The 56,344-nt window shown below is 73.4% G+C and carries 53 protein-coding genes and 1 tRNA gene; 32 read left to right on the plus strand and 22 right to left on the minus strand.

Annotated elements, in window-relative coordinates; translation table 11 throughout:
* Positions 1-33: 33 nt before the first annotated feature.
* On the minus strand, positions 34-2,205 hold the full coding sequence (gene tkt / locus H9624_RS03120; RefSeq protein ID WP_251838434.1) for a transketolase: 2,172 nt from the start codon (positions 2,203-2,205) through the stop codon (positions 34-36).
* Positions 2,206-2,504: 299 nt separating this feature from the next.
* Between tkt and H9624_RS03125 the strand changes: the two genes are divergently transcribed.
* The 10 genes from H9624_RS03125 to H9624_RS03170 all read left to right on the plus strand — a co-directional run bounded on the left by H9624_RS03125 (position 2,505) and on the right by H9624_RS03170 (position 10,928).
* Positions 2,505-3,443, plus strand: coding sequence for a heme o synthase (locus H9624_RS03125; protein WP_372435086.1), 939 nt, complete (start codon positions 2,505-2,507; stop codon positions 3,441-3,443).
* A gap of 7 nt (positions 3,444-3,450) precedes the next feature.
* A complete protein-coding gene (gene xerD, locus H9624_RS03130) occupies positions 3,451-4,422 on the plus strand; it encodes a site-specific tyrosine recombinase XerD (RefSeq protein ID WP_251838435.1) in 972 nt (323 codons plus the stop codon).
* A gap of 196 nt (positions 4,423-4,618) precedes the next feature.
* Complete coding sequence (locus H9624_RS16815; RefSeq protein WP_307784916.1) at positions 4,619-4,963, plus strand: antitoxin; 345 nt, start codon at positions 4,619-4,621, stop codon at positions 4,961-4,963.
* 286 nt (positions 4,964-5,249) lie between these two features.
* A complete protein-coding gene (locus tag H9624_RS03140; protein WP_251838436.1) occupies positions 5,250-6,116 on the plus strand; it encodes a ParA family protein in 867 nt (288 codons plus the stop codon).
* A complete protein-coding gene (locus H9624_RS03145; RefSeq protein WP_372435087.1) occupies positions 6,103-6,981 on the plus strand; it encodes a segregation and condensation protein A in 879 nt (292 codons plus the stop codon). Before H9624_RS03140 ends, H9624_RS03145 begins: the two co-directional genes overlap by 14 nt.
* Positions 6,974-7,591: an SMC-Scp complex subunit ScpB gene (scpB, locus tag H9624_RS03150; RefSeq protein WP_372435088.1), complete on the plus strand. Its 618-nt coding sequence runs from the start codon at positions 6,974-6,976 to the stop codon at positions 7,589-7,591. Before H9624_RS03145 ends, scpB begins: the two co-directional genes overlap by 8 nt.
* Positions 7,588-8,331 (plus strand): pseudouridine synthase, encoded by a 744-nt coding sequence (locus H9624_RS03155; RefSeq protein ID WP_251838437.1) that lies wholly within the window; start codon positions 7,588-7,590, stop codon positions 8,329-8,331. Before scpB ends, H9624_RS03155 begins: the two co-directional genes overlap by 4 nt.
* A gap of 64 nt (positions 8,332-8,395) precedes the next feature.
* The gene (locus H9624_RS03160) at positions 8,396-9,517 is read left to right on the plus strand and encodes a prephenate dehydrogenase (protein ID WP_251838438.1); all 1,122 of its coding nucleotides are present in this window, start codon (positions 8,396-8,398) and stop codon (positions 9,515-9,517) included.
* The gene (gene cmk / locus H9624_RS03165; RefSeq protein ID WP_251838439.1) at positions 9,514-10,224 is read left to right on the plus strand and encodes a (d)CMP kinase; all 711 of its coding nucleotides are present in this window, start codon (positions 9,514-9,516) and stop codon (positions 10,222-10,224) included. Before H9624_RS03160 ends, cmk begins: the two co-directional genes overlap by 4 nt.
* The gene (locus H9624_RS03170; RefSeq protein WP_251838440.1) at positions 10,221-10,928 is read left to right on the plus strand and encodes a lysophospholipid acyltransferase family protein; all 708 of its coding nucleotides are present in this window, start codon (positions 10,221-10,223) and stop codon (positions 10,926-10,928) included. Before cmk ends, H9624_RS03170 begins: the two co-directional genes overlap by 4 nt.
* Before the next feature lie 223 nt (positions 10,929-11,151).
* On the opposite strand, the gene H9624_RS03175 is transcribed toward H9624_RS03170, so the two are convergent.
* Positions 11,152-11,937, minus strand: a complete 786-nt coding sequence (locus H9624_RS03175; protein WP_251838441.1) for an ABC transporter permease — start codon at positions 11,935-11,937, stop codon at positions 11,152-11,154.
* Positions 11,934-12,830, minus strand: a complete 897-nt coding sequence (locus tag H9624_RS03180; protein WP_251838442.1) for an ABC transporter ATP-binding protein — start codon at positions 12,828-12,830, stop codon at positions 11,934-11,936. The genes H9624_RS03175 and H9624_RS03180 overlap by 4 nt, the downstream gene beginning before the upstream one ends.
* Before the next feature lie 130 nt (positions 12,831-12,960).
* Between H9624_RS03180 and H9624_RS03185 the strand changes: the two genes are divergently transcribed.
* Genes H9624_RS03185 through H9624_RS03200 form a run of 4 tightly spaced genes read left to right on the plus strand, consistent with a single transcriptional unit; the run spans position 12,961 to position 17,494 of the window.
* Positions 12,961-14,274, plus strand: a complete 1,314-nt coding sequence (locus H9624_RS03185) for a sensor histidine kinase (protein ID WP_251838443.1) — start codon at positions 12,961-12,963, stop codon at positions 14,272-14,274.
* Positions 14,244-14,933 (plus strand): response regulator, encoded by a 690-nt coding sequence (locus tag H9624_RS03190; RefSeq protein WP_504740230.1) that lies wholly within the window; start codon positions 14,244-14,246, stop codon positions 14,931-14,933. The genes H9624_RS03185 and H9624_RS03190 overlap by 31 nt, the downstream gene beginning before the upstream one ends.
* A 51-nt stretch (positions 14,934-14,984) precedes the next feature.
* Positions 14,985-16,466 carry a ribosome biogenesis GTPase Der gene (gene der / locus H9624_RS03195; protein WP_443678507.1) on the plus strand — a complete coding sequence of 494 codons (1,482 nt, stop codon included), beginning with the start codon at positions 14,985-14,987 and terminating at the stop codon, positions 16,464-16,466.
* Positions 16,466-17,494, plus strand: a complete 1,029-nt coding sequence (locus H9624_RS03200) for a hypothetical protein (RefSeq protein WP_251838446.1) — start codon at positions 16,466-16,468, stop codon at positions 17,492-17,494. The genes der and H9624_RS03200 overlap by 1 nt, the downstream gene beginning before the upstream one ends.
* A gap of 17 nt (positions 17,495-17,511) precedes the next feature.
* On the opposite strand, the gene H9624_RS03205 is transcribed toward H9624_RS03200, so the two are convergent.
* Entirely contained in the window at positions 17,512-18,249 is a 738-nt protein-coding gene (locus H9624_RS03205; RefSeq protein ID WP_251838447.1) for a glucose 1-dehydrogenase, read from the minus strand.
* 221 nt (positions 18,250-18,470) lie between these two features.
* Here H9624_RS03205 and H9624_RS03210 point away from each other — a divergent pair.
* A tRNA-Pro gene (locus H9624_RS03210) sits at positions 18,471-18,544 on the plus strand.
* Positions 18,545-19,148: 604 nt separating this feature from the next.
* Entirely contained in the window at positions 19,149-19,514 is a 366-nt protein-coding gene (locus H9624_RS03215; RefSeq protein WP_307784917.1) for a group I intron-associated PD-(D/E)XK endonuclease, read from the plus strand.
* 281 nt (positions 19,515-19,795) lie between these two features.
* Here the strand turns inward: H9624_RS03215 and H9624_RS03220 are convergent, their stop codons facing one another.
* The 3 genes from H9624_RS03220 to H9624_RS03230 form a co-directional block, all read right to left on the minus strand.
* Positions 19,796-20,602 (minus strand): alpha/beta fold hydrolase, encoded by an 807-nt coding sequence (locus H9624_RS03220; protein ID WP_251838449.1) that lies wholly within the window; start codon positions 20,600-20,602, stop codon positions 19,796-19,798.
* A 25-nt stretch (positions 20,603-20,627) separates the two neighbouring features.
* Positions 20,628-21,191, minus strand: a complete 564-nt coding sequence (locus H9624_RS03225) for a DJ-1/PfpI family protein (protein ID WP_251838450.1) — start codon at positions 21,189-21,191, stop codon at positions 20,628-20,630.
* 115 nt (positions 21,192-21,306) lie between these two features.
* Positions 21,307-21,966, minus strand: coding sequence for a GntR family transcriptional regulator (locus tag H9624_RS03230; protein WP_251838451.1), 660 nt, complete (start codon positions 21,964-21,966; stop codon positions 21,307-21,309).
* A 260-nt stretch (positions 21,967-22,226) separates the two neighbouring features.
* Here H9624_RS03230 and H9624_RS03235 point away from each other — a divergent pair, with 260 nt between their 5' ends.
* The 7 genes from H9624_RS03235 (at position 22,227) to H9624_RS03270 (ending at position 30,474) form a co-directional block, all read left to right on the plus strand.
* On the plus strand, positions 22,227-23,504 hold the full coding sequence (locus tag H9624_RS03235; protein ID WP_251838452.1) for an iron-containing alcohol dehydrogenase: 1,278 nt from the start codon (positions 22,227-22,229) through the stop codon (positions 23,502-23,504).
* 8 nt (positions 23,505-23,512) lie between these two features.
* A complete protein-coding gene (locus H9624_RS03240; RefSeq protein WP_504740237.1) occupies positions 23,513-24,979 on the plus strand; it encodes an NAD-dependent succinate-semialdehyde dehydrogenase in 1,467 nt (488 codons plus the stop codon).
* Between the two features lie 61 nt (positions 24,980-25,040).
* Positions 25,041-26,477 carry an extracellular solute-binding protein gene (locus tag H9624_RS03245; protein ID WP_251838454.1) on the plus strand — a complete coding sequence of 479 codons (1,437 nt, stop codon included), beginning with the start codon at positions 25,041-25,043 and terminating at the stop codon, positions 26,475-26,477.
* 1 nt (position 26,478) lies between these two features.
* Positions 26,479-27,423, plus strand: a complete 945-nt coding sequence (locus tag H9624_RS03250; protein WP_251838455.1) for a carbohydrate ABC transporter permease — start codon at positions 26,479-26,481, stop codon at positions 27,421-27,423.
* The gene (locus H9624_RS03255; RefSeq protein ID WP_251838456.1) at positions 27,423-28,334 is read left to right on the plus strand and encodes a carbohydrate ABC transporter permease; all 912 of its coding nucleotides are present in this window, start codon (positions 27,423-27,425) and stop codon (positions 28,332-28,334) included. The genes H9624_RS03250 and H9624_RS03255 overlap by 1 nt, the downstream gene beginning before the upstream one ends.
* Positions 28,334-29,398, plus strand: a complete 1,065-nt coding sequence (locus tag H9624_RS16380; RefSeq protein ID WP_286010664.1) for an ABC transporter ATP-binding protein — start codon at positions 28,334-28,336, stop codon at positions 29,396-29,398. The genes H9624_RS03255 and H9624_RS16380 overlap by 1 nt, the downstream gene beginning before the upstream one ends.
* Positions 29,398-30,474 (plus strand): ABC transporter ATP-binding protein, encoded by a 1,077-nt coding sequence (locus H9624_RS03270; RefSeq protein WP_251838457.1) that lies wholly within the window; start codon positions 29,398-29,400, stop codon positions 30,472-30,474. The genes H9624_RS16380 and H9624_RS03270 overlap by 1 nt, the downstream gene beginning before the upstream one ends.
* A gap of 13 nt (positions 30,475-30,487) precedes the next feature.
* On the opposite strand, the gene H9624_RS03275 is transcribed toward H9624_RS03270, so the two are convergent.
* From H9624_RS03275 to H9624_RS03290, 4 genes are all read right to left on the minus strand, one after another.
* Positions 30,488-31,141 (minus strand): response regulator, encoded by a 654-nt coding sequence (locus tag H9624_RS03275; RefSeq protein ID WP_251838458.1) that lies wholly within the window; start codon positions 31,139-31,141, stop codon positions 30,488-30,490.
* Positions 31,138-32,388, minus strand: a complete 1,251-nt coding sequence (locus tag H9624_RS03280; RefSeq protein ID WP_251838459.1) for a sensor histidine kinase — start codon at positions 32,386-32,388, stop codon at positions 31,138-31,140. The genes H9624_RS03275 and H9624_RS03280 overlap by 4 nt, the downstream gene beginning before the upstream one ends.
* A gap of 27 nt (positions 32,389-32,415) precedes the next feature.
* The gene (locus tag H9624_RS03285) at positions 32,416-34,413 is read right to left on the minus strand and encodes a serine hydrolase domain-containing protein (RefSeq protein ID WP_251838460.1); all 1,998 of its coding nucleotides are present in this window, start codon (positions 34,411-34,413) and stop codon (positions 32,416-32,418) included.
* 184 nt (positions 34,414-34,597) lie between these two features.
* On the minus strand, positions 34,598-35,038 hold the full coding sequence (locus H9624_RS03290) for a hypothetical protein (RefSeq protein ID WP_251838461.1): 441 nt from the start codon (positions 35,036-35,038) through the stop codon (positions 34,598-34,600).
* A 186-nt stretch (positions 35,039-35,224) separates the two neighbouring features.
* Here H9624_RS03290 and H9624_RS03295 point away from each other — a divergent pair, with 186 nt between their 5' ends.
* Positions 35,225-38,476 (plus strand): fibronectin type III domain-containing protein, encoded by a 3,252-nt coding sequence (locus H9624_RS03295; protein WP_251838462.1) that lies wholly within the window; start codon positions 35,225-35,227, stop codon positions 38,474-38,476.
* Positions 38,477-38,483: 7 nt separating this feature from the next.
* On the opposite strand, the gene H9624_RS03300 is transcribed toward H9624_RS03295, so the two are convergent.
* A complete protein-coding gene (locus tag H9624_RS03300; protein WP_251838463.1) occupies positions 38,484-38,672 on the minus strand; it encodes a hypothetical protein in 189 nt (62 codons plus the stop codon).
* On the minus strand, positions 38,669-39,133 hold the full coding sequence (locus H9624_RS03305; protein WP_251838464.1) for a PH domain-containing protein: 465 nt from the start codon (positions 39,131-39,133) through the stop codon (positions 38,669-38,671). Before H9624_RS03305 ends, H9624_RS03300 begins: the two co-directional genes overlap by 4 nt.
* Positions 39,134-39,220: 87 nt before the next feature.
* On the opposite strand from H9624_RS03305, the gene H9624_RS03310 reads away from it, so the two are divergent.
* From H9624_RS03310 to H9624_RS03320, 3 genes are all read left to right on the plus strand, one after another.
* Positions 39,221-40,234 carry a serine hydrolase domain-containing protein gene (locus tag H9624_RS03310; RefSeq protein ID WP_251838465.1) on the plus strand — a complete coding sequence of 338 codons (1,014 nt, stop codon included), beginning with the start codon at positions 39,221-39,223 and terminating at the stop codon, positions 40,232-40,234.
* A gap of 64 nt (positions 40,235-40,298) precedes the next feature.
* Entirely contained in the window at positions 40,299-40,673 is a 375-nt protein-coding gene (locus H9624_RS03315; RefSeq protein ID WP_251838466.1) for an HNH endonuclease, read from the plus strand.
* A gap of 77 nt (positions 40,674-40,750) precedes the next feature.
* Positions 40,751-41,026 (plus strand): hypothetical protein, encoded by a 276-nt coding sequence (locus H9624_RS03320; RefSeq protein ID WP_251838467.1) that lies wholly within the window; start codon positions 40,751-40,753, stop codon positions 41,024-41,026.
* A gap of 36 nt (positions 41,027-41,062) precedes the next feature.
* Here H9624_RS03320 and H9624_RS03325 read toward each other — a convergent pair whose 3' ends face one another.
* The 8 genes from H9624_RS03325 to H9624_RS03360 all read right to left on the minus strand — a co-directional run bounded on the left by H9624_RS03325 (position 41,063) and on the right by H9624_RS03360 (position 49,084).
* The gene (locus tag H9624_RS03325) at positions 41,063-42,334 is read right to left on the minus strand and encodes a lanthionine synthetase LanC family protein (protein WP_251838468.1); all 1,272 of its coding nucleotides are present in this window, start codon (positions 42,332-42,334) and stop codon (positions 41,063-41,065) included.
* Entirely contained in the window at positions 42,331-43,239 is a 909-nt protein-coding gene (locus H9624_RS03330; RefSeq protein ID WP_251838469.1) for a T3SS effector HopA1 family protein, read from the minus strand. The genes H9624_RS03325 and H9624_RS03330 overlap by 4 nt, the downstream gene beginning before the upstream one ends.
* A gap of 20 nt (positions 43,240-43,259) precedes the next feature.
* Positions 43,260-44,336 (minus strand): aminoglycoside phosphotransferase family protein, encoded by a 1,077-nt coding sequence (locus tag H9624_RS03335; protein WP_251838470.1) that lies wholly within the window; start codon positions 44,334-44,336, stop codon positions 43,260-43,262.
* Complete coding sequence (locus tag H9624_RS03340; protein ID WP_251838471.1) at positions 44,336-46,207, minus strand: S8 family serine peptidase; 1,872 nt, start codon at positions 46,205-46,207, stop codon at positions 44,336-44,338. The genes H9624_RS03335 and H9624_RS03340 overlap by 1 nt, the downstream gene beginning before the upstream one ends.
* Before the next feature lie 64 nt (positions 46,208-46,271).
* Positions 46,272-47,096, minus strand: a complete 825-nt coding sequence (locus H9624_RS03345; protein WP_251838472.1) for an AfsR/SARP family transcriptional regulator — start codon at positions 47,094-47,096, stop codon at positions 46,272-46,274.
* 123 nt (positions 47,097-47,219) lie between these two features.
* Positions 47,220-47,420 (minus strand): hypothetical protein, encoded by a 201-nt coding sequence (locus tag H9624_RS03350; RefSeq protein ID WP_251838473.1) that lies wholly within the window; start codon positions 47,418-47,420, stop codon positions 47,220-47,222.
* A 146-nt stretch (positions 47,421-47,566) separates the two neighbouring features.
* Positions 47,567-48,028, minus strand: a complete 462-nt coding sequence (locus H9624_RS03355) for a PH domain-containing protein (RefSeq protein WP_251838474.1) — start codon at positions 48,026-48,028, stop codon at positions 47,567-47,569.
* 60 nt (positions 48,029-48,088) lie between these two features.
* Entirely contained in the window at positions 48,089-49,084 is a 996-nt protein-coding gene (locus tag H9624_RS03360; protein WP_251838475.1) for a TIGR01777 family oxidoreductase, read from the minus strand.
* A gap of 104 nt (positions 49,085-49,188) precedes the next feature.
* Here H9624_RS03360 and H9624_RS03365 point away from each other — a divergent pair, with 104 nt between their 5' ends.
* The 5 genes from H9624_RS03365 (at position 49,189) to betT (ending at position 55,872) form a co-directional block, all read left to right on the plus strand.
* Entirely contained in the window at positions 49,189-51,198 is a 2,010-nt protein-coding gene (locus tag H9624_RS03365; protein WP_251838476.1) for an HNH endonuclease signature motif containing protein, read from the plus strand.
* Between the two features lie 102 nt (positions 51,199-51,300).
* Positions 51,301-51,939: a GyrI-like domain-containing protein gene (locus H9624_RS03370; RefSeq protein WP_251838477.1), complete on the plus strand. Its 639-nt coding sequence runs from the start codon at positions 51,301-51,303 to the stop codon at positions 51,937-51,939.
* A gap of 193 nt (positions 51,940-52,132) precedes the next feature.
* Positions 52,133-52,546 (plus strand): YccF domain-containing protein, encoded by a 414-nt coding sequence (locus H9624_RS03375; RefSeq protein ID WP_251838478.1) that lies wholly within the window; start codon positions 52,133-52,135, stop codon positions 52,544-52,546.
* A gap of 3 nt (positions 52,547-52,549) precedes the next feature.
* Entirely contained in the window at positions 52,550-53,455 is a 906-nt protein-coding gene (locus H9624_RS03380; RefSeq protein ID WP_251838479.1) for a Gfo/Idh/MocA family protein, read from the plus strand.
* 161 nt (positions 53,456-53,616) lie between these two features.
* Positions 53,617-55,872, plus strand: coding sequence for a choline BCCT transporter BetT (gene betT / locus H9624_RS03385; RefSeq protein ID WP_251838480.1), 2,256 nt, complete (start codon positions 53,617-53,619; stop codon positions 55,870-55,872).
* Between the two features lie 26 nt (positions 55,873-55,898).
* Here the strand turns inward: betT and H9624_RS03390 are convergent, their stop codons facing one another.
* Positions 55,899-56,216, minus strand: a complete 318-nt coding sequence (locus H9624_RS03390) for a hypothetical protein (protein ID WP_251838481.1) — start codon at positions 56,214-56,216, stop codon at positions 55,899-55,901.
* Positions 56,217-56,344 lie beyond the last annotated feature (128 nt).

The raw sequence follows: 56,344 nt of genomic DNA on the forward strand, positions 1-56,344 counted from the left end.
CGGCGGCGGTGTGCCGCCGGGGCCCGGGTCGTGCTACTTGGGCAGGTCGCCCGTCCCGCCGGGGGCGGCGTCCTGGTCGGTGCCGGGGGAGTCGTTGCCGGCCGCGGCCAGCGACTCGCGCGCCTTGGCGACGGTCGCCTCGGCGGTGATGCCGAACTCCTCGTACAGGCGCTCGTAGGCGGCCGAGGCACCGTAGTGCTCGATGCTCACGCAGCGGCCGGCGTCGCCGACGATCTCGTGCCAGCCCTGCGCGATGGCGGCCTCGACGGAGACGCGTGCCTTGACCGAGCCGGGCAGCACCTCCTCCTGGTAGGCGTCGTCCTGGAGGGCGAACCACTCGCGGCAGGGCATCGACACGACGCGCGTCGCGACGCCGTCGGCCTGGAGGGTCTCGCGGGCCGCGAGCGCGACCTGCACCTCGGAGCCGGTGGCGATGAGGATGACCTGCGGCGTGCCGCCGGTCGCCTCGGCGAGCACGTAGCCGCCGCGGGCGCCGCCCTCGGCGCTGGCCAGGGCGTCGCCCTCGGCCGCACCGGAGCCGCGCGCCGGGTTGGGCACGTTCTGGCGGGTGAGGATGAGGCCGGCGGGACGCTCGGTGTTCTCGATGATCGTGCGCCACGCGACGGCCACCTCGGCGGCGTCGGCGGGACGGACGACGTCGAGGCCGGGGATCGCGCGCAGCGCGGCGAGGTGCTCGATCGGCTGGTGGGTGGGGCCGTCCTCACCGAGGCCGATGGAGTCGTGCGTCCACACGAAGGTGCTGGGGACGCCCATGAGGGCGGCCAGGCGCACCGGCGGGCGCATGTAGTCGGAGAAGGTGAGGAAGGTGCCGCCGTAGGGGCGGGTGAGGCCGTGGAGGGTGATCCCGTTGAGGATCGAGCCCATGGCGTGCTCACGGATGCCGAAGTGGAGCGTCCGGCCGTAGGGGTTGCCGGGGAACATCTTCGTGGAGCGCTGGACCGGGAGGAAGGACGGCTCGCCCTTCATCGTCGTGTTGTTCGAGCCGGCGAGGTCGGCCGAGCCGCCCCACAGCTCCGGGAGCACGGGCGCGAGCGCGGCGAGCACGGAGCCGGACGCGGATCGCGTGGACACGGCCTTGCCCTCCTCGAAGGTGGGCAGCGCGTCCGCCCAGCCCTCGGGCAGCTCCCGGGCGCTCAGGCGCTCCAGGAGGGCGGCACCCTCGGGGTTGGCGGTGCGCCACGCCTGGAAGGAGGTCTCCCACTCCTGGCGGAGGGCGGCGCCGCGGTCGCGGACCTGACGGACGTGGCTGAAGACCTCGTCGGTCACCTCAAAGCTCTTCTCGGGGTCGAAGCCGAGGACCTCCTTGAGGCCGCGGACCTCGTCGCCGCCGAGGGCGGAGCCGTGGATCGCGCCGGTGTTCTGCTTCGTGGGGGCGGGCCAGCCGATGATCGTGCGCAGCGCGATGATCGTCGGGCGGTTCGTCTCGGCCTTGCCGGCCTCGATCGCGGTGGCGAGGGCGTCGACGTCCTCGGCGTAGCCGGTGCCGCCGTTCGTCCAGTCGACGCGCTCGGTGTGCCAGCCGTAGGCCGCGTAGCGGGCGAGGACGTCCTCGGTGAAGGCGATGTTGGTGTCGTCCTCGATCGAGATCTTGTTGTCGTCCCAGATGACGATGAGGTTGCCGAGCTCCTGCACGCCGGCGATGGAGCTCGCCTCGGCGGTGACGCCCTCCTGGAGGTCGCCGTCGGAGGCGATGACGTAGATGTGGTGGTCGAAGGGGCTGGTGCCCGCGGCGGCCTCCGGGTCGAGCAGGCCACGCTCGCGGCGGGCGGCCATGGCCATGCCGACGCCGTTGGCCAGGCCCTGGCCGAGCGGGCCGGTGGTGACCTCGACGCCCTCGGTGTGGCGGTACTCGGGGTGGCCGGGGGTCTTGGAGCCCCACGTGCGCAGCGCCTTGAGGTCGTCGAGCTCGAGGCCGTAGCCGGAGAAGTAGAGCTGGATGTACTGCGTCAGCGCGCTGTGCCCGGCGGAGAGCACGAACCGGTCACGGCCCGCCCAGTGCGGGTCCGCGGGGTCGTGGCGCATGACGTTCTGGTACAGCAGGTAGGCGGCGGGGGCCAGGCTCATCGCCGTCCCCGGGTGGCCGCTGCCGACCTTCTCGACGGCGTCGGCTGCCAGGACGCGCGCGGTGTCCACCGCGCGGCGGTCGAGGTCGGTCCACCCTGCCTGGGTGCTGGTCTCACTCACTAGGTCTCCCTCGGTGTGGGTCACGGCCGGCCGGGGACCCGACCGGTACGTCTACGGATGTGGTGACCCTATCGCCGCCGTCGGCCGCACAGAGATTGTTGCCACATGGTGCACACCGCGCACGCGGTGTGAGCAACTAGGCACCTGCTCCGGGCGCGGGGACTGGCCGCTTCCGGGGGAGGGGACCGTAGGATGGAGGTTGCCCGCGCAACAGTCGGAGCGCGAGATGGGAAGTGGAACGACGCGTGCGTAGTGTGCAGCCGGCGCCCGGGCGCCAGACCGAGGAGGTGGCACCCCACGTGTCCGACCGTTCGACGCTGCGGTCCAGCCCTGGCCCGTCCGGACCGACGACGACCCGCGCCGACCGCGTCAAGGCCTACGTCGCGCTCACCAAGCCGCGCATCGTCGAGCTCCTCCTCATCACCACGGTCCCCACGCTCTTCCTCGCCGCCGAGGGCTGGCCGGGCCTGTGGCTCACCGTGGCCACGATGGTCGGCGGCTACGCGTCCGCGGGCTCGGCGAACACGTGGAACATGATCATCGACCGTGACATCGACCGGCTGATGAACCGCACGAAGCAGCGCCCGCTCGTCACCGGTGTGCTCTCGGTGCGGCAGGCGACCGTCTTCGCCGTCGTCCTCGGGGTCTTCTCCGTCCTGTGGTTCGGCCTGCTCGTCAACTGGGCCTCGGCCTGGCTGTCCCTCGCCGCCGTCGCCATGTACGTCGTCGGGTACACGCTGCTGCTCAAGCGGCGCACCACCCAGAACATCGTCTGGGGCGGGGCGGCGGGCTGCATGCCCGTGCTCATCGGCTGGTCCGCGGTGACCGGCACGGTGGAGTGGCCCGCGGTGGTCCTGTTCGGGATCATCTTCTTCTGGACCCCGCCGCACTACTGGCCCCTGTCCATGCGCTTCAAGAAGGACTACGCGCGCGCCGAGGTCCCGATGCTGCCGGTCGTCGCGTCGGACACGAAGGTCGCCGTCCAGATCCTCCTCTACGGCGCCGCCATGGTGGCCTGCTCCCTCGTGCTCGTGCCCGTGGCCGGGATGACGTGGGTGTACGCGGTGATCTCCGCGGCCGCCGGTGCGTGGTTCATCGCCGGGTGCCTGCGCCTGCTGGCCCGCGCCCGCCACCCCGAGCGCGGCAAGCTCGCGGCGATGAAGGTCTTCCACGCCTCGATCACCTACCTGACGATCGTCTTCGTCGCCGTGGCGGTCGACCCCTTCCTCCCGCTGTAGGAGCGACGTGACGCGCACGACGACGACGTCTGCCGCGCAGCCGGGTCCCTCGACCGCACCGGGGCTGGAGCGCGCGCTGGAGGAGTACCTCGCCCACCTCGGGGTGGAGCGCGGGCTCAGCGAGCACACGCTCTCCGCCTACCGGCGCGACCTCAGCCGCTACGCCGTCTACCTCACCGCCCGCGGACGCCGCGAGCTGGGGGAGGTGGCCGCCGGCGACGTCGCCGAGTACGTGGAGGCGCTGCGCACCGGGTCCGACGGCGGACGGGCGCTGGCCGTCTCCTCCGCCGGCCGTGCCGTCGTCGCCGTCCGTGGCTGGCACCGCTTCGCCGTGCTCGAGGGGCACGCCGCCCAGGACCCGAGCGCGGACGTGCGCGCCCCCGCGACCTCGCGGCGGCTGCCCAAGGCGCTGAGCACCGACGACGTCGAACGGCTCCTCGAGGCCGCCTCGCTCGGCGAGGGCCCGGTGCCGCTGCGTGACCGGGCGCTCCTCGAGGTGCTGTACGGCACGGGGGCACGGATCAGCGAGGCGGTCGGGCTGTCCGCCGACGACCTCGACCTCGACGGCGGCATGGTGCGTCTGTTCGGCAAGGGCCGCCGCGAGCGGGTGGTGCCGGTGGGGCGCTTCGCCGTCGAGGCGGTGGAGGCCTACGTCGTGCGCGCGCGCCCGGAGCTGGCGCGCGCCGGCCGGGGGACGTCGGCGCTGTTCCTCAACCAGCGCGGCGGGCCGCTGAGCCGGCAGAGCGCGTGGGCGGTGCTCCAGACGGCCGGTGCCCGCGCCGGGCTCGGGGAGCACGTCTCCCCGCACACGCTGCGCCACTCCTTCGCCACCCACCTGCTGGCCGGCGGCGCCGACGTCCGCGTGGTCCAGGAGCTCCTCGGCCACGCCTCGGTGACGACGACGCAGATCTACACGCAGGTGACCGTCCAGGCGATGCGTGAGGTCTACGCGACCGCCCACCCCCGCGCCCGCGGCTAGACGTGCCTCCGCCTGGGACGCACCTCCGGTCGTCCCGACGCACCTCCCGCCGGCTCCCAGCGGACGCAAGGTGCGTCCCAGACGATGGGCGAGGTCTACGGCCACCGCCCACCGCCGGGCCCGCGGCTGGACCTCCCGGGGTGCGGGCGCGGCGAGGGGCGCCCATCCTGGGCGGAACCCCGACCGAGGAGGACCCATGGGACTCGGAGACATGGCCAAGAAGGCCAAGGACGCCCTGAGCAGCGACAAGGGCGAGCAGACGAGCGACAAGGTGCTCGACGGCGCCGCGGACCTCGCGAACAAGGTGACCGGCGGGAAGCACGCCGACAAGGTCCAGCAGGGCCGTGACGCCGCGGACGCGCGCATCGGCACCACCGAGGCGGACCCAGCCACGACGAGCACGACGACGCACGCGACCGGCGGGACCGACGGCGTCAACGCGGCCGGCAACGCCGGTGGCAGCAGCCACGGCTCAGGCACCACGACCGCCGGGGCCGACAGCCCCGGGCCGGACCAGCCCACCGGCCGCCACCGCGCCTGACCGGCCGGCGGGACCACCACCTCCCGCTGCTGAGGGCCGAGCAACTCCCCTGACAGCGCGTGCTGTCAGGGGAGCTCGTCGTCCTGGGCGCGAGACGGGGGGCGGGAGGAGGAAACCCGCTGTCGGCGCGAGGGCCGGGGGCGTCGGAGTGGCGAGGAATCCTGCTGTCGGCGCGAGGGGCCGGGGTCGTCCGAGGCGGCGAGGAATCCTGCTGTCGGCGGGGGAGAGTGGGGGTGCTCCCGCGTGCCGCTCGCCTCGGACGGCGTCGGCGAACTAACGTGGAGGGGTGAGCGACGCACACCAGCCGACCCTGATCGACGCCTCCGGCGACGGGCAGGTCGCCGACTTCCCCGAGCCGGCGCCGCTCGACTCCCACGGACCGGCGCGCATCATCGCGATGTGCAACCAGAAGGGCGGGGTCGGCAAGACGACGACGACGATCAACCTCGGCGCGGCGCTGGCCGAGTACGGCCGCCGTGTCCTCATCGTCGACTTCGACCCCCAGGGCGCCGCCTCCGCAGGCCTCGGCGTCAACGCCAACGAGCTCGACCGCACGATCTACTCCGTGCTCATGGAGCCCCGCTCCGACGTGCGCGAGATCATCCACGAGACGGCGGTGGAGAACCTCCACATCGTGCCGGCGAACATCGACCTGTCCGCCGCCGAGGTGCAGCTCGTCACCGAGGTCGCCCGCGAGCAGGCCCTCAGCCGTGTCCTGCGCCCCGTCCTGGACGACTACGACCTCATCCTCGTCGACTGCCAGCCCTCGCTCGGGCTGCTCACCGTCAACGCGCTCACCGCGGCGCACGGCGTGATGATCCCCCTCGAGGCGGAGTTCTTCGCGCTGCGCGGCGTCGCCCTCCTCATGGAGACCATCGACAAGGTGAGCGAGCGGATCAACCCGCGCCTCGAGCTCGACGGCATCCTCGTGACGATGTACGACGGCCGCACCCTCCACGCCCGTGAGGTCCTCGAGCGGGTCCGCGAGGGCTTCGGGGACCGCGTCTTCGACACGATCATCAACCGCACGATCAAGTTCCCCGACGCCACCATCGCCCTCGAGCCGATCACGAGCTACGCACCCACCCACGCCGGTGCGCACGCCTACCGGCGCCTGGCCCGTGAGCTCGTCGCCCGCGGTGACGTCGCCTGAGGCGGCCGCGGCCGCACCCCCGAACCCGCAGCCAGCGGCCGCCGGCGCCGCGCCCCAGGACCGCACCGCCTTCGCGGTGACGCTGGAGAACTTCTCCGGACCCTTCGACCTCCTCCTGTCCCTCATCGCCAAGCACAAGCTCGACATCACCGAGGTCGCGCTGGCGAGGGTCACCGACGAGTTCATCGCCCACCTCGCCGGCCAGGCCGAGTGGGACCTCGGCCAGGCGAGCGAGTTCCTCGTCGTCGCCGCGACCCTCCTCGACCTCAAGGCCGCCCGGCTCCTGCCGCGGGGCGACGTCGAGGACGAGGAGGACCTCGAGCTCCTCGAGGCCCGCGACCTCCTCTTCGCTCGCCTCCTCCAGTACCGCGCCTACAAGGAGGTCGCCGCCGACCTTGAGCGCCGCTGGGCCGTGGGCACCCGCTCCTTCCCGCGCTCGGTGAGCCTCGAGCCGCACTTCGCGGCCCTGCTGCCCGAGCTCGTCATCCGCGTGGGCCCCGAGCGGCTCGCGCAGCTCGCCGCCGCCGCCTTCGCCCCGCGCCCCGGGCCGCCGCAGGTGGACCTGGGCCACCTCCACGCACCGGTCGTGCCGGTGCGCGAGCAGGCGGCCCTCATCGTCGACCGCCTCCGCCGCCACCGGACCACGACCTTCCGCGCGCTCACCGCCGACGCCGAGTCCACCGCCGTCGTCGTCTCACGCTTCCTCGCGCTGCTCGAGCTCTTCCGTGAGGGCGCCATCACCTTCGACCAGGCACAGCCACTGGGCGAGCTCACCGTACGGTGGTCCGGGAGCGAGGAGGGCGACGTCGTCGTCGCCGACGACTACGACGCCACGGACGAGGACGAGGGACGCACCGATGACTGACGCCGAGCAGGAGGCGCCGCGCTACGAGGCGGTGCCCGACGACGTCATGCCGCGCGAGCACCTCGCCGCCCTCGAGGCGATCCTCATGGTCGTCGACGAGCCCGTGCCCGCCGCCCAGCTGGCCAGCGTCCTCGGCCTGCCCACGGGGCAGGTCGCCGAGCTGCTCACCGAGCTCGCCGCGGACTACGCGGGGGAGAGGGGCGGGCGCCCGCGCGGCTTCGAGCTGCGTGAGCTCGCCGGCGGCTGGCGCGTCTACTCGGCGCCGACCTACGCCGACGTCGTGGGCCGCTTCGTCGTCGACGGCCAGACCGCCCGCCTCACCCAGGCCTCCCTCGAGACGCTCGCCGTCATCGCCTACCGCCAGCCCGTCACGCGCGGGCGAGTGGCCGCGATCCGCGGCGTCAACGTCGACGGCGTCGTCCGCACCCTCCTCGCCCGCGGGCTCATCGAGGAGGCCGGGCACGACGACGACGGCGGCGCGGTCCTCTACCGGACGAGCTCCTACTTCCTCGAGCGGATGGGGCTGGGCTCGCTCGGCGACCTCCCCCCGCTCGCCCCCTACCTGCCCGACCTCGACACCCTGGACGACCTGGAGGGAGACCTGCGATGACCGACGTGCACCAGCCCGGAGGAACCCGACTGCAGAAGGTCCTCGCTGCGGCGGGCTACGGCTCGCGACGCGCCTGCGAGAACCTCATCGCCGACGGGCGGGTGACGGTCGACGGACAGCGTGTCGACGAGCTCGGCACCCGCGTGGACCCGGCCACCGCCGTCATCCACGTCGACGGCGTGCGCCTGCAGCTCGACGAGACGAAGGTGACCCTGGCGCTGCACAAGCCCGCCGGCGTCGTCTCGACGATGAGTGACGAGCAGGGGCGCCCGGACCTGTCCCAGTACGTGTCCGACCGCGCCGAGCGGCTCTTCCACGTGGGCCGCCTCGACGAGCAGACCGAGGGGCTCATCCTCCTCACCAACGACGGCGAGCTCGCCCACCGCCTCGCGCACCCCTCCTACGAGGTGGCCAAGACCTACGTCGCCACCGTCGAGGGCGACGTCCCGCGCGCGCTGGCCCGCCGCATGCGCGAGGGCATCACGCTCGAGGACGGCCCCGCCCACGCCGACCGCTTCACGGTGCTCGAGACGTCGCCGGGTGCGTCCGTCGTCGAGATCGAGCTGCACGAGGGCCGCAACCGCATCGTGCGCCGCATGCTCGAGCAGGTGGGCCACCCGGTCATCCGCCTCGTGCGCACCCGCTTCGGCACGGTGCGCCTTGGCCAGCTCAAGCCGGGCCACACCAGGGTCATCTCCGGCACCGAGCTCGGCACGCTGATGTCGAGCGTCGGGCTGTGAGCCGAGCGGTAGTCTGTCCCGGGCGCCGCGCCGGGCGGCCCCCGGGCAGGGAGGAAGCAGGAGCGTGACGAGCCAGGCGGCACCCCTGACGACGGGCCCCGTCAAGGTCGTCGGCACCGGGCTGCTCGGGACGAGCATCGCGCTGTGCCTCGCCGGCCAGGGCGTGCCGGTCCAGCTCTCCGACGCCTCGCCCTCCGCGCTCGCCCTGGCCCGCGACATGGGCGCGGGTGAGCCCGTCCACGACGCGAGCCCCGAGCCCGCCGTCGTCGTCGTGGCGACCCCGCCCGACGTCGCCGGCCCGGTCGTCCTCGACATGCTCCGCCGTCACCCCGCCGCCGTCGTCACCGACGTCGCGAGCGTCAAGGCCGTCATCGCGGCCGAGGTCGCCGAGGGGGCCGACGACGGCGCCCGCACCCGGTACGTCGGCTCCCACCCCATGGCGGGCCGCGAGCGCTCCGGCGCGATCGCCGCGGACGCGGACCTCTTCGCGGGCCGGCCGTGGGTCATCTCCGCCGCCGACGACGCCTCGCCCGCCGCCGCGGGTGCCGTGCGCGCCCTCGCCCTCGACGTCGGCGCCCTGCCGGTGCCGCTCGCGCCGCAGGAGCACGACGACGCCGTCGCCCTCGTCTCCCACATCCCCCAGCTGGCGGCGTCGCTCGTCGCCGCGCGCCTCGTCGACGCGCCCGAGGCGGCGCTCTCGCTCGCCGGGCAGGGCCTGCGCGACGTCACCCGCATCGCCGCCTCCGACCCGCGGCTGTGGGCCGCGATCCTCGTCGGCAACGCGGGGCCCGTCGCCGCGGGGCTGCGCGAGTTGCGCGCGGACCTCGACGCGCTCATCGACAGCCTCGACCGCGCCGCCACCGCCGGGCCGCTGGCACCCGGGGCGATGGGCGCGCTGAGCGCCGTCGTCTCCGCCGGCAACACCGGCGTGGGACGGGTCCCGGGCAAGCACGGCGGCGCCCCGCGCCGCTACGCGACCGTCCAGGTGCTCGTCCCGGACGAGCCCGGCGAGCTGGGCCGCCTCTTCGGCGAGGTCGGGGAGATCGGCGTGAACATCGAGGACCTCCTGCTCGAGCACTCGGCCGGCGCCCGGGTGGGCATCGCCCACCTGTCGGTGGTGCCGGCCGCGGCGGCCGAGCTGGAGCAGGAGCTGACGACCCGCGGATGGAGAGTGGTGGCGGAATGACCGCACCGGTGACGGTGGCGATCGACGGGCCCTCGGGCTCGGGGAAGTCGACGATCAGCAGGCGGCTGGCAGCCGCGGAGGGCCTGGCCTACCTCGACACGGGGGCGATGTACCGGGCCGCGACGTGGTGGTGCCGCCGCCAGGACGTCGAGCTCACCGACACGGCAGCGGTCGCAGCCGCCACCGAGGTCATGCCGCTCGACATGGGCGTGGACCCGGGCGACCCGACGATCACGTGCGACGGCGTCGACATCACCGCCGCGATCCGGCTCTCGGAGATCTCCTCGGTCGTCTCGGCGGTCGCGACGAACCTCGACGTCCGCGCCCAGCTGCGGGAGCGCCAGCGCGCGATCATCGCCGCCGAGCGGCAGCCCGGCGGGCACAGCGGGGGCCGCGGGATCGTCGCCGAGGGGCGTGACATCACGACCGTCGTCGCCCCGGACGCCGACGTGCGCATCCTCCTCACCGCCGACGAGGCCGCGCGCCTGGCGCGCCGGGCCCGGGAGCTCCACGGCACCGTGGACGACCAGGCCATCGCCGCGACCCGCGACGAGGTCGTGGGCCGCGACGCCCAGGACTCCACGGTCTCCACCTTCCTCACCGCCGCCGACGGCGTCGTCACCATCGACTCCTCGGCCCTCGACATCGACCAGACGCTCGCCGTGGTGCGACGCGTCGTCGCGCAGGCGCGGCAGGAGGAGCAGTGAGCACCGCGCGGCCGGCCGCCCAGCCCTCGCGCGGCTCCCGGGTCAAGCCCGAGGACATCTACCGCTGGGGCCCGGTGTGGTCCCGGCGCGTGGGCCAGTTCCTCGACCACGTGTGGTGGAGCACCAAGGTCTACGGCGCGGAGAACGTCCCGCGCACGGGGCCGGTCATCATCGCGTCCAACCACACCGGCGTCATCGACGGCCCCCTGCTCCACGGCGCCATCCCGCGCGGCTCGCACTTCATCATCAAGCAGGAGTTCTGGGACTCCCCGCTCGGCTTCCTCATGACGCTCGCCGGGCAGATCCCGGTGGACCGGCGCAACGGGCGGGCGTCCCTCGCCGTCGCCCAGCAGATGCTGCACGAGGGGCGCGCCGTCGGGATCTTCCCCGAGGGCAACCGCGGGACGGGCAACGTCCAGTCCACCCGGGCGGGCGTCGCGTGGCTCGCCGTGCACGGGAACGCGCCGGTCGTGCCGGTCGCCTGCCTCGGCACGCGGCCCGCCGGCAAGAAGGTCGGCTACGTCCCGCCGCCGCGCGCCCGCCTGCACGTCGTCTTCGGCAAGCCGATCGTGCTGGACACCGAGAAGCGGGAGGGCGGCAACCGCGAGGTCATGACGCGGGCCATGGAGCAGATCCACCAGGGCCTCGCCGCGCACGTCGAGGACGCCGTCCGCCAGACCGGCATCCCCCTCCCCACCCACTGACGGACGCACCCGCGCCCCCACCCCCTCCGCGCCCGCACCCCCTCCGCGCCGAGAGCTGACTTGTTACGGCCGATGGTCGGTAACAACTCAGCGCTCGGCGTGAGGGAGGGGCGGCGACGAGCGCGTCACCCCCTCCGCGCCGAGAGCTGACTTGTTACGGCCGATGGTCGGTAACAACTCAGCGCTCGGCGCGAGAGAGGGGCGGCGAGGAGCGTGCCGGGGGCTAGCTGACGTCGCGGCGGGCGGTGCGCCAGAGGCCGACGGCGAGGGGCACCCCGATCCAGATGGCCGAGGACGTCGCGAGCTGGCCCCACGCCGTCGCCGTCATCTGCCCCTCCATGAGCGCGCCCATGGCGAAGTCGAGGCTGAGCCACTCCGCCGGCTTCTGCAGACCGTCGACGAGCATGCTGAGCAGGGACCACACCGTCGGCAGCGCGAGGTAGGCGACGATCGCGACCGGCGTGCTCAGCAGCGCCAGCCCGAACGCGAGGCCCTGGGCGACGAGGAGCAGCAGGGCGAGGAGCATCCCACCGAGCACGGACCAGTCCATCGCCCACGAGCCGTCACCGTCGAGGGCGACCATCCCGACGACGTTGAACAGTGCCCCGGCCAGCAGCGCGGCCGCCATGACGGCGAGCCCCAGCACCAGGGCCGAGACCATCTTCGCGGCGTTGACCCGCGTGCGGCGCGGCTCGAGGGTGAAGGTCGTCAGCGCGGTGCGCTGGGACCACTCCCCGGTGGCCGCCATGATCCCGATGAGCGGCAGGAGCAGGAGCTGGGCGATAGAGGACGCCATCGTGAGCTCCTGCCACGTGCGCTGTTCCGGCTCGCCGGTGAACAGCACGAGCGCGATGAGCCCCGCGTTGACGAGGACGATGACCGCGAGCAGCCACAGCCCGGCGCGGGTGTCGACCTGCTTGCGCAGCTCGCCGCGGGCGAGCCGGGTGAAGGGGACGGCCGGGGGAGCGACCCGGGTGGGTGCGGGGCGGGTGGCGGTGGTCGCGGTCATGCTGCGGTCTCCTCTCGCCCGTGCTGGGCGGTCGTGTCGAAGAACAGGTCCTCCAGGCCGGTGGCGGCCGAGGGGCGTAGGTCGGTGAGGACGACGGCGGCGGCGAGGGCGGCCCGGCCGACCTCCTCCGCCGTTGCCGACGTCGTGAGCCCGGTCCCGCTCCCGCTCACCTCGTGGCCGGCGGCACCGAGGGCGCGGGCGAGGGCGGCGTCGTCGAGGCTGTGCACCTCTGTGCCCGGGGTGGCGAGGAGCTCCTCGGCGCTGCCCTGGGCGAGGATGCGGCCCCTGCCGATGATGACAAGGTCGTCGGCGACGGCCTCGACCTCGCGCAGCAGGTGGGAGGACAGGAGCACGGTGCCGCCGTCGTCGGCGAAGCCGCGAAGGAGCGCCCGCATCCACCGGATGCCGGCGGGGTCGAGACCGTTGACGGGCTCGTCGAGGATGAGGACCTCCGGCTCGCCGAGGAGGGCGTGGGCCAGGCCGAGGCGCTGGCGCATGCCGAGGGAGTAGGTCCGCGTCCGTGCGCCCGCCTCGGAGGCAGTGAGCCCGACGGTCGCGAGGACCTCGTCCACCCGGCCCGCACGCAGGCCCATGAGCTGCGCGGACAGGTGGAGGACCTCGCGGCCGGTGCGCCCGGCGTGCTGGGCGGAGGCGTCGAGGAGGACGCCGACCCGGCGGCCCGGATTGACGAGCTCGCGGAAGGGCGAGCCGAGGATCCTGGCGCGCCCGGACGTCGGGGTCGTGAGGTCGGTGAGCATGCGCATGGTGGTCGACTTGCCGGCGCCGTTGGGGCCGAGGAAGCCGGTGACCCTGCCGGGCCGGGCGGTGAAGGAGACGTCGTCGACGACGGCGCGGGTGCCGTATCGCCGGGTGAGGTGCTCTGCGGTGATCATGGCGTCCACTGTTCCGCCTGACTGCAGCCCGCGGATCGACAGACAGGCTCGCCCGCGTCAACCTTTCGGCTGACGACGGCGAGCCCGCGGGCGGACCGGGCGCACACCCGGCGTCCTTAGGCTGGGAGGCATGCACCCCGTGGCCCTCCCTCCGCCAGCCGCCCCCGTGCGGTGGGCGCCCCAGCCGGCTCCCGAGCGCCCTGTCGGGCCCCCGCCGTTGCGCCCCTGGTCGCGGATCTGGCGCTACCTCGCGGCGGCCGGTACGGGGATGGTGCTGTGGATCGCCGTCTCCGTCGACTTCATCGCGGTCGCCGAGGCCGACTCGTCCGACGCCGTCGTGGGCCGCGTCGGCGCGGCCCTGCTGCTCGACGGCGTGCTCGGCGTCGTCGCGCTGTGCCTGCTGCCGCTCCGGCGCCGCCACCCCGTCCTCACCGCGGTCCTCACCGGACTGTGCGGGATGGTGTCCGCGGCGTCACTGGGAGCCGCGGCTGTCGCGGCTGTGTCCGTCTCGACCTGGCGGCGGTGGCAGTGGGTGGTCCCGGTCATGGTGACGTGGGCGTGGTCGACCGTCGTCTACGAGCTGCTGTGGCGCCCGGCCATCCTCGACGAGGCCATGCCCACCGGTTACGCCACCCTGTCCGGAGGCTTCGCGATCGCCATGGCCGCCACGTGCGCGGCCACCGGCTACTACATCGGTGCCCGCCGCGAGCTGCTCGTCACGCTTCGCGTGCGGGCAGAGACGGCCGAGCGGGAGCAGGCGCTCAAGGCGGACGCCGCCCGGGACGCCGAGCGCACCCGCATCGCCCGCGAGATGCACGACGTCCTGGCCCACCGGATCTCCCTCGTGGCGATGCACGCCGGGGCCCTGGCCTACCGCACCGACCTGTCCCCGGAGGAGACCGCGGAGGCCGCGGGCGTCATCCAGCGCAGCGCGCACCTCGCCCTGTCCGAGCTGCGCGAGGTCCTCGGGGTGCTGCGCACCGACGGGGCGCCCGCACTCGACGGGGGCCGGGCCGAACCGCCGCAGCCGCTCCTCACCCAGGTCCGCGAGCTCGTCGACGGCGCCCGCGTCCAGGTCGAGGCGGCGCTGGACCCGAGCGGCCTGCCCGGTGGGGACCTGCGCGCCGTCGCCGACCTCCCGGCGACCACCTCGCGGACCGCCTACCGCGTGGTCCAGGAGGCGCTGACCAACGCGAGCAAGCACGCCCCGGGGAGCGACGTCGTCGTCCACCTTGCCGGCGGGGCCGGGGGCCTGCTGACGATCGAGGTCCACAACGGGCCACCCGCGTGGAACGGGTCCCTGCCGGCCGCGCCCGGGAGCGGGTTCGGCCTCGTCGGCCTGGCCGAGCGGGTCGACCTGGCCGGCGGCGTGCTCGAGCACGTGGGCGGGCCGGACGGCTCCTTCACCGTGCGATGCTGGCTGCCGTGGGAGGAGAGCAGGTGACCGCGGCGCGCGTGCGCGTCGTCGTCGTCGACGACGACGCCCTGGTCCGGACCGGCCTGCGGCTCATGCTCGGCGGGAGCGACGTCGTCGAGCTCGTCGGTGAGGCGGGGGACGGGCACGAGGGGCTGACCGTCGTCGAGCGGGAGCGGCCCGACGTCGTCCTCATGGACATCCGGATGCCAGGCCTGGACGGGCTCGCGGCGACGCGTCGGCTCACCGAGCGCGGCTCGGGTGCGCGCGTCATCGTCCTCACGACCTTCGACACCGACGAGATGGTGCTCACGGCCCTGCGTCACGGTGCGGCCGGCTTCCTCCTCAAGGACACCCCGCCCGCCGAGCTCGTCGACGCCGTCGTCCGCGTCGCCCGCGGGGAGCCGATGCTCTCCCCGAGCGTCACCGCCCAGGTCATCACGGCGGCCACCCGCACACCCGACGACACCCGCGAGAAGCAGGCCCGCGAGCGGGTTTCCCGGCTCACCGACCGGGAACGGGAGGTGGCGGTCGCCATCGGACGGGGGCTGTCCAACGCCGAGATCGCCGCCGAGCTCTACCTCGGACTGGCCACCGTCAAGACCCACATCGGGCGTCTGTTCACCAAGCTCGAGGCGAGCAACCGGGTGCAGATCGCGCTGTGCGTCCACGACGCCGGCCTCACCTGAGCGGCCGTCCCGCGCGCGGCGGTTAGCGCCGAGCGGCTCCGACACGCGACAATGGCCGGCGTGAGTGACACCGACGACTTCCCGACCACCCCGGCCGACGACGAGCAGCGCGCCGAGGCCCTGCGCGCCGGGCTGTCCGACTACGTGCTGGACGAGGAGGACGCCGCCCTCCTGGCCGCCGCCGACGACGCCCCCGCGCACGACGGGCCCGAGGCGCCGCTGCCGGTGCTCGCCGTCGTCGGCCGCCCGAACGTCGGCAAGTCGACGCTGGTCAACCGCGTCCTCGGCCGGCGCGAGGCCGTCGTCCAGGACGTCCCGGGCGTCACCCGTGACCGCGTCAGCTACCCCGCCGAGTGGGCCGGGCGCCAATTCATGCTCGTCGACACCGGTGGCTGGGAGCACGACGCCGCTGGTCTCAACGCGCGCGTCGCCGAGCAGGCCGAGGTCGCCATCGCGATGGCCGACGCCGTGATGTTCATCGTCGACGCGACCGTCGGCCCCACGGCCACCGACGAGCAGGTCGTCCGAATGCTGCGGAAGTCCGGCAAGCCGGTCGTCCTCGTCGCGAACAAGGTGGACTCGCCGGTCCAGGAGTCCGACGCCGCGGCGCTGTGGTCCCTCGGGCTCGGCCAGCCCTGGTCGGTGTCCGCGCTCCACGGGCGCGGCTCGGGCGACGTGCTCGACGCCGCGATGGCGGTGCTGCCCGAGGTCTCCGGCGTCGCCTCCCCGCTGCCCGAGGGCGGGCCGCGCCGCGTGGCGCTCGTCGGGCGCCCGAACGTCGGCAAGTCCAGCCTCCTCAACGCCATCGCCGGCCGGGACCGCGTCGTCGTCGACTCCGTCGCCGGCACCACGCGCGACCCGGTCGACGAGCTCGTCCTCCTCGGGAACCGGCCGTGGTGGCTCGTCGACACCGCCGGCATCCGCCGCCGCGTCCACCAGACCAAGGGCGCGGACTTCTACGCCTCCCTGCGCACGCAGGCGGCGCTGGAGAAGGCGGAGGTCGCCGTCGTCCTCATCGACTCCTCGGTCCCGCTCACCGAGCAGGACACCCGCGTCATCCAGCAGGTCATCGACGCCGGCCGCGCGCTTGTCATCGCCTACAACAAGTGGGACCTCATGGACGACGACCAGCGCCACCTCCTGGAGCGCGCGGTCGAGCAGGACCTCGTCCAGATCCAGTGGGCGCCGCGCGTCAACATCTCTGCCAAGACCCGCTGGCACGTCGACCGCCTCGTCAAGGCGCTGGATACCGCGCTGGGCGGCTGGGACACCCGCATCTCCACCGGCAAGCTCAACTCCTTCCTCGGCGAGCTCACCGCCGCGAACCCGCACCCGGTGCGGGGGGGCAAGCAGCCGCGCATCCTCTTCGCGACGCAGGCCGACAGCCGCCCGCCGCGCTTCGTCATCTTCGCGACCGGGTTCATCGAGCACGGCTACCGCCGCTTCATCGAGCGCAAGCTGCGCGAGAACTTCGGCTTCGTCGGCACGCCGATCGAGATCAGCGTGCGCGTGCGCGAGAAGCGTCGCCGCTGATGCCCGACGGCGCGGTGTCCCGCCGGCACGTCCTCCTGCGGTGGGGGCTGCCCCGGGACCCGCGCGCCGGTGAGCACGTCCTCGGCTTCGCCCTGACGACGGTCGTGACGATCGTCGTCACCCGCGGCTACCTCCAGCTCACCGGCTTCCCGCAGATCGGCGGGGAGACCCTGCACGTCGCGCACGTGCTGTGGGGCGGGCTGTTCATGGCGCTGGCCATGGTGCTCGTGCTGTCCTTCGCCGGGCCGGTGATCCGGCCACTCGTCGCCTTCCTCGGCGGCATCGGCTTCGGGCTGTTCATCGACGAGGTCGGCAAGTTCCTCACCAACGACAACGACTACTTCTTCCAGCCGGCGCCGATGATCATGTACCTCACGCTCGTGGGGCTCATCGTCCTCGCCGACGTCCTCCACGGACGCCGCCCGCCGCACCCGAGCGAGCAGCTCGCGGCCGCGGCGGACCACGCCGTCGCCGGACTTGCGGGCGGGCTGAGCCCGCAGCGCCGCGAGGTCGCGCGTGAGCTGCTGCGACAGGGCAGCGGTGGCCGCGGGGAGAAGGAGGTCGAGGCGCTCCTCGCCGCCGTGCCGGACGACCACAGCGAGCTCCCCGACCCGCTCGAGCTCGTCACCCGCAAGGTCCGCGGCCTGCTCCGCGGCGTCGTGCGGGGCTCGTGGACGACGGCGGTGGCGGGGGCGCTCCTCGTCCTCGCCCTGGGAGGCGGCGTCGTCGTCATCCTCACCGCCGACGACGGCGCACCGGCCTGGTCCCTGTGGCTGGCGGCTGCGTCGTCGGTGCTCGTGGTGGCCGTGGCGGCGCGCGCGTGGACGCTGCTGGGCAAGGACCGCTTCGACGCGTTCCAGTGGCTGCGGCGGGCGTTCACCGTCCAGCTGCTCGTCACCGTGGTGGGGCTCTACCGGCTCGACCCGTGGCCGGCGACGGCCGTCATGGCGATCGCCCTGCTCGGGCTGGGCGTGGTCCAGGCCGAGAAGGTGCGCCTGGAGCAGACGGGGCAGGGCGCCGCCCACTGACGGCGCCCTGCGCGAGGTCAGCTGGTAGGCAGGCCGGCGAGTTCCCCGCCGTCGGCGATGAACTCGGCACCGGTGCAGAAGGTCGACTCGTCGCTGACGAGGTAGACGACGAGGTAGCCGATCTCGAAGGGCTTGCCGGCACGGTGCATCGCGACGTGCTTCTGCTCGCCGGCCAGGCCCTCGGTCATCGGCGTCTCGATCATGCCGGGGTGGATGGAGTTGACCCGGATGTTGTCCGGTCCGAGCTCGATGGCAGCGGTCTTGCTCATGCCGCGCACGCCCCATTTCGAGGCGACGTAGCCGGCGAGGTCCGGGTAGCCCTGGAGTCCCGCCGTCGAGGAGATGTTGATGATCGACGGGTTCTTCGTCGACGCCTTGAGGAGGGGCAGCGCGGCCTTCATCCCGTAGAAGACGCTGGAGAGGTTGATCGCGATGATGCGGTCCCAGCGCTCGTAGGTGAAGTCGGAGAGGCTGCCGAAGTCGGCGATGCCCGCGTTGTTGACGAGGACGTCGAGCCCGCCGAAGGTCTCCTCGGCCATGGTGACGGCGGCGGACCACTGCTCGATGTCGGTGACGTCGTGGTGGAGGTAGACGGCGGACTCCCCGAGCTCGGCGACCAGCGCCTCACCGTCCTCGTCGAGGATGTCGGTGACGAGGACCTTTGCGCCCTCCGCGACGAGGAGGCGGACCGCCTCGGCGCCCAGACCGCGCGCCCCTCCGGTGACCAGTGCGACCTTGCCAGCTACCCGTGCCATCGTCAGGCTCCTTCGGTTCGTTGGTGCGCGCCGGGTGACGGCGCTCACACCAGGCTAGAAGCGCGGCACCGCGCGGTTCCGGGACGTAGGACCGCCGGCCCTTGGTCCCGCTCAGGGCTTACCCGACCTGTTCGACGTGACGCCGCGCACAGTGGCATGTCGCAGTTTCGGTTCGGCGCTGCCTCTGGGGTAACCTTCTCTAGGTTCGTTCGCGAGCCAGACGGGCTGTGGCGCAGCTTGGTAGCGCACCTGACTGGGGGTCAGGGGGTCGCAGGTTCAAATCCTGTCAGCCCGACATTTTCTGAGGCGCGACATCGCACATGATGTCGCGCCTTGGTCATTTCGCGTGGCTCTCGAGCTGTATTCGCCACGCGCTCGACCGCCTTCCTTGAGCAGTGGTGTTTCGTCCCCGCGGCGCACGGAAGTCTCGATGTCAGAGGCCGGCCATACCGTCTGCTCATGGTGCGCGAACGGACGTACACCGATGAAGAGCTCACCGCCGCAGTGAGCCGCTGCCACTCGTGGCGCGGCGTCCTACGCGAGCTCCGTCTGAGCGGTACATCGTCGCGAGCCATTGGCTCCGTGCGGGCGCACGCTGATCGTCTCGGACTCAGCTACAGCCACTTCCAGGGCCAGCTCCGATGGCGGGAGAACGAGCTCCGCACGGCTCTCAGCAGCGCTGGTGAGTGGTCGGAGGCGCTCGAACGCCTCAGACTCCAGCCAGGTTCTGAGGCCACGCCAAAAGGGCATGCAGTGCGATTCGGCATTGACTTTGCCCACCTCGACAAGGGGAGTCCTCCGGCCAGTACGACGGAGCATCACCCGGACGAGCGCAACCTCCGGCGCGCTGGTCCTCTACTCGCAGCCGCGTGGTTCACGCTCTGTGGCTACGAGGTTTCGTGGCCCCTCGAACCGCACGCTATGACCTTCTCGTTGACGGTGATGCGGGCGTCCGACGTGTCCAGGTGAAGACCACCACCGTACGGACGCAAGGCAGTTGGAAGGTCTATCTCTCATCGACAGGCAAGCAGCGGCGCACCTACAAACCGGACGAGAGTGACGACTTCTTCGTCATTGACGGCGGTGTCAGCATCTACCTGATCCCCTACGCGGCTGTAGGCGGCCTCCAAGCCATCCACCTGAAGGCGTATGAGGAGTACCGACTTCCTCCGTTCGTGGGCCCCAACCTCGGAGCGACGAGTAGATCCGCGGCAGGGCGCAAAGAACCAAGGAAGGACTCGGCGCGCGGCAGAGGTGGGGCTTGACGGTGGACGGCTCGAGGTAGGCGGCACCGGCTGGTGTCGTGCCCTCGCCACGCACCGGCGCCGGAGGGTGTCGCCGAGGAACTCGGGGTCGGAGCCATGAAGGACGAAGCCACCGGCGCCCGCCGCGGAGGTGCCGAAGGCAACCTCGTCGAGGTCGAAGAGCGGGACGCCGGGCGGGTCACCCGCCCGCTCAGCGACGATCCCCAGCATCGCTGCACCGCATCTGGACACCGTGAAGAAGCGTCGCAAGGTCCCTCGACGTCCTCAGGTCGGGTTCGTCGTCAGCCCTGAGACAGGAAGTTCGACAACAAGCGGTGGAACGCGTGCTGGTGCTCGACCGCCGGCGCGTGGCCGCACCGCCCGAGGACGTGCAGGCGGACGTCGGCGAGGTGGTCGAGCAGGGGCAGGGTCGCAGGCAGGGGAGTGACACGGTCCTGCGCGCCGTGGACGAGGAGCACCGGCGCGCGGACGGCCGCCAGCGTCTGCTCCGACAGGGTGAGGTCCTCGGCCCACCTGGCCCGGGGCGGCGGGAAGAGCGTGTCGAACGCCGCCTCGCCGGCCCGCATCGCGGCGGTCCGGGCGGCGACCGCCTGTTCCGTGACGAGGGACTGGTCCAGCAGGAGGCGGCTCAGCATGTCGCGCGCCCCCTCCTCGGTGGCGGGAGCGCCCCAGAGCGCGTCGAGATCGGGCGACAGGGGCGCCCCGGGCGCGCCCATGGTCGACACCGGCACGACGTGGGTCACCTGCTCGGGACGCGCGGCCGCCAGCGCCAGGGCAACCGCACCGCCCATGGAGTGGCCGACGACGGCGTACGAGCGGTGCCCGAGGGCGTCCATCAGGCGGGCGGCCTGCTCCGTCCACACCCGCAGCCCGCCGCGGGAGCCCGGCGGCAGGGGAGTACGGCCGAAGCCCGCGTGGTCGGGAGCCACGAGGTGCCACGATGCGCCGAGGGCCTCGATGGCCGCCGCCCAGGCTCCGGACCCGGTGGTCCCGGGTCCGGAGCCGTGCAGGAGGAGCACCGCAGGTCCGGTGCCCCCCTGGACGACGTGGACGGGCGAGCCGTCGACGACGACGGTGCGCTCGTCCATCACCGGTCGCCGGCGGTCGCGTCCATCAGGCGTTGACGAGAGAGTTCGAGAAGATCTCCATCATCGCCCGGCCGAACTGCGGCATGTCCGGCCAGCCCCGGCACGAGACGAGGTTGCCGTCGACGACGTCGGGCGCGTCGACGACCGTCGCGCCGGCATGCTCCATGTCGCGGGTGATGGGAGGGAAGCACGCGGTCCTGCGGCCCTTGAGCAGCCCGTAGTCCGCCGGCACCTGCGCACCGTGGCACACGAGCGCGATCGGCAGGTTGCGGGCGAAGAAGTGCTCGGTGATGCGCCGCACGTGGTCGTCCACCCGGATCCACTCGGGAGCGCGACCCCCGGGGATGATGAGGCCGTCGTAGAGATCGACGTCGACGTCCTCCCACAGCACGTCGACCGGCAGCTTGCGGCCGGGCTTCTCGACGTACGCGTCGCAGCCCGGGTCGAACTCGTGGATGACGAGCTGGACGTCACGCATCGACTTGTTCGCGACGTCGACGTCCCATCCGCCCTCCTGTATCCGGTAGTAGGGGTACATCGTGTCCAGCTCCTCGGCGGCATCGCCGGTCAGGAGCAACGCTCTGGGCACCTTGGTTCTCCTCGCACTCAACGTTGGGTGTGGGGTGGTGCTCGGCCGAGTGGTCGAGCAGCCCGGATCCGATCCGATCGGATCCGATGCGTAAGGATCGCGCGTCGTCATCCTGTCAGTCAAGACCCCCTGTGGACGACGTGTCCGCGGGCCGGGCGTCGTCGAAGAGGTGACGGAACCGGTCGCCCGACAGCAGGATGTGGCGGCGCATGGCGTAGGCCGCCTGGTCGGGGTCTCGCGCCGCGATCGCGGCGAGGATCTCGTCGTGCTCGCTCATCGCGAGGTTGGTGACCTGGGTGTCGTACAGCAGCCGGAACAGGTGCACGTGCGTGTGCAGCCGGGCGAGCGCCTCGCGGACCAGCCGGTTCCCGCCGCTCTTCGCGACGAGGTCGTGGAAGGCCGCGTCCCGCAGCCCGAAGGCGCCGTACGCCTGTGGCCCGTCGCCCTCCTCCAGCTGCGACATCTCCTCGAGCAGCCCGCGCAGCTCCGTGACCTGCGAGGCGGTCGCGCGTTCGGCCGCCCGGCGGGCTGCTGCCGGCTCCAGGAGCAGGCGGATCTCGAGCATGTCGTCGAAGCGCTCACGGGTGATCTGGGGCGGGATCCGGTAGCCGGCGTGGGGCACCCGGACGACCAGCCCGTCGGCCTCCATGCGGTTGAGCGCATCGCGGATCGGCGTCTGTGAGACCCCGAGCTCGCGCGCCAGGGCGTCGATCGTCACGCGGGAGTCCGGCACGATGCGCGACGACATGAGCTGACGCAGCAGCGTGTCGTGCACCTCGTCGGCAAGTCGTCCGCGGGGGCGTCCGTTCAGCTGCGCGCCACTGGACCCGCGGTCCCGTCCGATCGTCGCTTCGTCGTCCACAGGGGTGTGCCCCTTTCCACCTCGTTGGGGAGCATGGTTGACAGCGACACCGTCGCTGCTCCATGATCTCGGCAATCAGATCGTATAGGAAAAGCGCAGCGGCTCTTCCTCTCGCATCGTCGCGTACCGGTCCCGCTGGCTCTCTCCTCCCAGAATCTATCCCTGGAGTCTCCATGAGCATGCTCGGTGTCCTGCGTGGGCCTCGACAAGTGGTGTTCGGCGCCGGGCAGCGGCACGCCCTGGGCGCGCTGACCGCCGCCCTCGGCTCCCGCGCCCTCGTCTGCACCGACGCCCGCTTCGGTGCGACGGCGGAGTTCGCCGAGCTGGTCGGGCTGCTCGAGAGCGCCGGGGTCCAGGTGACGGTGTTCGACGAGGTGCTGCCGGACGTGCCGGTGCACCAGGTGAGCCAGTGTGCCGGGCTCGTGCGGTACGCCGCCCCGGACGTCATCGTCGGGATGGGCGGTGGCAGCTGCATCGACCTCGCCAAGGCGGTGGCCGTGGTCCTCACGCACGGTGGTGAGCCGTCGGACTACTACGGCGAGCTGCGTGTCCCCGGTCCGGTGATACCGGTCGTGGCGCTGCCGACCACCGCCGGGACCGGGTCGGAGGTGACGCCCGTGGCCGTGCTCACCGATCCCGAGCGGGTGAGCAAGGTGGGGATCTCCAGCCCGCACCTCATTCCCCACACGGCCGTGTGCGACCCGGAGCTCACCCTCGGCTGCCCGCCGGCACTGACCGCGAGCGCTGGCGCCGACGCCCTGTCGCACGGCATCGAGGCCTTCACCGCCGTGCGCCGTCCGGTGACCACCGAGCTGGCGACGGAGCGCGTCTTCGTCGGCAAGAACGAGCTGACGGACTCCTATGCGCTGATGGCCGTCCGGCAGGTCGCGCGCAGCCTGCACCGTGCCTGGTCGGACCCGAGCGACATGGGTGCGCGCGAGGCGATGATGCTCGGGGCCACTGCGGGCGGCTTCGCCCTCGGCACGTCCGGCACGGCCGCGGCGCACGCCCTCCAGTACCCGGTCGGTGCCCTGACCCACACCCCGCACGGGATCGGGGTCGGCGTCCTGCTGCCCTACGTCATGGAGTTCAACCGTCCCGCGCGGGTCCCGGAGCTCGCCGCCGTCGCCGTGGCGATGGGCGCGTCCGCGGACGCCTCGGACGAGGACCTCGCCGACGAGGCGATCGACAGGGTCGCGGCCCTGCTCGCCTCGGTGGGCATCCCGGCCACCCTCGCGGACCTCGGCCTGCCGGCCGACCGGCTCCGCTGGACGGCCGAGCAGGCGCTGGGAGCCGCGCGGCTCGTCGCAAACAACCCGCGTCCCCTCGACGCCGACGCCCTGGAGCGGATCGTCCGCGCCGCGTACACCGGCGACCGCGCCGCCCTACGAGAGACCACCGTCCACGGCTCGGCCTCGCCGGGCCTCACCACGACAGCAGGTGCCCGATGAGCATCACGATGCACGAGTCCATGCGCCCCGTCCTCGACGCCCTCGACGTCCCGACCGACCTCCTGGTGGCCGGCACGTGGCGCGGCGGCGCCGACGGCGGACGGATCGACGTCCGGGACCCCGCCTCGGGTGCGGTGCTCGCCTCGGTGGCCGACGCCCGGATCCCCGACGCCGAGGCGGCGGTGGACGCCGCGGCCGAGGCCGCGGCCGGCTGGGCGGCCACGGCCCCCCGCGCCCGGGCCGAGCTGCTGCTGCGGGCCTTCACCCTCATGCACGAGCGGAGCGAGGAGCTCGCCCTGCTCATCAGTCTCGAGAACGGCAAGTCCCTGACGGATGCACGGTCCGAGGTGACCTATGCCGCCGAGTTCTTCCGCTGGTACGCCGAGGAGGGCGTGCGGCTGCGCGGCCAGGTGGGCCGCTCACCGAGCGGGGCCAACCGGCTGGTCGTCACGCACCAGCCCGTGGGCATCAGCGTGCTCATCACCCCGTGGAACTTCCCCGCGGCCATGGCCACCCGGAAGATCGCGCCCGCCCTCGCCGCCGGGTGCACCGCGATCCTCAAGCCGGCCACCGAGACCCCGCTGACGGCCCTCGCGGTGGCGGCCCTGCTGCAGGAGGCCGGGCTGCCGGCCGGTGTGCTCAACGTCGTCACGACCACCCAGCCCGGACCCGTCGTCGGCACGATGCTCACCGACCCCCGCACGCGCATGCTCTCGTTCACCGGCTCGACCGAGGTGGGCCGCCGTCTGCTCCGCACCGCCGCCGACCAGGTCCTCAAGTGCGGGATGGAGCTCGGCGGCAACGCCCCCTTCGTCGTCCTCGCCGACGCCGACCTCGACGCGGCGGTCGAGGGCGCGATGGTCGCCAAGATGCGCAACGGCGGGCAGGCCTGCACCGCCGCCAACCGCTTCTTCGTGCAGGGCGCCGTCCACGACGCCTTCGTGGACGGCCTCGTCGCCCGGATGGCCGGGCTGCGGGTCGGGCCGGGCTCCGAGGAGAGCACCGAGTGCGGACCGCTCATCAACGAGGGCGCCGCCCGCAAGGTCGACGAGCTCGTCCAGGACGCACTCGACCGCGGCGCCCGCGCCGTGCTGGGCGGCACGCGGCCCGACGACGCGGGCTGCTTCTACCCCCCGACGGTGCTCGTCGACGTACCGCCGGACGCTCGCGTCCTGCACGAGGAGATCTTCGGGCCGGTGGCCCCGGTGGTCCGCTTCGAGCAGGAGGAGGAGATGCTGACCATGGTCAACGACAGCGAGTACGGCCTCGTCAGCTACCTCTACACCGGCGACCTCGGCCGTGGTCTGCGCCTCGCAGAAGGCATCGACAGCGGCATGGTCGGCCTCAACCGCGGGCTCGTCTCCGACCCCGCCGCGCCCTTCGGCGGCACCAAGCAGAGCGGCTTGGGACGCGAGGGGAGCACCGAGGGACTCCTCGAGTTCATGGAGACCCAGTACATCGCGACGTCCTGGTGACGCCGCGGCCACAGCAGCAACGGATCCCCCAACCATCCCGATGCAGGAAGCAGGAGAACTGATGAGCAACGCACAGCGAGACCGACGGAGCTCTCGCCAGGGCCGCACGGTGAGGGCGGCGGCGGCGACCACGCTGGTCGCCCTCACGCTGGCGGCCTGCGGCGGTGGCGGCGACAACGACGCCGACGCGGACGACGGGAACGCCGATGCCGCCGGCCCGGCGGCGCCCGCGACGATCCCCGAGCTCACCGACGAGCCACTGGACCTCAGCTTCATCTGGTTCGAGTGGCCCCCCGCCCAGCTGCTCGAGGACTTCGCGAACGCGGAGTACACCAAGGAGCGCCCGAACGTGACGATCAACGTCAACACCGTGCCGAACGCGAACTGGCACGACGCGATGTTCACGCAGTTCGCCGCCCGGCAGACCGACTTCGACATCGCGGTCCTCGACTCGCAGCACATCGGCGAGGCCGTGACGAACGGCAGCATCCTCGACATCACCGACTTCATCAACGAGAACATCGAGACCGACGCCTACGACCCCTACCTCCTGGCCGCCTACGGCCAGTACCCCCAGGCCGAGACGGGGCAGCGTGACGAGAGCGCCAGCATGTACGGGCTGCCGCTGCTCGGCGACACCTGGACGATGATCTACCGCAAGGACCTCATCGGCGACGAGCCCCCCGAGACCTGGGACGAGATGATCGAGGTCGCCCGGCAGTGCCAGGAGGACAACCCCGGCGTCAGCGGGCTCGCCTTCCACCAGGCCAACGGCTCCGACGCCGCGGCGGTCACCTACAACACCGTCAACGCCCTGTACGGCGGCAACCTCTGGAACCGCGCGGAGGGCCAGATCGAGGGCGTCATTAACGACGAGGCCGGCCAGCGGGCGATGGACATCCTCGTCAACGACATGAAGCCGCTCACCGCCCCCGGCTCCGGTAACTGGTTCATCGACGAGGTCAACGCGGCCGTCGCCCAGGGGAGCGCGTGCATCGCGTTCAACTGGATCGCCGCGAGCGGTGGTCTGCTGGACCCGGCGCAGACGGTGCTCGGCGAGACCCGCGAGGAGATCCTCGAGAAGCTCGGGTTCGCCACCCTGCCGACGCAGGACACGGACCTCGTGCCGCTCGGCGGCATGGGGATGCACATCTCGGCCTACGCCCCCGACGAGCGGGTGGCCGAGGCGCTCAACTTCATGCGGTGGTTCGAGCAGGAGGACATCCAGAAGAAGTGGGCCGAGGCCGGCGGCGTGCCGTCGCGCACCGACGCCCTGGAGTCCCCCGAGTTCCTCGAGGCCGGACCGTTCAACCAGGTCTACGCCGACTCCGTCTCGCGGCAGCGCGACATGTGGAACGTGCCCGAGTACGCCCGCCTCATCGACATCGAGAACACCAACGTCAACGCGGCCCTCAACGGCGCCAAGGACCCGGAGACGGCGCTCGACGACATCGCCCGGGAGCAGCAGGCCGTGCTGGACGGCGACGGCGGGCTCTGACATGAGCACGACGACGTCGGCCGACGCCCCGGTGCAGGAGGCAGCGTCCCTGCCTCCTGCACCGGGGCGGGCCCCCCGCCTGCGTGACCGCGGACTCGCGCTGGCCTTCATCTCCCCGGCGATGCTGCTGCTGCTCGGGATGTCCGTCTTCCCGCTCCTGTGGGCGCTGTACCTGTCCTTCACGGACTACTCGGCAACGAGCAGCGTGCCCGGCGACTTCGTCGGGTTCGAGAACTACGCCGACGTCCTCACGTCGTCGGAGGTCCACACGCGAGCGGTGACGACGGCGCTCTTCGTGGCCGGTGCGGTGATCCTGCAGACCGTGCTGGGCTTCTCCATCGCCTACCTCATCTCGCGCCGGACACGGGGGCGCGGGCTGCTCACCACGCTGTTCCTCATCCCGATGATGCTCTCGCCCGTCGTCGTCGGCCTGTTCTGGCGCTTCATGCTCGACGCGCAGTTCGGGGTGGTCAACAGCATGCTCGTCTCTCTCGGGTTCGAGCCGGTGGAGTGGCTGACCCAGCAGCGGACGGCGCTGTTCTCCCTCATCCTCGTCGACACCTGGCAGTGGACGCCGTTCATCATGCTCATCGCACTGGCCGGGCTCACGGCGGTGCCGAAGTACCTCTACGAGGCCGCATCCATCGACCGCGCCTCGGAGTGGTTCCGGTTCCGCAACATCACCCTGCCGATGGTGTGGCCGCTGCTCCTCATCGCGGTGATGTTCCGTGCGATCGAGGCCTTCCGCCAGTTCGACCTCGTCTACGTCCTCACGAGCGGCGGACCAGGAGTCTCCACCGAGACGTTGTCCTTCCACGTCTACAAGGTCGCGTTCCTCGGGTTCCGCACCGGGACCGCCTCGGCCTACGGGATCCTCATGGTCATCGTCGTCATCGTGCTGGCGCAGTTCTACCTGCGCTACCTCAACAAGCTCAAGGAGGGCTGATGGCCATCTCCGTCGACGACGCCGTCCCCGGCCCAGTCACCCGCAGCTCCGCCCGCGCCCGCCGCGGGAGCACCGGCAGGGTCCGGTCCGGGATCGAGATCGTGCTCCTGGCCGTGCTCATCGGCTCCCTGCTCTTCCCGGTGGTGTGGATGCTCCAGACCTCCATCAAGACCGGCCAGGACATCTACGCCGTGCCGGCGAAGTTCTTCGGCTTCGACGTCACCCTGCAGCACTACAAGGACGTCTTCGTCGCACCGGGCGGAGGCCGCTCGGACCTGTCCGGGTCCTTCCTCAACTCGGTCATCGTGGCCGGGAGCTCGACCGCGCTGGCGACCCTGCTCGGGGTCCCCGCGGCCTGGGCCTACTCGCGCTTCACGCTCAAGGCGAAGAAGGACCAGCTCTTCTTCATCCTGTCCACCCGCTTCATGCCGCCCGTCGTCGTCGTCATCCCGATCTTCCTCATGTACCGCGAGCTCGGGCTCATCGACACGAAGCTCGGTCTCGTCCTCGTCTACACGGCGTTCAACCTGCCGTTCACGATCTGGATGATGAAGGGCTTCGTGGACGAGGTGCCCTCGGAGTACGAGGACGCCGCGATGCTCGACGGCTACACCCGGCTGCAGGCCTTCCGGAAGTTCACCCTGCCCCTGCTCATCCCGGGCATCGCCGCGACGGCGGTGTTCGCGCTCATCTTCTCCTGGAACGAGTTCGTCTATGCCATCTTCCTCACGTCCAGCCAGGAGGTGCGGACGGCCCCACCGGCCATCGCCGGCCTCATCGGAGGCACGACGGTGAACTGGGGTCTTGTCGCCGCGTCGGCGGTCGTCTTCGCGCTGCCGGTCCTCATCTTCGCCTACCTGGTGCGCAAGCACCTCGTCGCCGGTGTGACCCTCGGGGCGGTGAGGCGCTGATGGCGGGCATCGAGGTCACCTCCCTCCACAAGCGGTACCCGGACGGGACCGTGGCGGTCGAGCACGTCGACCTGTCCATCGGCGACGGCGAGCTGTTCGTCATGCTCGGCCCGTCGGGCTGCGGCAAGACGACGACGCTGCGGGCCATGGCCGGGCTGGAGCGCCAGACGTCCGGCGACATCCACATCGGGGACACGCTGGTCAACGACCTGCCGCCCGCCGAGCGGGACATCGCCATGGTGTTCCAGTTCTACGCCCTCTACCCGCACCTCAAGACCCGGGACAACCTCGCCTTCCCGCTGCGCGCCGAGGGCATGCCCAAGGCGGAGATCCGCGAGCGGGTCGAGGAGGCCGCCCGGATGATGCGGCTCGGCCCGCTCCTGGACCGCAAGCCGCACCGGCTCTCCGGCGGTGAGCAGCAGCGGGTCGCCCTGGCCCGCGCCCTCGTGCGGCGCCCGCGCGCCTTCCTCATGGACGAGCCGCTCACCAACCTCGACGCCGAGCTGCGGGCCGAGACCCGGACCGAGATCAAGCACCTGCAGGCGCAGCTCGGTACGACGATGGTGTACGTCACGCACGACCAGGTCGAGGCGATGTCGCTCGGGCACCGCATCGCCATCCTCAACAAGGGCCGGGTGGAGCAGGTCGGGACGCCGCTGGAGGTCTACGACCGTCCGGCCAGCCTGTTCTGTGCCGCCTTCATCGGCTCCCCGCCGATGAACCTCTTCGAGGTCGAGGTGGCGGACGGTCAGCTGCGGACCCACGGTGGTCTCGCGCTCGCCCCACCGCCCGGGCTGCGGCGGGACCGCCCGCTCGTGGCCGGTGTGCGGCCCGAGGCGCTGGAGGTCACGCCGGCCGGGACGGACGGGACGGTCCCGGGACGCGTGGTGTCCGTCGAGGTCCTGGGCGACGAGATCATCTACGTCGTCGCCAGCGGGGGACGGGACGTGCGCGTCCGGATGCCCCCGACCACCCGCTTCGCAGCCGAGGCCCCGGTGGGCCTGCGGCACACCGGCGGGACCCCGCCGGTCTACGACTCGAGCACGGAAGAGCTGGTGGCCTGATGGGAACGGTTGCTGCCTACGGGCTGCGCAAGGCCTTCGGAGAGGTGCAGGCGCTCGACGACGTGACGCTGGAGGTGCCGGACGGCTCCTTCTTCGTCGTGCTCGGCCCCTCCGGTGCGGGCAAGACGACGACGCTGCGGGCGATCGCGGGGCTCGAGAAGCTCGACGCCGGCTCGGTGCACCTCGACGGCAGGGACGCGACCGGGGACACCCCGGCCGCGCGCGACCTGGCGATGGTGTTCCAGAGCTACGCCCTCTACCCGCGCAAGACGGTCTTCGAGAACATCGCCTCGCCCCTGCGAGCCCGCAGCGCCTCGGCGGACGAGATCGCCGCCGCGGTCAAGGAGGTCTCCGGACTCCTGCACATCGAGCGGCTCCTCAAGCGGAAGCCCGGCCAGCTCTCGGGCGGAGAGATGCAGCGCGTCGCCCTGGCCCGGGCGCTGGTCCGCAACCCGCGCGCGTTCCTCATGGACGAGCCCCTGACGAACCTCGACCTCAAGCTCCGGGTCGAGATGCGCACCGAGCTCACCCGGATCCACCGCAGCCTCGGCGGGACATTCGTCTACGTCACCAACGACCAGGTCGAGGCGCTGTCCATGGCCGACCAGGTCGCCGTCCTCCGCGAGGGCACGGTGCAGCAGGTCGGGACCCCGACGGAGGTGTACGACCGCCCGGCGAACCAGTGGGTCGCCGCCTTCGTCGGGAGCCCGCGCATCAGCCTGCTCGCCTGCCACGCGCAGGGGGACCGGCTCGTCGGTGCGGAGGGCTGGACCCTGCCACGGCCGCGGTGGACGACGGCGGAGGACGGCCGTCCGCTGCTGCTCGGCGTGCGCGCCGAGGACCTGTCGGTCGAGTCCCGCGGCGACGCGGCCCTCCCCGGCGAGCTCTACGGCCTCGAACCGCTCGGCGACCGCACCGTGGTCGACGTCAAGGTCGGCAAGGAGATGCTCAAGGTCAAGGCACGCCCGACCGTCACCGGCACGCCCGGCCAGCGCATGTCCGTCACCGTCGACCTGGACCGTGCGCACCTCTTCGACGCGGACACCGGCCTCACGCTGTCGGAGGTGGGCCGGTAGGGGGCCGCCGGCGCTAGGCCCCCGCCACGCCGGTCCGGTAGGCCCACACGGCCGTCTGCAGCCGGTCGCGCGTGCCGAGCTTCGTCATCGCCCGGCCGAGGTGGGACTTCACGGTGGACGGCTCGACGTAGAGAGCCGCCGCGATCTCGACGTTGGACATGCCCTCCGCCAGCAGGCGGACGATGTCCCGCTCGCGTGGCGTGAGAGCGCCGGCGGCCTCGTCGGGGTCGGGGGCCGGCCGGCGGCGGGCGAACTCGGCGATGACGCGGCGGGTCACCACCTGGTCGATCATTCCCTCGCCCCGCGCGAGACGGCGGATCGCGTCCGCGACGACGTCGGGGTCGGAGTCCTTGAGGACGAAACCGCTCGCGCCGGCCTCCAGGGCACCGAAGACGTACTCGTCGAGGTCGAACGTCGTCATGACGAGGACGGAGGGCAGGTCACCGTCGCGCTCGGCGACGATCTGCCGCGTCGCGGCCAGACCGTCGCCGCCCGGCATCCGCACGTCCATGCAGACGACGTCGGGACGGGCGCGGCGCACCATCGCCACCGCCTCGGGGCCGCTCGACGCCTCACCGACGATCTCGATGTCGCCGGCGTCCTCGAGCAGCACCCGGAACCCCGCCCGCACCACGAGCTGGTCGTCCACCAGCGCGACCCTGATCATCGTCCTCCCTCGCTCTCCGTGGCGGGGACGTGCAGCCGCACGCACCACCCGCCGTCGTCCGTCGGACCCGCCTCGAGGCTGCCGCCGACCAGCGCCGCACGCTCGCGCATGACGGCCAGGCCGGTGCCGCCGCGGACGCCGGCCGCCGGCGTGTGCCCGGGTGCAGCGGGACCGTTGTCGACCTCGAGCACCACGCCTGCCGGCTCGTGCACCACCCGCACCTTCACGGGCGCCCCCGGCGCGTGCTGCCGCGCGTTCGTCAGCGACTGCTGCGCCACCCGGTAGACCGAGACGTCGGCGAGCGGGGGCAACGGGGACGGCGTGCCCACCTCCTCGACCCGGACGTCATCACCCAGCTCCCGCGCGGCCCTCACGAGATCCCCCAGGGCGCTGACACCGGGGACCGCGCTGAGCGGGTCGCCTTCGTCGCCGCGCAGCAGCCCGACCATCTGGCGAAGGCTGTCGAGGGTCTCGCGGCCCTGGTCGCGTAACCACGCCGCTCCTTCCCGCGCCGCCTGCGGGTCCCGATCCACGAGCCGCTCGACCGCGGCCGCCTGGACCACCATCCCGGACAGGTGGTGAGCGGCGACGTCGTGCAGCTCCCGGGCGAGCCGGGCACGCTCGTCCGCGATCGCGCTCTCCACCCGGGCGTCGCGCTCCCGCTCCATCCGGGCGGCCCTCTCCTGGAGGAGCCACAGCTGCTCACGGCGTGCCGCGAGGTAGAGGCCCGCCAGGACGGACGCGCCCCACACCAGCAGCGCGGAGGTCACGTGCTGGACGACGGCGTCCGCGCCCGCACCGCGGAGCACGGCGACGACGGCGCCGCCCATGCCCTCGACCAGAGCCGCCCCGCCCGCCACGCTGAGCGCGCGGCGGGCCGGCAGCCGGGTGCCGATGGTGGCGGCGACGACGAACGCCGCGACGGCCCGTAGCGACAGCTCCGGGGACAGGGCGACGAGCGCGAGCTGGGTCGCGACCACGGCCACGAGGGACGCGGCGAGGGCCACCCGCCGGAACGACAGGGCCAGGCACTGGACGACGACGAGGACGAGCAGCCACGGCACCACCGTCGCCGGCGGCACGTCCTGCGCCGGCACGACCGCCAGCGTCGCGACGACCCCCAGCAGCATGAGCGCGGCCAGGACGACGGCAGAGGCCGTGTCCCGTGCCAGCGGCCCGTGCAGCCCGAACCGCGACAGCCGGGTGTCCCACCACGTCCCGGTGCTCGTGACCGGGGTGGTGTCCATGGTGGCCAAGCCTCCCACGCCCACCGGTCAGTACGTGATGTCGGGGGAGAGCAGCAGGAGCTGGTTCACCGCCATCGACGTCGCAGCGAAGGCGAGGAGGAGGACGCTCGCCGCCCCGACGCGGAACCACCCGGTGCGCGCCCGCAGCTCGGCCACGACACGCCACCCCGCTGCCAGCACACCGAGCACGCCGACGGCGGTGAGCACCTGGACGGCCCGGATGAGCACGACCGGCACCGGTTGCAGGCTCATGACACCGAGCACCACGGCCACCCACCCGGCCAGCGCCACGACCGCGACGACGGCCGCGATGCGGGTGAGCCGGCGCGGCAGGCGGACGGGAGCAGGTGCGCCCGCGGGCTCGCGCGGCCCCGGGACGTCGGTGCCGACGGCGGAGCGACGCGCCAGGATCCTTCGCACCACGGCACCCACCGGCCACGCGAGGGCCGTGAGCAGGAGCACCACGGCGCCGCCCGTGAGCGCCGGGACGGCGGCGGACCGCGCGGCGGTCACCGGCACCATCGACATCGCCGAGTCGTGCCCGATCAGCTCGACGCGCCCGGCGTCGTCGGTACGCACGGTGAGCACGCGGTCCCCGCCCACCTGCTGGTAGACCCACGGCTCGATCTCCGTGTACTCGGCCGCCGAGAGCTGGCCCGGTCCGGGGGTGAAGCGCACCCGGGCACCGTCGACCACCTCGGCGCGGGTCGGCTGCAGCGGGCCCATGGCCGTGAGGAAGGTCGAGGAGAAGCCTCGCGTGCTCTCGTAGGAGCCGGCCAGCGCCTCGGCGTGCTCCTGGCGGACCTCGGCCGCCACGGTGCTGTCCTGGGCCGCCCCGGGGTAGTACCGGTCGGCGAAGTCCTCGAGCAGCTCGTCGCGCAGCAGGTACGCAGCGCCGTCGGCTCCCGTGCTGTTGAAGGAGAGGTACAGCCCGGTGCCGTCGTCGGGCCACAGCCGGAGGTGGGAGTGGAAGGCGGTCGTGTCACCGCCGTGGCCCACCACCCGGTGGCCGTGGCGCGACTCGTCGAACCAGCCCAGCCCCATCCGCGGGCCCTCCGCGAGGATGCCGAGGGTGTCGGCGTCCAGCGCCGGTTCCATCATGAGGTCGCGCGTGGCGGGGGAGAGGATCTCCTGGCCCTGCTGCTGGCCGAGGTGCGCGAGCATGAACCGCGCCATGTCGGTGGCCGTCGCGCTCAGCGCCCCCGCCGGCGGCTGGCCGACGACCTCGAAGGGCAGCGGGTCCTCGCTGGACGTCGGGTACCCGAGGGCGACGTCCCCGGCGAGGTGGTCCGGCAGCGGCTGCGCGAAGGACGACGACGTCATGCCCGCCGGCTCCAGCACGTTCGCGGCGACGTACTCCTCGAAGGGCATGCCGCTGACAGCCTCGACGACGTACCCGGCGAGGGCGTTGCCGTAGTTCGAGTACGCCGGGGTCGTGCCCGGCTCGACGACCTGCTCCGGGGGGTCGGTGACGAGGGACGCGCGCAGGTCCGGTGTCGTGCCCGTGCCGATGAGGCCGGCGATCCGCTCCTCGAAGCCCGGCGTGTGGGTGAGCAGGTGCCGCAGCGTGACGGGGTGCTCCAGGCCGAGGTCCAGGTCGGTGTACTGCTCGACGTCGGTGTCGAGGTCCACCTCGCCGGCCTCGACCAGCTGCATGACCGCCGTCGCCGTGAACAGCTTGGAGATCGAGCCGGTCCGGAACAGGGTGCGGTCCGGGTCGACCGGCGTCCCGGCGTCGACGTCGGCCTGCCCGAAACCGCGGGCGGTGAGGATCTCGCCGTCGTGCACGACGGCGACGGTCGCGCCCGCGATCCGGCTCTCCTCGAGGGCCGCGGGGAGCGTCTCGTCGAGCCAGGAGTCGACGTCGGAGCGCTCGAGCGGGGCGGCGGACGCCGCTGGCTGCTCGGGGGGCGGGGGCGCGGCCTCGGGGGCGCTCCCGCACGCGGCAAGGGTGGCGACGACGCACGCGAGCGCGAACGCGACCCTCCGGCCGATCCCGCGACGGGTGTGTGGTGCCGTGCTCATGGTGGCCTCCTGGCGTCGCGAACGTCCCGGGGGCTCCGGAAGGACGGGCCCGCGACCTGCGTCCATGCTGCTCGGCAGGGGTGCGCGTCCGCTTCCAGCGCGGTGGGGCACTGCGCCTCCCACCTTTGGGGGAGGAGACCGGCTGCCGGTGGCGCCAGGACGCCCCACGAGCCTCCGCGGCGGGTCAGGTGGTGCGCAGGACGAGCATGAACTGACCGCCGCCCGGCTCGACCTGCGTCGTGACGGGCAGGTCGGGGGCGAAGCGGGACAGCCGGTCGACCAGCCAGGCGGCGGCCGCGTCGGCGTCCTCGCGGGTGGGGCAGCGCGCCACGACCTCGCGGCCCTTCTTGCGCCCGAGGCGCTCCACCGTCGCCGCGATCGGTGCGGGGTCGACGACGAACAGGTCGGGCGACCACGGCACGACCGGCGTCACGGCTCCCTTGCGCGTGTTGCACGCACGGTGGGCCAGACGCTCGGTGCCGGCCGCGTTCTTCTTCCCCTTGGCGAGGCCGAGGTCGACGCTGGGGCCGAGGTCGGAGTTCACCGAGGCGTCCGGGTCGACGGGCTCGTCGCACAGCCAGCAGCGCCACGAGTCGCGCTCGCCCACCGCGTTGAGGTTGCTCATGGACGAACCGTAGCGCCGCCTCCCAGCGCGCAGCTGACGCGGCCACGGCGTGCCCGCGGAGCGGTACGCGAACCCGCTCGGGGTGATGACCGGGGTGAGCGACGTGCTGAGCCCCCAAGCACCCTGGACGCGGCTCCCCGCCCGGCAGACGCTGGGACCGGACGACACGATCGTGGGGAGACGCTCATGTCACTGTTCACCGCTGTGGGCCCTCGTCGGGAGCGCCGCCGCTGGACCGCCGCGGCCCTGACGCTGCTTCTCACGGTCTGCGGGCTCCTCGGAGCCTCGGCCGCCGAGCCGGCGGACCCGCCCGAGGTCCTCCTCAGCGCCTCCTCCGACCGCAGCGGCCCGCGGCCCCTGGACGGTGCCGCCCTCGGGTCGGGCGGGGCCTACGTGTTCGTCGCCGAGCGCGCCGACATCGAGAAGGTCTCGTTCTGGCTGGACGACCCCACGCGGAAGAAGAAGGCGCGCAAGGTCGAGGGCAACGCTCCCTGGGACTTCGCCGGCTCGGCCAAGGACGACGCGGCGCTGCCGTGGGACCCCGGCTCGGTGAGCGCCGGGACGCACACGGTCACCGCGCTCGTCGAGCTCTCCGACGGGACGACGGCGCTGGTCCACTCCACCTTCACCACGGGTACCGTCACGCCTGCGCTGGCGGCGGCCCCGGCCGTGCTCCAGCTCGTCAGCGACGTGGACGGACCACCCCTCACCCGGACCGTCGAGGTCACCTCCGCGCCGGGCAGCGCCGACGTCACGGCGAGCTCGGACGCTCCGTGGCTCACGGCCGGCCCGGCGCGGGGGACGACGCCGCGCACCCTCGAGCTCGCCGTCGACCCGGACGGGCTCGCCCCCGGGACGCACTCCGCGACCGTCACCCTCACGGCCGACGGGTTCACGCCCGCCTCCGTGCGCGTGGACCTCTCCGTCCTCGCGGCCCCGGGGGAGTACGACCTGTGGTCCAGCCCGCACGCCGACCGCTCCGCCGCCGTGCCCCTCGCCGGCGCCACCGTCAGCGGCCCCGTGCGCATCTTCACCGGCCCCGACGACGGCGTGACGGCCGTGGCCTTCTACGTCGACGACCCCGCCCGGGCGCGCTCCCCGTACCGGTCCGAGCGCACGGCTCCCTTCGACCTCGCCGGCGGCACGACCGGGCAGGCGGACGCCTTCGACACCACGAGGCTCACCGACGGCAGCCACACGGTGACCGCCGTCCTCACGCTGGCGGCGGGCGGGACCGTCGTCGTCGACTCCGCCTTCCACGTGACCAACGCCCCCGGACCGGCTCTCGCCCTCGACCCGGCCACGCTCTCGGTGGCGGCGACCGCAGGGTCGGCCCCCGTCACCCGCACGGTGGCCGTCTCCTCGGGCTCCACCCCGGTCCCCGTGGCGGTGTCCTCCGACGCGCCGTGGGCGGGCGTGACGACGGCTGCCGGCACGACGCCCACCACGGCGACGGTGACCCTGGACCCGGCCGGCCTGGCGCCGGGCGCCCACACCGCCGTCGTCACCGCGTCGTCCCCGGGCCTGCCGGGCGTGAGCCTGCCCGTGACGCTCACCGTGACCGAGGACGTGCCCCCGCCGCCCCCACCGCCGCCACCGACGCACACGCTCGCGCTGTCCGCCGCCCCGGACCGGTCGGACCCGGCCCCCCTCGACGGCGCCGAGGTGCGCGGGGACGTCCACGTCTTCGTCACCCCGGAGGCCGGCCTGTCGAAGGTCGAGTTCTTCGTCGACGACCCGCAGCTCAAGCGCAAGCCCTACAAGAGCGAGGGCAACGCGCCGTGGGACCTGGCCGGCTCGGCCACCGACGGGGCCGCACTGCCCTACGACACCTGGCAGCTCGCCGACGGCGCCCACACCGTCACTGCCCGCCTCACGTCGACGAGCGGGACGAGATCCACCGTCACGGCCGCGTTCACCGTCCTCAACGGCACCCCGGTCCTCGCCGCCCACCCGCGCCGGCTCACCCTCGGGCTCGCCCCCGGAGAGACGGCACACTCCGACCTCGCCGTGCGGATGAGTGACAGCTCCGCCGTCCCGCTCACGGTGTCGACGGACGTGCCGTGGCTGTCGGCCACCCCGGCGACGGCGACGACGCCGGGCGACATCGCCGTCGTCGCCGACACCGCCGGGCTCGCCGTCGGCACGCACACGGGAGCGGTGACGGTCACCGCGCCGGGCCAGGACGCCGTCGTCGTCCCTGTCGAGCTGCGGCTCGAGTGGCCGCCGCCCGACCAGGTGCACCTGGCGTGGACGGCCGACCCCGCCACGACGCTCACCGTCACGTGGCGGACGACGTCGCCGGGGACGCCGTGGGTCGAGCACGCCCCGGCCGGTTCGGGCGGTCCGTGGACGCGGGCCGAGGCGAGCCCGCGTGCCTCGGGCACCAGCGGCCAGCTGTGGACCGCGACGCTCACCGGTCTGGCACCCGGAGAGTCCTACGACTACCGCGTGGTCCAGCCCGAGACCACCTCGCAGACGTGGACGGCGCGCACGGTCGCCCCGGACGCGCAGACGCGCGCCGTCTACTTCGCCGACACCGGGATCGACGGCCGCACGGACGGGCTCACCGTCGCGACGGGCCGGTCGATCGAGCTCCTCACCGAGCTGCACCCCGACGTCCTCCTCGCGGGTGGCGACTACGCCTACTTCAACACCGACGCCCGGTTCGCGACCCTCGACGACGCCATCGACGCCTGGTTCCAGCAGCTGGAGCCCGCCGCCGCCCAGTCACCGCTCATGCCGACGTACGGCAACCACGAGGTGCTCCTCGGTGAGGGCTTCGAGCCCTGGGCGGCGCGCTTCCCGACCCCCGAGGGGTGGAGCGACCGGCGCTCCTACTCCTTCGACGTCGGCCCCTTCCACTTCATCTCCCTCCACGCCGTCCACAACACCGGCAAGCTGCCGACCGCCGAGATCGAGTGGCTCGAGGCGGACATCGCGGCGGCGACGCAGGCAGGGCGGCCGTGGATCGTCCCGTTCACGCACGTGAGCGCCTTCGCCGCCGGGTCGGTGCACCCCTCCAACCTCGCGCTGCGCGACCAGCTGGGCCGGGTCCTCGAGCGTCACGGCATCCGTCTCGTGCTCCAGTCCCACGACCAGGCGTACCAGCGCACGTGGCCGCTCACCGGGGTGGGGAGCGGGGCCGGCGTCACCGCGACGACGACGGACCCGACCTGCGCGGCGCCCGGCGACGGCGTCGTGTGGATGACCGTCAGCCCCGCGGGGAAGCTGAGCAACCGCAGCGGCGACTTCTCGCCCTACGCCGAGACGCCTGCGCCGTCCTGGAGCGCGGTGCGCGACAACACCCGCCACCACCTCGCCGAGCTCACCGCGAGCGCCGCGGGGGACCTGGAGGTCGAGGTGCTCGGTTACCACGCGGAGGGGGACGTGGAGGTCGTCGACACCGTGACGATCGCGCGGGAGGCGTGCGGGTAGGTCCCCGTCACCCGGCGACGGCGTAGAGGACGATCCCGAGCACGCCGACGGCGACGGCCCAGAGGCCGGTGGCACGCAGCCGCCGGGCGCGGGGCGTGCTGTGGTCCTCGCGGTGGCGGGCGTGGAAGGTGACGGCGCACCCGAGCGCGACGGCGAAGGCCACCCGCGCGACGACGAGGCCGACGATCCCGATCACGGGGGCGCCATGGCCTCGTGCCACCGTTGCAGCAGGCGCAGGTGGCCCCCGGACTGCGGCAGCTCGACGTGCGTGTCGCCGTGCCGCAGCAGGTAGACGAACCGGTCACCGAACATCACGGGCCGGCCGGCCCGCACCTCGCTGACGTCCTGCCAGCGGTAGGTCCGCCGTCGTCGTCCCTCGGTGACGTGGACGCCGTCGGCGTCGACCCTCGCCCTCCTGCGGAGCTCGCTGAGCGCGACCACGAGGAACGCGACGACGGCGGCCAGCCGCACCCACCAGGAGACACGGTCACGGGTCGTCTCGAGGACGCCGCCCGTGACGTCGGTGACGGCGACGAAGAGGTTGATCAAGGCGAGCAGCACGAAGGTCACGGCCACCCACGGCCGGCCGACGCGCCACGACATCTCCGGCGGCAGTCGGACGCTCTCCTCTCGCGGTTGCTCGGCATCGGGAGACATCGCTCCAGCATGCCGGGCGGCGGCGGGCCGAGCCACCGCGGGAAATACCTCGCGTCCCGCCGACTGCCTCCCGTAGCGTCGCGGCTCGTGGACATCGACACTCGCGCCCTCGACGCCGCCATCGCGGACGCGCCCTTCTCCGGCGTCGTGACGGTCGACGTCGGTGACCGGCGCGTCCTCGAGCGCACCGCGGGCTACGCGCACCGCCCGCTGCAGGCGCCGATGACCGTGGACACGCGGATCGCGGTCGCCAGCGGCAGCAAGGCCCTCACCGCCGTCGCCGTCATGCGGCTGGTCGAGGACGGGGTGCTGCGGCTGGACCAGCCGGTGCGCGAGCTGCTCGGCGCGGACCTGCCCCTCGTCGACGACGCCGTGACCGTCGCGCACCTGCTCGGCCACACCTCGGGCATCGGGGACTACCTCGACGAGGACTCCGACTGGGAGCCGGAGGACTACGTCCTCACCGTCCCGCCCCACACGCTCACCACGGCGGCGGCCTTCCTGCCGATGCTCGAGGGGCACCCGCGGAAGTTCCCGGCCGGCGAGCGGTTCTCCTACTGCAACGGCGGGTACATGGTCCTCGCCCTCATCCTCGAGCGGGCGACGGGGCAGACCTACCACGACGTCGTGCGCCGCCTCGTCCTCGTGCCCGCGGGCCTGCGGGCCACCGACTTCCTGCCCCTCAACGCGCTGCCGGCCGGTGCCGCCGTCGGCTACGTGCACGACGACGGCGACCTCACCAACACCCTCCACCTCCCGGTCCTCGGCAACGGCGACGGCGGCGCGTTCACGACCGCCGCCGACCTCCACCGCTTCTGGTGCGCGCTCCTCGACGGGCGGCTCGTCTCCCGCGAGGGCGTCGACACCCTCACCCGTCCGCGCCACGACGTGCCCGAGGAGGGGATGCGCTACGGCATGGGCTTCTGGCTGCACGAGAGCGCCCACGCCCTCGTGCTCGAGGGCTACGACGCGGGCGCGTCCTTCCGCTCGACGCACGTCGTCGACTCACGCACGACGGTGAGCGTCCTCGGCAACACGTCCGAGGGCGCGTGGCCGGTGATCGGGGCTCTCGCGGAGGCTGTCGACGCGTCCCTCGCCTGACCCGCCGTCGTCGCCGGGTCGCGCTACGGGCGCGACGGCGTCCCGGCTGCGGCACGCTTGTCGCGTGCGGCAGCATGAGCGGCGGACCGAGCGGCTCGACGCGGCCGTCCTCGCGCAGGGCGGCCGGTGCTTCTGGTGCGGCCAGGCGTTCGGGCGGCTCGTGGCACCGACGGTGGACCACGTCGTCCCGCGGGCCAAGGGCGGTCCGTCGTGGGCGGAGAACGAGGTGGCCGCCTGTCGGCGGTGCAACGGCGAGCGGGGCCAGCGCTCCCCGGTGGAGTGGCTGGAGGAGTGCGTGCGCCGCGGGTGGCCGGCGGACGCGGCCGCGCTGGCAGCCGTCCTGGACCGGCTCGACGCCGCCATCGACGTGCACGGCGGGCAGCGGCGCGCGCGTCCGTACCTGCGGTCCCAGCGCCGGCGGCTGGCGCGGACGCGCTGAGCAGCCCTCGTCATGGCGAGGTCCTCGGGCCGTGCGCACCGCTTCACGCCGTGCGCGCGGAGTGGGACGATCGTGGGGTGAGTGGCGACGAGCACGCGCCCGATGCCGGCCCCGGCCCGGAGCGACCCCGCGAGGAGTCGTCGACCACGGGCCGTGTGGTGGTCGGTCTCGACGACGACGCGCCCGCCGCCGCGGTGGCGGCGGCACTCGGCGAGGCCGGCATGGCCGACGTCCGCGAGCTGTTCGACGGCGTGCTGGTCGGGACCGCCCCGGTGGACGACGCCTTCCTCGCCCGGGTCAGCCGGGTGCCCGGCGTGCGCTACGCCGAGCGCGAGGTGCTGCACGACATCTGACCGCGGCCCCGCGGGCGGCAGTCGCCGCCCGGCCGGTCACCAGCCGCCCGGCCCGGGCAGCAGGGGCGTGGGTGCCGGGGTGGCGCCGACCGCCCGGGCGAGGGCGAGCGCGATCCCGGCCGTGCCCGTCATGAGACCGGGCACCTCGCCGGCCCCGGGAAGCCCGCACGGCCACGCCCCCGAGACGTCGCGCTCGGCCACGAGCATCGTCGCGACCCGCCGCGCCGCGGCCGCGTGCTCGGCCGAGCCGAGCGCGCGTGCCGCCACGGTGTAGAGCTCGACCACCCCGCCGAGGCCGTGGCAGGAGGAGCAGTCTCCGGCGGCTCCTCCGTGCAGCGCGGTCCCGGCGCTGACCGCGAGGTCCCGCGCCGCCTGCAGTGCGGCCGTCGCCTCGGCGAGCAGGCGTGGGCCGGGCGTGAGCACCGCGAGGCGGAGCCGGCTGAGGCCGATCCCGATCCCGCCGTGGCACCACGCCGTCGTCCACCCGGTCGGCTCGCCCTGCGGCAGCCCGCCACGCAGGTCGGGCCACGCGCGGCGGTCCGGGTCGTACCACCCACGCTCGTAGGCGAGCGCCTGGGCGCAGGCGTCCTCGAGACCAGCCGGCGCCCCGGGCGAGGCCGCGAGCTCCCCGAGCGCGAGGGCGATGCCCGCTGCCCCGTGGCCGAGCCCCAGCAGGGGCGGCCCCTCCGGGTCCGTCGGGTCCCCCCACGCCGCCCCCCACACCTGCGGCCGAGCGGTGTCGACGAGGCGGGCCGCGGCCACCTGCGCCGAGGTGAGCAGCTCCTCGAGCGCGAGCTCGTCCGCCAGCGACGCGAGTCCGAGCGCTGCGCCGGCGTCGCCGCTGATGAGGTCGTTCGCCGACCCGTCGCCCTCCGACACGACGTGGGCGACGTCCCGTGCCAGGGCTGCCGCCGCGCGGCGCAGGTCGTCGTCGTCCAGCTTGCGAGCCGCGACCGCCGCCGCGTACGCGATGCCGCACGCGCCGTCCCAGTAGCCCGGCAGGCCGGCCGCCAGCAGGTCCGGCGCTCCGGCGAGGGCGTGCCTCGCCGCACCGCGCACCGTGGTGGCGAGGGTCCCGTCGCCGCCCGGGTCGGCCGCGGTGCCGATGAGCGACGCCAGCGCGAGCGCGACGCCGGCCGTCCCGTCGTAGAGGTTGGTGCCGATGTCACCGTGACCGAGGACCGGGGCGTCGCCGTCGACCCCGACGACGATCTCCGCGCGCCAGGTGAGGCCGTGGTCGGCGGCCTCGGCACGGTCCACGAGGTCCCGGCAGACGGCGGTGGCGGCCTCGATCGGCCCGGCGGTCACGTGCCCGCCTCCCACGGTCTGCCCGGGTCGACGCCCGCGTCGGTGAGCGCGGAGAGGAGCCGGCCGGTGCGTTCCTCCACCGTGGCCGCCGCCCACCCGGCGGCGGACCGCTCGACCCCTGCCGCGAGGGCCCGGCAGACGTGCTCCCCGAAGGACAGCGTGGTGCCGGGGTCGTCGGCCCAGCTGACGCCGGGCCGCACCGGACAGGTGAGGGGCGGGACCGGGGCGTCGAGCAGGCCCTCCAGGGCCGCGCCGCGCAGCGCGTCGAGGACGTCCGGCCGGTCGGCCCGCCGGTGGTAGACGACGACGGCGTCCACCCGCGCGTACCCGGACGGGTGGACCGGGCACTTGAGCTGGTGGCTGGTGCCCGCCAGGGCGTCGCCCACGGCCCGCACGACCCTGGCGACCGTCGCCGCCCGTGCGTCGAGGTAGACCCGGCCGAAGGGCGGCTCGGGCGGCACGTCGGTGAAGGTCCACCACAGCCCGCGCTCGGCGTCGACCATCTCGAGGGGCGCAAGGACGTCGACGAGCTCACCGGGAGCGGGTGGGACGCCGGGGCGGGCACGGGCGACGTACTCGCCGCTGCGCACCTGCCGCACCGCCTGTCCTCGCTGCGCCATGACGCTGCCGTCGGGTGCGGCGGCGAGCACGACACACGGCTCCCCGGACGGGCGGTCGGCCGTCCGTGCCGCTCGCAGCACGGCGACGAGGGAGCCCCCGTGCAGCGAAGGGTCGGCGACGCCTGCGGGCCGGGTGACGGCCGGGGGCTCGGTGTACCAGCGGGCGTAGAGCGCCTCGGCGAGGGTCGCCGCCCCGGGGACGGTCGCGGCCCACGCCGCGGGCTCACCGGTGACGAGGCGTGCGAGCCGCTCGACCTGGCGACGGACGTGCGCGGGTGTCAGCACGGCCGTCGTCGCAGGGCGCGTCATCGTGGTGCCAGGGCCGACGCGACGGAGTCCTTGACGTCCGCCTCGTGCGCGCACACCCACCGCGCGGCGTCGAGGAGGTGGCCGACGACGGGGTAGCCGGCGTCGCCCGCCGCACCGGCGCACTCGATCGCCAGCTGCACCGTGCGTGCGACGAGGCACAGCGTGACGCGGCTGGCGAGGTCGGCGTCGGTCGGGGTGCCGGTCTCGTCCGGTGTGCGGGTCGTCGCAGGCCCGAGGGCCCAGGGCGCGCCGTCGGCGTACGCCTGGAGCAGCGCCCCCTGCGAGGCGTCGACCACCGGCGACGGCGTCGACCCGGTGAGCCGGACGTGGAGCGCGAGCGTGTCGGCCAGCGCCGACCCCACGTCCCACGCCGGGTCGCCGCGGCCCGACAGCTCCCAGTCGAACAGGGTGGTCCGCGGCCCGGGTGCCACGGCGACGTTGTCCCACTTGAGGTCGGCGTGAACGAGGCACGCGGGGCTCATCGCGTCCGCGGCTCGGGCCAGGGCGGAACCGAGGGCGGCGTCGGCGACGACGGCGGTCCCGGCGGCCCGCAGCGCCGCGGACGTCTCGCCGGCGAACCACTCCTCGGGCCGTGTCCGCGGCAGGTGCACGACGCCGACGGCGGCCCGGCCGAGGAGCGGGACCTGCCTCGTGGCGGTGTGCAGCAGCGCCAGGGCGCGGCCCAGGGACGCCGCCACGGGGGGTGAGGGGAATCCCGGCTCCAGGCACCGGCTCGTGAAGAGGTGCTCCGCGGGCGCGGCGACGAGCGCGAGCACCTGTGCCCTCTCGTCGAGGTGCACCACCCGGGGGACCACCTCGTCCAGGCCTGGTACCCACGTCGTGAGGCGGTAGAGGTAGAGCTCGGCCGCCAGCGTCCGCCCGCTGTCGCGGGTGCGCTCGGACGTGGTCTTGACGACGTACGTGGCGCCGTCGGGCAGGGTGACGTGGCTGACGCGGTGGGAGCTGGACCGGTCCCACACGGGCGTCCCGGCGGGGACGGACAGGCCCGCCGCCGCCAGCACGTCGAGCGCTGACGGCGGCGGCGCCACGGCTGCCTGGGCGGGGGCACTCATCAGTAGGTGGTCCCGTAGGGGTCGAAGCCATAGGGGTCGTAGTCCGACCAGCCCGGACCGTTCCCGGGCCCGTGCTCCGGTCCGCCGGGACCCCCGAAGGTGGGGCAGCCGGCCAGGCTCGGACACCCGGCGAGGCTGGGGCAGACACCCTGCGAGGGGCAGATCGCGCGGGACTGGCAGATGACGTCCGTGGGACAGATGGGTCTGCTCGGGCAGGCGACCTCGGTGACGACGTTGCACAGCGGCGTCGCCGTGGGGCACCGGTCGATCACGCTGGGACAGGCGGTGATCGGTCGCGAGACGCACCCGGTCACGAGCTGCGACGGACACTGGATCACGACCGACGGGCAGGACAGGACCGGCCGGCTCGGGCACCGGATGGCGACCGACGGGCAGGACAGGGAGGCGGTCGGACAGCGCACCACGACGGACGGGCAGGCGGTGATCAGGGTGGGCCGCGGGGGGAGCGCGGCGCGGACCGCGGCATCGGCCTGGACGAGGCCGTGCCCGTACTGGTTGTTCGGGACCGGGTCGCCCGGGTTGTCACGCAGCGGCCGGGCGGTCGTGCGGATGATGTTCCCGACCTCGGCCGCGGTGAGCGCCGCGTTGCGCGACAGGATGAGCGCGGCGACGCCGGCGACGTGCGGCGAGGCCATCGAGGTGCCGTTGCTCGTCGCGTAGGTGTTGTCCCAGTACGTGCTGCGGATCCCCGTGCCGGGTGCGGCGACGTCGACGTGCGGTCCGGTGTTGGAGGCCTGCGTGGCGCTCCAGACGGAGCGGGCATCGCTCTGGTCGGTCGCCGCGACGGCGATGACGTCGGGGTAGGCGGCGGGGAAGTGCGGGGCGGCGGAGTTGTCGTTGCCCATCGCCGCCACCACGACGACGTTGCGGCTGACGGCGTAGGCGATGGCCTCGCGCTCGACCGTCGTGTCGGTGTACCCGCCGAGGCTGAGGTTGATGACGCGGGCGCCGTGGTCCGCGGCCCAGCGGACGGCCGCCGCGGTGGCCGCCGTGGAGCCCATGCCGCTGACCCGGCCGGTGGCCGTCTCGCGGACCCGGGCCAGGCTGCGCAGCGGCATGAGGCGCACGTTCCACGCCACGCCCGCCACCCCGACGGCGTTGTTGCTGAGCGCGCAGATGGTCCCGGCGACGTGGGTCCCGTGGCCCACCTCGTCCTGGGCGTCGTTGTCCACCCCGGTGAAGTCGCCCTCGAAGACCCACCCCGGCCGGGGGACGGTCCCGGCGGGGAAGTCGATGAAGTCACGACCGCCCACGAGCAGCGGGGCGAGGTCTGGGTGGTTGAGGTCGACGCCGGAGTCGATGACCGCGACGATGACCGACGGGTCGCCGGTGACCACGTCCCAGGCGGCCTCGCAGCCGATCCGCGTGAGCCCCCACTGGCTCGCGTACTGGGGGTCGTTGGGGACGGCGTCGGCCTCCCGCCACCGGTTGGGCTCGGCCCAGGCGACCGAGGTCAGCCCGCCGAGCCGCTCCGCCGCCTCGACGGGGGAGGTGTCGGCGCCGAACCGGACGAGGAGGGTCGTGTCCAGACCGAGGTCGTCGGCCATGGCGATGCCGGCCACCACCTCCGTCGGTCCGGGGGCGTAGACCCGCGCCACGGAGGAGATGCCGAGGTCGCTGAGGGCCTCGGCGAGCGGCCCGCTCTCGCCGAGGGCGCTCGCGTCCGCGCCCGCCGCACCCCGCAGCGGCATGGTGGGGATGCTGAGCAGCTCGGCGGCGGCATCCACCTGCAGGGCGACGACGATCTCGCCGGGGATGACGTCGTCGTCCTCGGGCCCGATGATGGTCGGCGGCCCTCCCGGTGGCGTGGGCGGTTCGTGGTGCACGAGGTCTGAGATACGGCGCCGCATGCGAGGTCACCCTCCTTGGTGGGGTCGGATGCTGGCAGCATGCTCGGCCGGTGTCACCGCACCGTCACGCGACCGCGCCCGTCCGGCTCGGTTGCGCGGCGCCCACCGGAGCACCCCGGACGTGTGACGGCGACATCGTCGAGCCGGCGTCCTCGTCAGCCGCGACGACGAGGCGCGTCAGTCCAGGGCTGGGTTCGACGCCCAGCTCACGGCGCACGAGCTGCCGGTAGGACGCGTAGAGGCGCCGCGCCTCGACGACGTTGTTCTCAGCGAGGTGGGCCTCGATGAGGACCCGTTGCGCGCTCTCCCGGAGCGGCTCGACACCCACCGCGTCGATCGCCGCCTCGACGGCCTCCGCACACCTGCCGAGGACGACGAGCTCCCGGCTCAGCTGCTCCAGGGCGTGCAGCAGGCGCTGGCGTACCCGCTCGCGCTCAAAGCCCACCCAGTCGTCGTACCACCCGGGGAGGAGGTCGAGGGCGTGGACGTCCCACGGGGGCAGGTGGAGGTCCGCTGGCGTCGCGTAGCCCGAGACGAGGCGCGTCGCCCAGTCGTTGACGGTCGCGACGTCGGAGGTGGTGCCCGGCCGCAGCCACAGGGACCACTTGTCCGCCTCGACGAGGTCGATCCCCGCTCGCCTCAGCCGCCACAGCGCGGAACGGAGGTTGCCGGCTGCTCGTTCATCGTCCCCGTACGGCCACAGCGACCCCGCGACGTAGCGCCGGTCCAGGCGTCCGGCGTGCAGCGCGACGAAGACGAGGAGCCGCTTGCTGCCTTCGGGCACCTCGATGTGCCGGCCCGCCGCGATGACGTAGGGACCGCAGAAGAGGCACAGCTCACCCGGTACCGGACCCGTGGTCCTGCTCGGAGAGGGTGCATGCTCGCTCATGGTCGGGGCCTCGCTCGTCGACGGTCCCGACCGTAGGCTCCCGGGCGTCACTGGAGCGTTACTGCCGCCGTCGCGCGAGGGCACCGAGGTCCTGCCGACGTCCGCCCGTGAGGGCCTGAGCGCTCACCCGTCCTCGGCGACGTCCTCCAGGAAGGCCTCCACGAGCCGGACCACGTCGTGGGGCGCCAGGGTCACAGTCTTGCGGGGCGGCGTGCTCGAGCTCAGGTCCCCGAGGATCGAGACGGTGAACAGCTGGCGCCCCGGGGCCTGCTGCTCCGCACGGATGACGCACATCGCCGCGTGCCGTGCGTCCTCGCGGCTCACCAAGCGGGTTCGCCCGCCTCGACCGCGGCCGCACGGGCCGGTGCGGCGCGGCGACGCCGGTCGCCGGTCCCGAGGCTGGTGTGCGCCGCCGGCCCGGTGGGTGGGCGCTGGAGAGGACCCATGGGGGACATGGTCCGCCCGTGCCGTCACGGTGCCGTTCCGCCTGGCGTGGCGGCGTGCCAGCGCCGCAGGACGTCGAGGTGCTCGGTGGACCTGGGGAGGCGCACCGCCTCGCCGTCGTGCCGGACCAGCTCGACGAACGTCTCGCCCCACTTCGCCACGGAGCGGATCTCGGAGATCTCCTGCCAGCGGTAGGTGCGCCGGCGCAGCTCCTGGTGGTGGACACCGACGACGTCGACGACGACTCGGGGGCGCAGCTCGTAGAGCGCCTGGAGGGTGAAAGTGCCCACGAGGACGATCCGGACCACGGTGAGGACACGGTCACCTGCGGTGACGACGTCGCCGGTACTCAGGTCGAGCACGACGAGCGCGGCGTTCGCGACGGCCAGGACGGCGGCGAACACCCCGAGCCACCGGCGACCCACGAACCAGGACTCCTCCGGGGGGAGGTGAGCGTCGTTCCGCTCCTCCTCCGGCGCTGGTCCCATCCCGCCAGCATGGCAGGCGCTGACGGCGTGGGACGGCCGATCCGCCGTCGTCGTCGCGGGTCAGCCCAGGCGCCGACGGCCACCGCCGCGTCGCTGCTCGCGTGCCCGCACCACGAGGTCCGGTGCCGCCGACTCCCACGTCGGGTGGCGGAAGGTGAACCCTGCGTCGGCGAGGCGACCCGGGACCACGCGCCGGCTCTTGAGGAGCAGCTCGGTGTCGGTCCGCAGCGCGAAGGCACCGACCTCGGCCATGAGCCGGGTGGCCGGGAGCGCCACCGGCTGCCCCCACGCGCGCCGCAGCACGCGCATGAAATCGCGCTGCTGGACCGGCTCGGGGGCGGCGAGGTTGACCGGGCCCTCGACGTCGTCGCGCTCGAGCAGGAGCTCGACGGCGCGGACGAAGTCCTCCTCGTGGATCCACGAGACGTACTGCCGCCCGCCGTCGACGGCGCCGCCCAGCCCGAGCCGGGCCATCCAGGACATGTAGTCGAAGACGCCGCCGCGGTCCGGCGTCATGACCATCGCGGTCCGCAGGGCCACGCACCGTGTGCGGGGCGTGTCGGCCTCCGCCTGCGTCTCCTCCCAGCGCCGCGCGATGCGCACGCTGTACTCCCAGTAGAGGGGGACGTCGGGCTCCTCGCCGCCGACGACGCCGGTGCTCTCGTCGTGGGGGAGGTGGTCCGGGCGGCTGCGCGCGTCGGCGTAGATGGTCGCGGTGCTCATCTGCAGCCACACGCTCGGCGGGCGCTCGGCCTGGGCGATCGCCTCACCGACGACGCGCGTCGAGTCGACGCGTGAGGACATCATCTGGCGCAGGTTGGCGTCGGTGTACCGGCAGCTGACCGACCGGCCGGCGAGGTTGACGACGGCGTCGGCACCGTCGATCTCGTCCGCCCACCCGCCGAGGGTGCGTCCGTCCCACACGACGTGCCGGACGCCCTTCTCGAGCCGCTCCGGCCGGCGGCTGAGGACGACGACGTCGTCGCCCCTCGCCGCCAGTGCCCGCCGCAGTGCGCCACCGACCTGGCCGGTTCCTCCCGGGATCACGATCTTCACGGCGTCGAGCGTAGCGGCCGACGGCGAACCGTTCCGGACGTCGTCCACACCTCTTGCACGCTCGAACATGTGTTCGATATCATGGTCGAAGGGAGGGGCCAGCGATGACACTGAGCGAGCGGGAGGACGTCGACCCGGACGGCGACGCGCCGGAGGCCGAGGCGCGGGTGGCGGACCTCCTGAGCGGGCTCGCCCCCGGCTCGCCGCTGCGCTCCGCCGACCTCCTCCCGCCCACCGAGCACGATCCGCTCGTGCACGCCGAGTTCGCCAGCTTCCGGCTCCCGAAGTACGCGGACGCGGAGCCGGCTGACTGGGCACGGCAGATGGTCGCCGAGCTCGTCCCCGTCCCGCAGGCGCTGGGGGACTACCTCGAGCACCTGCCGCCCGGGCCACGGCTGGCGCAGCTCCTCGACGTCATCGAGACCGCCGACGGCGTCGACGACTACTCCCTCGTCGAGGTGGTCGCCGCCTACCGGCGGATGGAGTCGTGGGCGGCTGCACGCACCGCACGCGCGGCCGCGGCCCTCAGCAGGCGGCCCGCGCTCAACCCCACGTGGCCCGGGAAGGTGGCCGGCCGGGACCGTGGCGAGTGCGTCGTCGGTGAGGAGCTCGCCATGCGCCTGCGGACGAGCCGCCAGAGTGCGATGCGGATCGTCTCGAACGGGCGCGGGTTCGAGGGGCTCTTCCACCTCACCGGTGAGGCGCTGGAGGACGGGCAGATCGACTGGCCGCGCGCGCAGGCGATCGTCAGGGCGCTCGAGGACCTTCCCTCCGACGTCGCCATGGCGGCCCAGTGGGAGGTGATCGACAAGGCTCCCGGCCGCACGCTCCGCCAGGTGCAGAACGATCTCTCGCGGGCCGTCATCGCGGTGGATCCCGACCACGCGGACGAGAGGCACCGCCGGGCGAGGCAGCGGCGCTGCGTGTCCCGGCCTCAGCCGCTGCCCGACGGCATGGCGAGGGTGTCGGCAACGGTGCCGGCCGCCGACGCCATCGCCTTCGACCTCGCCCTGGACTCCGCGGCCCGGTCCGCCAAGCACCGGGGGGACAAGCGCACGCTCGACCAGCTCCGCGCCGACGCGTTCGCGCTCATGGCGCACACCGCCCTCGCCTGCGGCCACGTCGGCCCGGACGCTCTCCTGCGGGTGTGCGGCTGCGGCGTCATCGCCGAGCCGCCTGACGGCTCCGTGCCGTCCGTGCCTCCACCGGACGCTCCACCACCCGATGTTCCAGGCGCCGCCCTTCGACCAGGGGCTCCGCCGCACGAGCCGGACACCCCGGCACCGGCCCGCCTCGCCAAGTCCCCGACCACGTCCTGCCCGCCGTACCCGGGGCACCGGCTCCCCGGCGGACTCCTGCCCACGATCCGACTGGGCACGCTGGGCGGCAGCAGGGTCGACGTGCGGCTCACCGTCCCGCTCGGCGCCTACCTGCCTGCGCCGGGGGAGCAGAGCCCTCTCGAGCGGATCACCGAGCCCGTGGCCGAGCTCGAGGGGTACGGTCCCGTGCCACCGGTCATCGCCCGGGCGTTGGCGGCCGGCGGGGTGTGGCGCAGGCTCGTCACCGATCCCGCGACCGAGCAGGTCATCGACGTCGGGCGTACCCGCTACCAGCCGCCGGCCGCGATCGCCGAGCTCGCCCGCGAGCGCGACCGCACCTGCGCCCGCCCCGGCTGCCTGTACCCGGCACGGCACAGCGAGCTCGACCACGAGCACGAGTGGCAGCACGGCGGCGTCACCTCCGTGGAGAACACCGACCCCGAGTGCGGACGGGACCACGTCGTCAAGACCATCGGTGCCTACACCGTCGCCCACGGCTCCGACCGGACCTACGCCTGGGCCGGTCCCGTCGGCCACGGCTACCTCCGCCGCCCCGACGGCACGATCGTCACGATGCCGCGTCGTACCGTCGCGGAGCTGCGGGAGCTGGGGCGGCAGTCGGTCAGGCAGCGCCGGGCGATCGACCCCGCGTTCGTCGACGGCGTGCTCGCCGAGATCTCCGCCGGCACCGACGTCGGTGGCAGCTGGGCACCGCCAGGAGGACTCCGGGCGGCCCCGCCGTGGCCCGGGGCCGACGGACCGTCGTGGGCAGCCGACGACGAGCCCCCGTTCTGACGGGCACCGCGCCGAGACGGCACGAGCAGCCCCGCGCCCTGGCGAAGCCACCCGCCGCCTGGCACCATCTGTGCACCACTGGAACGACCCGAGAGGCCGGCGATGGCTGAGTCGACGCCAGGAGCGAGCAAGACGGACCTCAAGAAGACCTTCGACGGCTACCAGGCCAGGCGTGGGGAGTTCCGGGTCCTCGAGCTCCCTGAGCTCCGCTACCTCATGCTCGACGGCCACGGCGACCCGAACACCGCGCCGGCCTTCACCGCCGCCGTCGAGACCCTCTACCCGGTGGCGTACGCGCTGAAGCTCGCGAGCAAGGAGCAGCTCGGCCGCGACTACGTCGTCCCGCCGCTCGAGGGGCTGTGGTGGGCGAGCGACATGGACGCCTTCACCTCCGCCCGCGACAAGTCCCAGTGGGACTGGACGCTCCTGCTCCTCGTCCCGGACTGGGTCCCCACCTCCCTCGCCCACGACACCGTCGAGCACGTGCGCACCACCAAGCGGCCCGCCCTCATCGACGAGCTGCGCGTCGCGCCGCTCGCGGAGGGCACCTGCGTCCAGACCCTCCACGTCGGCTCCTTCGACGAGGAGACCCCCGTTCTCGACCGCCTCCACCGCGAGATCCTGCCCGAACGCGGCCTGCGCCCCACCGGCACCCACCACGAGATCTACCTCAGCGACATGCGCCGGGTCGCGCCCGAGCGGCAGCGCACCATCCTGCGCCAACCGGTCGCCCCCGCCTGACGCACCACCGCCCGCACCCGCGACCGCCCACACAACGCGTGGTGGGGCGGTGGTCCATCGGTCGCCCCCGCCTGAGGCACCACCGCCCGCACCCGCGACCGGCCCGCACCGCGCGTGGTGGGGCGGCGGTCCGCTGACAGGCGAGGGTTCGGTTGGGGTGATCGGCCGCCCGCCCCCCGACTACCGTGTCCCCATGCGCACCATCGGCAACGTCCTGTGGCTCCTCCTCGCCGGCTGGTGGCTCGCGCTGCTCTACGTCGTCGCCGGCGTCGTCGCCTGCATCCTCATCATCACCATCCCCTTCGGCATCGCCTCCTTCCGGCTGGCGAGCTTCGTCCTGTGGCCCTTCGGCCGCCGGTCGGTCTTCCGGCGCGACGCCGGCGCGCTGGCCCTTATCGGCAACGTCCTGTGGATCCTTCTGCTCGGCTGGGAGCTTGCCGTCGCCCACCTCCTCGCCGGTCTCTTCCTCTGCGTCACGGTCGTCGGCATCCCCTTCGGCATCGCGTGCTGGAAGATGGTGCCCCTCGCGCTCCTCCCGCTCGGCCAGCAGATCGTCCCCGTCCGCGACAGCTCGGCGACGCTCGCGGCGCCCGTCGGGAGGGCCTGACCGGTGCGCGTCGCCGTCGTCGGCCTCGGGGACATCGCGGCCAAGGCCTACCTGCCCGTCCTCACCGCCACCCCGAGCCTCACCCCGGTGCTCGTCTCCCGGCGCCGCGAGACGGTCGACGCCGTCGGTGAGCGCTACCGCGTCGCGGACCGCTTCACCGACCTCGACGCCGCGATCGCCTCCGGCCTGGACGCCGCCACCGTCCACGCCCCGACCGACACGCACGCGCAGATCGTCGAGATACTGCTGCGCCACGACGTGCCCGTCCTCGTCGACAAGCCCATCGCCCCGCACCTCGAGACCTCCGCCCGCCTCGTCGCACTCGCCGCCGAGCGCGGAGTCTCCCTCGCCGTCGGCTTCAACCGCCGCTGGGCCCCCGCCTACCGCGCCCTCGCCGACTGGCCCGACCGCGACGTCGTCACCCTCCACAAGCACCGCTCCCACCCGCTCGGCGAGGCACGGCCCATGGTCCTGGACGACTTCATCCACGTCCTCGACACCCTCCGCTTCCTCGTCCCGTCCTCGCTCGAGGACCTCATCGTCTCCGTCCGCCACGACGACGCCGGTCGCACCCGCCGTCTGGCGGTCCAGTTCACCGGGGAGGGCCGCCTCGCCGCGGGCGTCATGAGCTGGACCTCGGGCGGCGCCCACGAGCTGCTCGACGTCGTCGGCGACGGCCGTCGGCGGCAGGTCACCGACCTCGCCGACGTCGTCGACCACGACGGCGGGGAGCGGCTGGTGCGCCGCGACGGCTGGCGTCCGGCCACCGAGCTGCGCGGCTTCGACGCCATGTGCGCCGACTTCCTCGACGCCGTCCGCGAGGGCCGGCGGATCGACGCCGGCGACGCGCTCGTCACCCACGAGCTGTGCGAGCGGGTCGTCGCCGCAGCGGCCGCGCCGCCGGCCTGACCGGCACGGCACCCCCTCGGGAACCCCCGAGATACCGGCGTTCCCTCCGCACGTGACCCAGGGCACCCGTTTCGACCTCCTCGCCCGACGATGAGACCTTGAGGTGCGCGGGCACGGCCCCGCGCGGATCATATGCCGAGTCTGAGGAGGATGAGCCGGGGATGGCAGAGGACGAGTCGAGGCCCGCCGGGTCCGCGATCGACCGCGGTCGGTTCGGTGCCGTCGAGCGACGCCGTCCACACCCCGACGACGACCCCAACCGCGCCCCCAGGTCCAGCGCCGAGCTGAGCAAGGGCCCCACCGAGCTCGCCGAGAACCGCGGCGCCCGCGTCAACTGGCGCGTCTTCATCATCTCGGCCGGCGTCATCGTCGCCTTCTCGCTGTGGGCGATGCTCGCGCCGACGCACGCGGCCGACGTCATGTACGACGCCGTCGTCACGCTGGCCACCAACCTCGGCTGGTTCTACGTCGTCACGATCGTCGTCGTCATCCTCTTCGTGCTGTGGGTCGCCCTGTCCAAGGAGGGCCAGGTGCGGCTGGGGCCGGACCACTCCCGGCCGCAGTACAAGCTCTTCACCTGGGTCGCCATGCTCTTCGGCGCCGGGGTGGGCATCGACATGCTCTTCTACTCCGTCACCGGACCCATCGCGCAGTTCATGATGCCGCCCTCCGTGGACCCGCAGTCCGCCGAGGCCGCCCAGGACGCCGTCGTGTGGACGATGTTCCACTACGGCATCTCCGGCTGGTCGATGTACGCCCTGCTCGGCATGGCGATGGGCTACTTCGCCTACCGGTGGGGGATGCCCCTGTCGATCCGCGCGGCCCTCTACCCGCTCCTCGGGCGCCGCGTCCGCGGCACCACCGGCGACGTCATCGACATCTTCGCCCTCATCGGCACGGTGTTCGGCGTCGCGACCTCGATGGGGATCGGCGTCGTCCTCCTCAACGTCGGCTTCTCCCGGATCTTCGGGCTGCCCGAGGGGCTGGGCCTGCAGGTCGCGCTCGTCCTCGTCGCCGTCGTCATGACCGTGGCGGGCTGCCTGTCCGGCGTCGACCGCGGGATCCGGGTCGTCTCCGAGCTCAACCTGTGGATCGCGGCCGCGATGATGCTCTACATCCTCGTCACCGGCCAGACCGCCTTCCTCATCAACGCGCTCGTCACCAACATCGGCCGCTTCGTCAACACCCTCCCCGCGCGCACCCTGGAGACCTTCGCCTACGAGCCCGACGGCGCGGCGTGGATGGGCGGCTGGACCCTCTTCTTCTGGGCGTTCTGGCTCGCCTGGGGGCCCTTCGTCGGCCTCTTCCTCGCCCGCATCTCCCGCGGCCGCACGCTGCGCGAGTTCGTCATCGCCGCCATCACCGCCCCGGTGCTGTGCGACTTCTTCATCGTCTCGATCTTCGGCAACTCGGCCCTCTCGGTCGTCATGGACGGCGACATGGAGTTCGCCCAGCTCGCCATCGACAGCCCCGAGCAGGGCTGGTACGCCCTGCTCGACATGTTCCCCGGCGCCGCCTTCCTCATCGGCCTCGCGACGCTGTCCGGGATGCTCTTCTACCTCACCAGCGCCAACTCCGGCGCGATGGTCATGGCGAACTTCTCCTCGACCATCCCGGACCCGGCCCAGGACGGCGCGAAGTGGCTACGCATCTTCTGGGCGCTGCTCACCGCGCTGCTCACCGTGGCCATGCTCGTCGCCGGCGGGGTGACGACGATGGAGTACGCGACGCTCATCTTCGCCTTCCCCGTGACGATCATCGCCTACCTCGTCATGGCGTCCTTCTCCAAGGTGCTGCGCATGGAGCGCGCCGAGCGGGAGGGCCACGTCGTGCGGCGCCGCGCCGCCGCCGCGCACGGCGGACAGACGCCCGAGAAGACCTGGCGCCAGCGCCTCGCCCAGCTGCGCTCCTACCCCTCGAGGAAGGCGGCCGCGCAGTTCATGGAGAGGGTCGTCCAGCCAGCCCTGTCCGCCGTCGCCGCCGAGTTCCGTGAGCAGGGCTACGAGGCGACGCTCACGACGGTGCCCGGCTCCGACGTCGACGTCGACACGCACACGCTCGTCGTCGCCATGGGGGAGCAGCGCCACTTCCACTACGAGGCCGCCGCCGTCGAGGTCCCCGTGCCCCGCATCGGCGGGCGGCCGATGCCGCCGGGCGACGACGTCTACTACAAGGTCGAGGTCTTCACCCAGACCGGCAGCGAGGGCTACGACCTCATGGGCCTCACCCAGCAGCAGGTCATCAACGACGTCCTCGACCGCTACGAGGCGCACCTGTCCTTCCTCAGCTACACCAGCGAGCACGACTACGCCTCGGTCATCACGCCGGTCGTCACCGCCGGCGACGAGCCCGCGCTGCCCGCGGTCGCCGACGACGTCGAGCGCGTCGACGACGACGGCGACCGCCCGGCCCCGTAGCGCGGCTCACCGACCGGGACGCGGCCTCACAGCACCCAGCACAGCAGCGTCCCGGCGGCGCCCAGCCACACCCAGCCCGGCAGCCCGAGCGGCAGCTCCGGCTCCCGGCCGCTGAGCTCGCGCCACGCGCGGTGGACGAGCGGCCACGTGGCGGCGAAGAGCGCCCCGCCGAGCAGCGGGGCCCAGCCGGCGGCGACGAGCCGCACCACCCAGGTGAGCCCGAGCACCGCGGCGCCGGGCACGAGCGCCGCCACGACGACGAGCGTGAGCAGCATGGAGGGGACCTGCTGGCTCGGCGACGGGCCCTCGGTCTGCTCGGCGCGCAGGTCAGGGACGTTCGACATCCGGATCACTCCCTAGCAACCCAGGGGCGTGGCGAGAGCGTCGCCGACGCCCTCGTTCCGTTACGGATGGCCCCGGGGAGCAGCGCTCGACGGCCGGGACCACCCTCATGATGCCACCGGCTCGGCCG

Source organism: Oceanitalea stevensii, assembly GCF_014837105.1.
GTDB lineage: Bacteria > Actinomycetota > Actinomycetes > Actinomycetales > Actinomycetaceae > Oceanitalea > Oceanitalea stevensii.

What these genes read in the sequence shown, in the direction of transcription:
- H9624_RS03255 (WP_251838456.1), top strand. Translation starts at nt 27,423, where the DNA reads ATGGCCATCTCCGTCGACGACGCCGTCCCCGGCCCAGTCACCCGCAGC.
- H9624_RS03290 (WP_251838461.1), bottom strand. Translation starts at nt 35,038, where the DNA reads ATGAGCAACCTCAACGCGGTGGGCGAGCGCGACTCGTGGCGCTGCTGG.
- H9624_RS03155 (WP_251838437.1), top strand. Translation starts at nt 7,588, where the DNA reads ATGACCGACGTGCACCAGCCCGGAGGAACCCGACTGCAGAAGGTCCTC.
- H9624_RS03250 (WP_251838455.1), top strand. Translation starts at nt 26,479, where the DNA reads ATGAGCACGACGACGTCGGCCGACGCCCCGGTGCAGGAGGCAGCGTCC.
- der (WP_443678507.1), top strand. Translation starts at nt 14,985, where the DNA reads ATGGCCGGCGTGAGTGACACCGACGACTTCCCGACCACCCCGGCCGAC.
- H9624_RS03285 (WP_251838460.1), bottom strand. Translation starts at nt 34,413, where the DNA reads ATGAGCACGGCACCACACACCCGTCGCGGGATCGGCCGGAGGGTCGCG.
- H9624_RS03365 (WP_251838476.1), top strand. Translation starts at nt 49,189, where the DNA reads ATGACACTGAGCGAGCGGGAGGACGTCGACCCGGACGGCGACGCGCCG.
- H9624_RS03200 (WP_251838446.1), top strand. Translation starts at nt 16,466, where the DNA reads ATGCCCGACGGCGCGGTGTCCCGCCGGCACGTCCTCCTGCGGTGGGGG.
- H9624_RS16380 (WP_286010664.1), top strand. Translation starts at nt 28,334, where the DNA reads ATGGCGGGCATCGAGGTCACCTCCCTCCACAAGCGGTACCCGGACGGG.
- betT (WP_251838480.1), top strand. Translation starts at nt 53,617, where the DNA reads ATGGCAGAGGACGAGTCGAGGCCCGCCGGGTCCGCGATCGACCGCGGT.
- H9624_RS03190 (WP_504740230.1), top strand. Translation starts at nt 14,244, where the DNA reads ATGCTGGCTGCCGTGGGAGGAGAGCAGGTGACCGCGGCGCGCGTGCGC.
- scpB (WP_372435088.1), top strand. Translation starts at nt 6,974, where the DNA reads ATGACTGACGCCGAGCAGGAGGCGCCGCGCTACGAGGCGGTGCCCGAC.
- H9624_RS03335 (WP_251838470.1), bottom strand. Translation starts at nt 44,336, where the DNA reads ATGAGTGCCCCCGCCCAGGCAGCCGTGGCGCCGCCGCCGTCAGCGCTC.
- H9624_RS03220 (WP_251838449.1), bottom strand. Translation starts at nt 20,602, where the DNA reads ATGGACGAGCGCACCGTCGTCGTCGACGGCTCGCCCGTCCACGTCGTC.
- H9624_RS03205 (WP_251838447.1), bottom strand. Translation starts at nt 18,249, where the DNA reads ATGGCACGGGTAGCTGGCAAGGTCGCACTGGTCACCGGAGGGGCGCGC.
- cmk (WP_251838439.1), top strand. Translation starts at nt 9,514, where the DNA reads ATGACCGCACCGGTGACGGTGGCGATCGACGGGCCCTCGGGCTCGGGG.
- H9624_RS03245 (WP_251838454.1), top strand. Translation starts at nt 25,041, where the DNA reads ATGAGCAACGCACAGCGAGACCGACGGAGCTCTCGCCAGGGCCGCACG.
- H9624_RS03345 (WP_251838472.1), bottom strand. Translation starts at nt 47,096, where the DNA reads ATGAGCGAGCATGCACCCTCTCCGAGCAGGACCACGGGTCCGGTACCG.
- H9624_RS03355 (WP_251838474.1), bottom strand. Translation starts at nt 48,028, where the DNA reads ATGGGACCAGCGCCGGAGGAGGAGCGGAACGACGCTCACCTCCCCCCG.
- H9624_RS03180 (WP_251838442.1), bottom strand. Translation starts at nt 12,830, where the DNA reads ATGATCACCGCAGAGCACCTCACCCGGCGATACGGCACCCGCGCCGTC.
- H9624_RS03275 (WP_251838458.1), bottom strand. Translation starts at nt 31,141, where the DNA reads ATGATCAGGGTCGCGCTGGTGGACGACCAGCTCGTGGTGCGGGCGGGG.
- H9624_RS16815 (WP_307784916.1), top strand. Translation starts at nt 4,619, where the DNA reads ATGGGACTCGGAGACATGGCCAAGAAGGCCAAGGACGCCCTGAGCAGC.
- H9624_RS03370 (WP_251838477.1), top strand. Translation starts at nt 51,301, where the DNA reads ATGGCTGAGTCGACGCCAGGAGCGAGCAAGACGGACCTCAAGAAGACC.
- H9624_RS03340 (WP_251838471.1), bottom strand. Translation starts at nt 46,207, where the DNA reads ATGCGGCGCCGTATCTCAGACCTCGTGCACCACGAACCGCCCACGCCA.
- H9624_RS03240 (WP_504740237.1), top strand. Translation starts at nt 23,513, where the DNA reads ATGCACGAGTCCATGCGCCCCGTCCTCGACGCCCTCGACGTCCCGACC.
- H9624_RS03235 (WP_251838452.1), top strand. Translation starts at nt 22,227, where the DNA reads ATGAGCATGCTCGGTGTCCTGCGTGGGCCTCGACAAGTGGTGTTCGGC.
- H9624_RS03295 (WP_251838462.1), top strand. Translation starts at nt 35,225, where the DNA reads ATGTCACTGTTCACCGCTGTGGGCCCTCGTCGGGAGCGCCGCCGCTGG.
- H9624_RS03390 (WP_251838481.1), bottom strand. Translation starts at nt 56,216, where the DNA reads ATGTCGAACGTCCCTGACCTGCGCGCCGAGCAGACCGAGGGCCCGTCG.
- H9624_RS03305 (WP_251838464.1), bottom strand. Translation starts at nt 39,133, where the DNA reads ATGTCTCCCGATGCCGAGCAACCGCGAGAGGAGAGCGTCCGACTGCCG.
- H9624_RS03375 (WP_251838478.1), top strand. Translation starts at nt 52,133, where the DNA reads ATGCGCACCATCGGCAACGTCCTGTGGCTCCTCCTCGCCGGCTGGTGG.
- H9624_RS03280 (WP_251838459.1), bottom strand. Translation starts at nt 32,388, where the DNA reads ATGGACACCACCCCGGTCACGAGCACCGGGACGTGGTGGGACACCCGG.
- H9624_RS03185 (WP_251838443.1), top strand. Translation starts at nt 12,961, where the DNA reads ATGCACCCCGTGGCCCTCCCTCCGCCAGCCGCCCCCGTGCGGTGGGCG.
- H9624_RS03175 (WP_251838441.1), bottom strand. Translation starts at nt 11,937, where the DNA reads ATGACCGCGACCACCGCCACCCGCCCCGCACCCACCCGGGTCGCTCCC.
- H9624_RS03270 (WP_251838457.1), top strand. Translation starts at nt 29,398, where the DNA reads ATGGGAACGGTTGCTGCCTACGGGCTGCGCAAGGCCTTCGGAGAGGTG.